The following is a 57671-nucleotide window of genomic DNA, read 5'->3' as shown; positions in this document are numbered from 1 at the left end:
TGGGGCAAGTTCCTACAATAAAAAATATTACTTTAATGAGCAGTTTTCTTCTCTGCCACAGGGGATACAGGACGAGTTGCACATTATGTGCGTGCTCTTTACGGCAGATGTCGGAGGTGTCCTGCAGGTTGTCTTTGATGAGGACGGCTCCCTGCAGTTGCGCACACAGACAGAGGAGGATGATATCCTCTATGATGAGATTGGTAGCGTTTTAAAGATCAAGCAGTTGCAGAGAGAAAAGGAAGAATTGTTTGAATCGCTGGAAATGTACTATCGTGTCTTTTATCTGGGAGAGGCATACGAAGGCGAGGAGTAGGAGAAGATAAGATGTTAATGACGATTGATGTAGGAAATACAAATATTACCGTGGGTATTTTTGACAAACAGAAGTTAGTGGGAAATTTTCGTCTGACAACAGGCATGACACGTACTTCCGATGAGTTCGGGACGGCGATCGGGGAGATCCTGCGCTACAATGATATAGAAAAGCAGGACATAAGCGATGCCATCATTGCCAGCGTAGTGCCAAAGATCATGCACTCCCTGACCAGCGGCATCATCAAGTATTTTGAGGTGCATCCGATCTTAGTGGAGCCGGGCGTGCGTACCGGGGTCAAGATCATCACGGAAAATCCGCGTCAGATCGGAGCAGATCGTATTGTCAATGCCGCAGGCGCACTGGGCTTGTATGGCGGACCGGCGATCGTCATTGATTATGGTACGGCGACCACCTATGATCTGGTCAGTGCAGAGGGGGCATATGTATCCGGTGTGATCGCGCCGGGCATCCGTACATCCGCAGAGGCACTCTGGTCAAAGACGGCAAAACTACCGGAGATCGAGATCCGCAAACCGGAGCATATCCTGGCAAAGGAGACGATTTCCTCCATGCAGGCGGGCCTGGTTTATGGACAGATCGGTCAGACGGAATATATCGTAAAACATATGATCGCAGAATCCGGCTACGAGGATATCAAGGTCGTAGCGACCGGTGGGCTGGGCAATCTGATCTCCAAGGAAACGGATTGTATCAATATCTATGATCCGGAACTGACCTTGCAGGGACTGCGTCTGATCTACGAAAAAGAGATGAAAAACCGCGGGGCAGATCGTTAGATAGGGGAAAAGCATGGACAAGTCGACATTACAAGGACTTCAAATAGGAAAGGTAAGACTGGAAAATAATCTGGTCTTAGCACCCATGGCAGGCGTGACAGACCTGCCATTTCGTACTTTATGCAAAGAACAGGGTGCAGGGCTGATCTGCATGGAAATGGTCAGCGCCAAGGCCTTACAGTACAACAATAAAAACACATATCAACTGCTGGAGATTGAGGAAAATGAGCGGCCGGTCTCCTTACAGTTATTTGGCTCGGACCCGGATTGCATCAGCGAGATGGCCAAGCGGATCGAAGACCGTCCTTTTGATATCTTAGATATCAATATGGGCTGTCCTGTGCCAAAAGTCGTTAATAACGGCGACGGCTCCGCACTGATGAAAAATCCCAAACTGGCAGGGCAGATCATGCGAAAAACGGTAAAAGCCATTCAAAAGCCGGTCACAGTCAAGATCCGCAAAGGTTTTGACGATGCCCATGTCAATGCCGTGGAAATGGCAAAGATTGCGGAAGATGCCGGTGTGGCAGCCATTGCCGTACATGGCAGGACAAGAGAACAGTATTATTCCGGCAAAGCCGATTGGGACATTATCGCCCAAGTCAAAGATGCCGTATCCATTCCGGTCATAGGAAATGGAGATCTTCTGGATGCCAAAGATGTGATCGCCATGAAAGAGCAGACCGGATGTGATGGCTTTATGATTGGCCGTGGTGCGCAGGGCAATCCTTGGATCTTTCATCAGATTCTGCATTATTTTGAGACAGGGGAAATGATAGGAAAGCCGCCGATCGATGTTGTGGTGGCTACCATGCTTCGGCATGCGAAGATGCAGATCGCCTTTAAAGGGGATGAATTGTATGGAATACGAGAATTTCGCAAGCATGCGGCGTGGTACACCAGTGGTTACCACAATTCCGCACGCTTACGTGGTATGATCAATGAGGTCAACACTTATCAGGACTTGGAAGACCTGATGGAGCGCGTCTTAAGATAAATGCCAGATGTCTTCATTATACTGGGCGATGGTTCGATCGGATGAGAAGAAGCCGGCTTTGCTGATATTGATCAGCATCTTCTTCGCCCAGGTCATGCGGTCTTCATAATCCGCATAGATACGTTCCTTGGTCGCCTTGTAATCTTCAAAATCCGGTAAGGTCATGAACCAGTCCTTGTTCAAAAGTTCATGGTAAAGACGTTCTAAGTTTTCTTTTTGTCCGACCGCAAGCATGGTATCGCTGATCAAAAAGTCGATGGCACGCTTGATGGCAGGATCTTTCTCATAGTAATCTCTGGAAACATAGTCAGCCTTCTCATAATGGGCGATGACCTCGTCTGAGGATTCGCCAAAGATATAGATGTTGTTGTCTCCGACAAATTCATGCATTTCCACGTTGGCACCGTCTTCGGTTCCGATCGCAATGGCACCGTTTAACATGAACTTCATGTTGGAGGTACCGGATGCTTCCTTGGAAGCAAGTGATATCTGCTCGTGGATATCTGCTGCCGGAATCAGTTTTTCAGCAAGTGTGACATTGTAGTTTTCTACCATGACAACGGACAGGTATGGAGATACCTCCGGGTCATTGGCAATGATCTCCTGTAAGCAGAGGATGACATGGATAATGTCTTTTGCAATGACATAAGCCGGAGCAGCCTTGGCACCAAAGATGACTGTGATCGGACGCTTTGGCAGTTTGCCTTCCTTGATCTCAAAATATTTATCGATCACATAGAGGGCGTTCATCTGCTGTCTCTTGTATTCATGCAGACGCTTGATCTGGATGTCAAAGACAGAATCCGGGTTAATGGCAATGTTTTGTGTCTGTTTTAGATAAGACGCAAGTTCTTCTTTCTTGCCCTGTTTTACGGCAAGCAGTTTCTCCAGTACCGCAGTATCATCGGCATAGGCAGATAATTTTTCCAACTCGGTCGCATCTTTCTTGTAGCCGTCTCCGATCAGTTCGGTCAAAAGATCGGCAAGCGGATGGTTGCAGTGGAGCAGCCATCTGCGGAAAGTGATGCCGTTGGTCTTATTGTTGAATTTTTCCGGATAGATCTTGTAGAAGTTGTTGAGTTCGCTGTTCTTCAAGATCTCGGTGTGCAGGTAGGCAACGCCGTTGACGGAATAGCCATAATGGATATCCATGTGTGCCATGTGTACGCGGTCTTCCGCATCGATGATGGCAACGCTTGGATCGTGGAAAGTATCATTTACTTTGTTGTTCAATTCGTAAATGATCGGAAGCAGTTGCGGTACGGCTTTCTGTAAGTAGTGGATCGGCCATTTTTCCAGTGCTTCTGCAAGGATGGTATGGTTGGTATAAGCACAGGTCTTTGTCACGATCTCGATCGCTTCTTCCATGCGGATTCCCTTTTGCATTAAAAGGCGGATGAGTTCCGGGATCACCATGCTTGGGTGGGTATCGTTGATCTGGATGGTTGCATAATCTGCCAGATCATGCAGGTTGCTGCCGCGCTCTAAGGCTTCGTCCAAGATCAGATGAGCGGCATTGCTGACCATGAAATATTGCTGGTAAACACGAAGAATACGACCATCCTCGTCCGAATCATCCGGGTATAAGAATAGGGTCAGGTTTTTGGCAATGTCCGTTTTGTCAAAATCAATGCCCTCTTTTACCAGTGATTCATCGACAGAATCAATGTCAAATAAATGCAGTTTCGTTGTTCTTCCCATATAGCCGACAACGTCGATATCATACATGCAGGAAGTCAGCGTCAGACCGCCAAATTCGATGTCATAAGTCCGCTTGGTCTTGGTCAGCCAGTTCTTGTTTTCAATCCAAGGGTTTGGCGTTTCCTGCTGCAGATTGTTTTCAAATACCTGCTTGAAAAGCCCGAAATGATAGTTCAAGCCGACACCGTCGCCGTTTAAGCCAAGTGTAGCGATGGAATCCAAAAAGCAGGCAGCCAGACGACCAAGTCCACCGTTTCCAAGAGATGGTTCCGGCTCGATGGTCTCGATCTCTGCCATGGTCTTTCCGTATTTTTGCAGGCAGGCTTCCACCTCGTCGTAGAGCCCCAGGTTGATCAGGTTGTTGGAGAGGAGTTTTCCGATAAGAAACTCAGCAGAAATATAGTAGAGTTTCTTCTTGCCCTCGGTGGTCACCTTTTTTTCGGCTTCTTCCTTTACCAGTTCTAAAAGAGCAACATATATCTGCTCGTTTGTGACATGTCCCGGATCCGTGCCAAAGGTATCCTTGACCTTGATTTCTAATGCATCCATAAAAACCTCCTAAATTACACATTCTTTTTATGCTTCCAGTATATAGGCTATGATGACCCTGGTCTTGTCATATCATAGCAAAAAGTAGTACAATCCTATCATTAGAAAAACAAAGAACAGGAAAAGAGGCAGAAAATGGATATAAAAGAATACGAAAACTATCATGAACGAAAAGAACACAGCCGACAGACTTTTCCATATAATACCTATTTGTGCTCCATGCCGCTGGATTTTAGCGAGGTGCCCATGCATTGGCATGACGAGATGGAGATCATCTATATAAAGAAAGGGCGGGGCATGGTCTCCGTAGAATTTGATGAGAGGATCGTGAGCGGAGGAGAGTTTGTCGTAGTCCTGCCGGGGCAACTGCATGGCATCCGTTCTGTGCCGGGGGAAAGTGTCGAGTACGAAAATATCCTCTTTCGCCCGGAAATCTTATATGGAAAAAAGGACGATGGCTTAAGACAGGACTTTTTTAATCCCCTTTTTCAGATGAAGATCGTCATTCCTGCCTTTTATGGGGAGGGAGTTCCCGGTTACTGGGAGATCAAAGAGGTTTTAGATGGCTGCGACAGCATTTGTAAAGAGCCTGTGGAGGGCTATGAACTTTTGCTCAAAAGCAGGCTCTATCTTCTGATATATCATTTGTGTCAGACCAGTGGGCAACGGGGCAGGGTCAAGAACAGCAGACCCCATGAGGAAATGAAACTGGTCTTAAAATATGTGGAACTGCATTATATGGAAAAGATCACGATCGCCGATATGGCGGAGGTCAGCGGTTTCAGCGCTTCCCATTTTATGAAATACTTCAAACAAAACATGGGACAGAGTTTCATTGACTACCTCAACGACTACCGACTGACCATGGCATCCCGCATGCTTGTGGCATCCGAGGCCTCCGTTCTGTCCATAGCCCAGGAGGTCGGTATTGATAACATGTCCTACTTCAACCGCGTCTTTAAGCGGAAATTCGGCATGACTCCAAGAGACTTCCGCAAGGTCAATGAAAACAGGAATTTGTGATCTTGCACAAAAATAATGGATTGCTTTCGTCGAAAATAGCAAAAATGACATATGTATGTTGACATGGTAAATTTTGGGGTATAAGATATATGCATATCAACTGAAAACGTTTCCAGTAACGTTTCCGGTAACGTTTTCAACAAAATAAACGGGAAAGGGCACAGATATGACGATCAAAGATATAGCAAAAATCAGTGGCGTGAGCGTCAGCACCGTTTCCCGCGTATTAAACAACCACCCGGATGTGAGCGAGGATGTACGGCGCAAGGTCATGGCAGTTGTGGAGGAGTACAATTACATTCCCAACAACAGCGCCAGATCATTGGGACAGAGCAAGTCAGATAACATTGGACTGATCGTCCGTGGTATCTCCAATCCTTTCTATACATCCATCATCCATGAGATCGAGCAGGATATCGAGAAGGCTGGTTACACACTTGTGATGCAGCAGATCGGCGCCACGGAGGATGAACTCTTAGCAGGTGCCATGATGGAGCGGGACAAGAGATTGCTGGGATTGATCTTTTTGGGAGGACGTCTGGACTATACCAAGGAACAGATCGCAGCGATCAGCGTACCTTTTGTTTCCTGTTCTTCCAACAATGCTTATGGATCCTTGGATGATACCTGTTATTCCAGTGTATCGATCGACGATACGCAGACTGCCTATGAAGCAGTCAAGGAACTCTATAAAGAGGGACACCGCAGGATCGCCGTTCTTCTGGCAAGACCGGATGACGGTTCGGTTTCCCAGATCCGCTATGAGGGATATGTCAAGGCATTGACCGAGGTGGGGATGGTTCCGACAGAAGATCTGATCATGTCTGTGGACAGTTACAATATCGCAGATGCCTATCATGGGACAAAAGCGTGGCTGGATAAGGGAATAGCCTTTGATGCGATCTTTGCGATCGCAGACAACCTTGCCATGGGAGCCATGAGAGCGCTTCGGGAAAAAGGGATTATCGTGCCGAAAGATTGCTCCATTGTAGCGATCGACGGTATTGAGGTGTCAGAGTATATGGCACCGGCACTTTCTACATATTGTCAGCCGATGGAAGAACTGGGAAAGACCAGTGTGGACCTTCTCATCGATCTGATCGAGAAAAAGGGAGAACACAGGCAGATCATCCTGCCGACGATCTTTCGCGAGGGGGAGACCATTGCAGTCCGATAAATCGGTCATAAATAGCAGTGGTCCTGCATATAATGATTTTTGATTGTGGCAAAAGCGCAGTGCCATAATTGGAAATAAATACTTATCAATTATCACGAGAAGGAGAGGGTAATCATGAAACTAAAAAAAGTATTAGCATTGACAATGGTTGCTACGATGGCAGTTGGCGCATTTGTCGGATGCGGCAATTCCAAAGATGGGGGAGATTCTGCTAAGTCAGATTCCGGAAAGGTCTACTATCTGAACTTCAAACCCGAAGCAGACGATGCGTGGCAGGCTTTGGCAAAGGAATACACCAAGGAGACAGGTGTTGATGTTACGGTTGTAACAGCAGCATCCAACAAGTATGAAGAGACACTGATGGCAGAGATGTCAAAGAGTGAGGCTCCTACTTTATTCCATGTAAACGGACCGGTTGGATTGAAGAACTGGAAAGATTACGCAATGGATCTTTCAGATACAGATGTATATAAGAACTTAAACGGTGATGAATATGCATTGAAAGATGGCGACGAAGTTAAGGGTATCGCAATGGCTGTTGAGACATACGGTATCATTACAAATACAAAGTTATTAAAAGAAGCAGGATATACTGTAGATGATATCCAGAGTTTCGATGACTTAAAGAAGGTAGCAGAAGACATCACAGCAAGAAAAGACGAACTTGGATTTGCAGCATTTACTTCTGCAGGTATGGATGATTCTTCTGACTGGAGATTTAAGACACACCTTTCAAATCTTCCAATCTATTTTGAGTATCAGGATGAGAACGAAACAAGCACAGATGCGATCAAGGGAACCTATCTTGACAACTACAAGAACATCTTTGATCTGTACATCAACAACTCAACATGTGATCCAAAGGAACTTGCAAGCAAGACCGGTGATGACTCAGAAGCTGAGTTTATCAATGGCGAAGCAGTATTCTTCCAGAATGGTTCATGGGAATATGGCAACGTAGTAGGTGATAAGAAGTTATCTGCAGATGATGTTACAATGATTCCTATTTACATTGGTGTTGGTGATGAAGCAAATCAGGGACTCTGCACAGGTACAGAGAACTACTGGTGTGTAAACAGCGCTGCTGATGAAAAGGATATTCAGGCAACACTTGATTTCATGAACTGGTGTGTATCTTCTGACAAGGGAACAACAGCAATGGCTGATGACATGGGATTTGTTATTCCTTTCAAGGATGCAAAGGATACAGACAACGTATTTGTTCAGAAGGATAAGGAAATGCAGGCAGCAGGCAAGACAACAATTCCTTGGGACTTCACAACCATCCCTTCAGAGCAGTGGAAGGCTGACCTTAGTTCTGCACTTACAGCTTATGCAGCTGGAACTGGATCATGGGATGATGTTAAGACAGCATTCGTAGATGGATGGGCAAAAGAGTACAAGGCAGCCAATCAGGAATAATCCGCATTTGCAAATTTCATAGATGCATCGATTCCCTTGCGCAGGAATAGCATCGCTTATAATTGTTTTGAATAACCGGAGGGCGGGCAAACAACGCCTGCCCTCTATATTTATGCCCAAAAGGCAGATGATTTTATCGTTTTTTAAAGGAGGTTACCATGGAAAAAGCAGTTAGAAAATATTGGCCTGTCTTTGTGCTGCCGACCGCTGCGGCTTTTTGTGTAGGCTTTTTGTATCCGTTCATTCAAGGATTATATTTATCTTTCTGCAGCTTCATTACGATTGACCGGGCAAAGTTCAACGGATTGCAGAATTATAAATACGCACTTACCGATGCAACTTTTTTGCATGCATTCTGGTTTACGGCATTATTTACGATCGTGGTTACGATACTGATCAATGTCGGAGCATTTGCACTTGCACTTGCACTCACCAGTAAGTTGAAAGCATCCAATCTTTTCCGTACCATCTTTTTTATGCCAAACCTGATCGGCGGTATCGTCTTGGGATACATCTGGCAGATTCTGCTCAACGGAGCCTTGACTTTACTGGAAAAGCCGCTTTTGGCATTGGATGAAAAATACGGATTTATCGGTTTGCTCATACTGATGTGCTGGCAACAGATCGGTTATATGATGATCATTTACATAGCAGGATTGCAGTCGATCCCGGATGATTATATTGAAGCAGCAAAGATTGATGGAGCTACAGAAGGACAAATATTATGGAAGATCAAAATTCCGAATGTTATGCCGTCAATTACCATTTGTATGTTCTTATCCCTTACCAATGGCTTTAAGTTATTCGATCAGAACTTAGCACTGACCGGCGGTGAACCGGCACATGCTTCTGAAATGCTGGCGCTGAATATCTACAGTACTTTCTATGCGAGAAGCGGACCACAGTGGAAGGGTTATGGACAGGCGAAAGCCGTGCTCTTCTGTATTTTAGTCATCATCATTTCCATGATACAGTTGAAGGCAACCAAATCTAAGGAGGTGCAGCAGTAATGAAAGAGAAAACAACCTTAAAAAGCAAGATCTTATTTGTTGTACTTTTGATCCTTAGTTTAGCATGGATCTATCCGGTATTTATGATCCTGATCAACTCCTTTAAGACGGATCGAAATATCACGACAAGAACGGTATTCCAACTGCCGAATGCAGATAGTTTTGCCGGTCTGTCAAACTTTGTGGATGCACTAACCTCCAAGGGTTTTGCAAAGGCATTTGGTTACAGTCTGATGATCACGATCACCTCAGTTGTACTGATTCTGATCTGCTGCTCTATGTGTGCATGGTTTATCACAAGAGTCAATGGCATCATATCCAAGATTTTATACTTCCTCTTTGTATTTTCTATGGTAGTGCCATTCCAGATGTTGATGTTTACCTTATCTTCTACGGCAGACAGATTGGATTTGAATAAACCATACAATATCTGTATTATTTACCTAGGATTTGGAGCGGGACTGGCGGTATTTATGTTCTGTGGTTTCATGAAGTCCATACCATTGGAGATCGAGGAAGCGGCGATGATCGATGGCTGTAATCCTTTGCAGACCTTCTTTTTGATCGTACTTCCGATCTTAAAACCGACACTGATCTCCGTTGGAATTTTGGAAACCATGTGGTTGTGGAACGATTATCTCTTACCATATCTGGTACTTGATCGTAAGAAGTATATGACCATTCCGATTTTGATCCAGTACTTCCAGGGAAGTTACGGAAAAGTAGAAATGGGACCAATGATGGCTTGTATCCTTATGACGGTATTGCCGATCATCATTGTATATCTGGTTTGCCAGAAGTACATTATCAAGGGTGTTATGGCTGGTGCTGTCAAAGGCTAAGACTTGTTCCCTTATAAAATTATGAGGTGAAAAATATGAATAGAAGTAGTGGAATATTACTTCCCATATCTTCGCTTCCATCACCATATGGTATAGGCACCTTTGGAGCGGCAGCATATGCTTTTGCTGATTTTTTGCATGAGGCAGGGCAGAAATACTGGCAGCTTTTACCACTGGGGCCTACCAGTTATGGGGATTCGCCTTATCAGAGTTTTTCCACCTTTGCGGGAAATCCGTATTTTGTGGATCTGGATCTTTTGATCGAGGATGGACTGCTTTTGGCGGAGGAAGTAGAAGCATGTGACTGGGGAGAAGATCCCCGTCATGTGGATTATGGAAAGATTTACGAAAGCCGCTTTGCCATATTGGCAAAGGCAAAGGCAAGAGGCTATGCGAGAGACTATGAGGATGTGCAGGCTTTTTGTCAGGAAAATGAGCAGTGGCTGGATAATTATGCACTTTACATGGCATGTAAAAAGCATTTTGGCATGAAGGCATGGAGTGAGTGGGAGGATAAGGATATCCGTATGCACCGCCCGGAAGCGGTCGAAAAGTACCGCCGGGATCTGCAGGAGGATATGGAACTCTTTATTTACATCCAGTATCTCTTTTTTAAACAGTGGAATGCCCTGCGTGCCTATATCAATGATCTTGGCATTGAGATCATCGGGGATTTGCCGATCTATGTATCCATGGATTCTGCGGATGTGTGGGCAGAACCGGAGTATTTTGTTTTAAATGAGGAGCGTATCCCATTGGAAGTGGCAGGTGTACCGCCGGATTATTTCAGTGAGGATGGGCAACTCTGGGGCAACCCGATCTATGATTGGGAGGCTATGGCAAAAGATGGATACGGTTGGTGGATCCGACGGATCGAAGGAGCCGGCAAGTTGTATGATGTGATCCGTATCGATCACTTCCGCGGATTTGATACCTATTGGGCAGTGCCTTATGGGGAAAAGACCGCTAAGATCGGTCAGTGGAAGCATGGACCGGGCATGGATCTGGTCGGACTTTTGAAAAAGACATTTCCAAAACTGGAATTTATCGCAGAAGATCTGGGTGAGCAGTCACCAAGTGTCAGACAGTTGCTTGCAGACAGTGGCTTCCCAGGCATGAAGATCTTAGAGTTTGCCTTTGATTCGGATGAGCCAAGCGACTATCAGCCGCACACCTATCCGAGACACTGCATTTGTTACACCGGAACCCATGATAACAGTCCGGTCATGCTCTGGAAGGCAGAGGCAAAGCCGAAAGATGCCGCCTATGCAGCAGAGTATTTAGGCATTGGGGACGAACCTTATTATTGGGGCTTTATCCGCGGTGGCATGCGGTCGGTAGCACTTCTCTTTGTGGCACAGATGCAGGATTATCTGGGACTGGGCAAAGGACATCGCATGAATGTGCCGGGGACGGCAAGTGGAAACTGGACCTGGCGTATGCTTTCGGGAGAGGCAACGACAGAGATTGCAGAGAAACTATATCGCATGACCAAGATATACGGTCGTCTGCAAAAGTAAATAAAAAGGAAAAGAGGTGGCTTTAAGACCCGTAAGAACGTGGTTTTAAGGGCACCTTTTCTTGACAATCAGAGGGCTTTTTGCCTATAATAGATTGATTAAATATCAGAAAGGATATGCAGACATGGAAAAGAAAAATATCTTGACATATGGTGGACTTAAAAAATACGAAGATGAACTTCAGGAGTTGAAGGTTGTTCGTAGAAAGGAAGTTGCTCAGAAGATCAAAGAAGCAAGAGAGCAGGGCGACTTATCAGAGAACGCAGAGTATGATGCAGCAAAGGATGAGCAGCGTGATATTGAGGCTCGTATCGAGGAATTAGAGAAGATTCTTAAGAATGCAGAAGTTGTAGATGAGGAAGAAGTAGATCTTGACAAGATCAGTGTTGGATGTCAGGTCAAGATTTTGGATATTGAATTTGACGAAGAACTGGAGTACAAGGTTGTAGGTTCTACAGAGGCAAACAGCCTGACAGGCAGAATTTCTAATGAGTCACCGGTTGGCAGAGCCATCATGGGAGCAAGCGTTGGAGATATCGTGACCGTTGAGACTCCGGCAGGCGATTTACAGTACAAGATTTTAGAGATTCAGAGATCAAACTAATAGATATAGAGGTGTTACATGGCAAATCAGAATAATACACAGGGACAGGATCTGGGACAACTTTTACAGATCAGACGTGAAAAGTTAGCCAACTTGCAGGCAGCAGGTCAGGATCCTTTCCAGATCACAAAGTATGATGTGACCCATCATACATCCGACGTAAAGGAAATCTATGCCGCACATGAGGCAGAACTTCTTGCTGGCAGAGAGGATCCGGATACCGAGGGTATGGATGAAGGGGAAGCAAGAGAGATCATCAAGAAAGAATACGACGAGAGAAGAAGCATTATGGATGCTTCTCCGATCCGGGTGTCTATCGCCGGACGCATGATGTTCAAGCGTGTGATGGGCAAGGCTTCTTTTGCAAATATCCAGGATTTAAAGGGCAACATTCAGATCTATGTGGCAAGAGATGCCATTGGTGAAGATTTGTATGCAACCTTCAAGAAATCTGATATCGGTGATATCTGGGGCGTTAAGGGATATGCTTTCCGTACAAGAACCGGAGAAGTTTCCATTCATGCAGAAGAAATGACACTTCTTTCTAAGTCTTTACAGATCTTACCGGAGAAATTCCATGGATTGACAGATACAGATACCCGTTATCGTCAGAGATATGTTGATCTGATTATGAATCAGGAAAGCAAGGATGTATTTGTAAAGAGATCACAGATTATCAAGGAAATCCGTAAGTTCTTAGATGGACGTGATTTTATGGAGGTGGAGACACCGATGCTGGTATCCAATGCCGGTGGTGCTGCTGCTCGTCCATTTGAAACACATTACAATGCTTTGAATGAAGATGTAAAACTTCGTATTTCTTTGGAATTATATCTGAAGAGATTAATTGTTGGTGGATTAGAGCGAGTATATGAAATTGGACGTGTGTTCCGTAACGAAGGTGTAGATACCAGACATAATCCGGAATTCACATTGATGGAATTATACCAGGCATATACAGATTATGAAGGAATGATGGAACTTACAGAGTCTATGTTCCGTTATTTGGCAGAGACCGTATGTGGTGGAACCAAGATTTCTTACCAGGGTACAGAGATTGATTTAGGAAAGCCATTTGCACGTCTTACTATGACAGATGCTGTCAAGAAATATGCTGGCATTGACTTTGATCAGGTGGCAGATGATGAAGAAGCGAAGAGATTAGCAGAAGAACATCATGTTGAATATGAAGAACGCCATAAGAAGGGTGATATTCTGAATCTGTTCTTTGAGGAATATTGTGAGCATGAATTGGTTCAGCCGACATTTATTATGGATCACCCAATTGAGATCTCTCCACTGACAAAGAAAAAGCCGGAAGATCCAAACAAGGTAGAACGTTTTGAATTGTTTATCAATGGATGGGAAATGTGTAATGCATATTCAGAGTTGAATGATCCAATTGATCAGCGCGAACGTTTTGCAGCGCAAGATGCAAATGCAGCAGCAGGTGATGATGAAGCAGAACATACTGACGAGGATTTCCTGAATGCACTTGAAATCGGTATGCCTCCAACAGGTGGTATCGGTTACGGAATCGACCGACTGGTTATGCTGCTTACAGACAGTGCTGCGATTCGAGATGTATTGCTCTTCCCGACAATGAAGTCACTCGGTGATGTAAATAAGAAAAATGATGAAAAAAATCAGGCTGCCGAAGAAATGAAAGCAGAGCCAGAGAAGATTGATTTTTCAAATGTAAAGATTGAGCCATTATTCGAGGAAGAAGTTGATTTCGATACATTCAGCAAGTCAGATTTCAGAGCTGTAAAGGTTAAAGAGTGTGTTGCAGTACCGAAGTCAAAGAAACTGTTACAGTTTACTCTTGATGACGGAACAGGCACAGATCGCACGATTTTAAGCGGTATTCACGCTTATTACGAGCCGGAAGAACTGGTTGGTAAGACACTGATTGCCATCACAAACCTTCCACCGAGAAAGATGATGGGTATTGAATCTTGTGGTATGTTACTTTCAGCAGTCAATAATCTGAAAGACTCAGAAGATGAAGAACTGCATCTGATTATGGTTGATAACCACATTCCAGCAGGTGCAAAGCTCTATTAAGATGATGTAAAGATGTACCAATTGATGCAGAAATCGGTGCAAGCAAGAATAAATCGCATAATTAGTACAAAGAGTGGGCAATTCCAATCGGAGTTGCCCTTTTTTAAAACAAACAGAAATACAAATCGGAATTTGTGGAGGAGGAATTCTGTAATGAAATTTTTTGAAAATACCCGTAAGCCACAAGGCTTCGGCGGAAAATTGATGACGAAGATGATGAACAGCGGTCACGCCAAATTATCGCAATGGGGATTCTCAAATATCTCCGCGAAGTCTGATGCTGAAGTTCTGGACATCGGCTGTGGCGGCGGAGCAAATATTGCGGTCTGGCTTGATAGATGTAGAAATGGCCACGTGACAGGAATGGATTATTCTGAGGTTAGTGTGGCAGAATCTCAAAAATTGAACGCCCTCGCCATTAAACAAGGGAAATGTAATGTAGTTCAAGGAGATGTATCTGCTATACCCTTTTCTGACGCGACTTTTGATTATGTTTCTGCCTTCGAAACAGTTTACTTTTGGCCAGGATTAGTAAAATGCTTTTCCGAGGTCAACCGTGTGCTGAAAAGCGAAGGCATATTCCTGATTTGTAACGAGAGTGACGGAACGAATGTCGCAGATGAAAAATGGACAAAGATGATCAATGGTATGAAGATTTACACATCTAAACAACTTGTTGCCGCTTTGAAAGAAGCGGGTTTTACAGAGATCAAAACGTATTCAAATGCAAAAAATCATTGGATAAGTATTGTTGCAACGAAATAGCCAAATTCAAGTTTGCAGAACTAATAGAGAAATAACATATAAAACAATAAATATGGCGCCACAATTCCGTAATGATTAATGCTTGAAAGTCTCCTGAAAGAATGCTATAATACTGAGCGTAAAATTTGAGTGGACTTTTCCGGATTCGGTCATCTTTTTGCCACACAGCTATCTTGTGATAGCCGTGTGGCTTTTTTGTTGTCTGCATACTGGAAAATCTGGCAGAACGGAGGATGGAAGCTGCCGGACACTTTGTGGAGAGGAGGGAAAGTATGCAGACCAATAATAAAATGGCGGTCGCTCCTGTTGGAAAGCTCATCTGGCAAATGTCGATACCGCCGCTGATTTCCATGTTCCTGCAATATTCCTATAACCTGATAGACAGCGCGTTTGTGGCGCGGTTGAGTGAGAATGCATTGACCGCTGTTTCTCTGTCATTCCCGATTACAACATTGATGAATGCAGCGTCTATCTGGATCGGTGTCGGCGTGAATGTGCTGATAGCAGGGTATCTTGGACAGAAAAAGCAGGATGAGGCAAATGCAACTGTCACACATGGATTGTTACTGGCTTTTGGAATAGGTGCTTTGCTCAACCTTATGTCATTACTGATTATGAAATCCTATTTTCGGGCATTCACCAATAATGAAGAAATTTATCAGCTGAGCATCGCCTATATGAGTGTGTGCTCCTTCATGCAAATTCCCAATATGGTGCATATCGCCATCCAGAAGATGATACAGGCCACCGGGAACATGGTCGCTCCCATGTGGTTCCAGATCGCGGGCGTGGTCGTTAACTTCGTGTTCGACCCCATTCTGATTTTTGGGATTGGTATTTTTCCGGCTATGGGAATCCGCGGCGCTGCGGTAGCTACCGTTGCAGGCTATCTGCTGTCCATGATTTTGGCATTTGCTTTACTGCTGGGCAAAAAGCAGAAAGTGCAGGTGAAAATCAAAGACTTTCATTTGAAAAAGCAGATGATCTACCGTATTTTTGCCTTTGGCCTGCCATCTTTTATCATGAACGCCCTCAGTTCGTTTGTGGTGACCTTTGTCAATCTGTTTTTGGTGGCGTATTCCGATACGGCGATCGCTTTCTTCGGCGCATATTTTAAGGTGCAGCAGCTGATTGTTATGACGGTAAACGGCTTGATTCAAGGCTGTTTGCCTGTCATGCGGTTTAACTACGGCGCAGGCAACAGCGAACGGCTGCATTCAGCTTTCCGATATGGAACTGTTTTGGTCACCGGCATGATGATACTGGGGACGTTGGCTGTCCTCCTCTTTCCGGCGCAGATTCTGGGATTGTTTATGGCGTCGGAAGCCATGCGCTCCTTTGGAATCTCCGCCATGCGGATCATGGCGGCAAGCTATCTGTTTTGCGGCCTTTCTACGATGATTTCCACCTATTTTCAGACCACAGAAAAAGTAGGGTCCAGCATGGCGATCCAATTATGCAGGCAAATGCTTTTCCTTGTGCCTGCCCTGTGGTGTCTGGACAAATTGTTCCAGCTGAACGGAATCTGGCTTGCATTTCCGGTTGCGGAAACTGCCACTTTGCTCGTTGCACTTGTGATGATGGCATGGCATCGACGCAAAAATATCTCATAACGTGTTTTGCGAAGGAGGAATTATGAACGACACTTTCATGAAAGAGAAACCGATATTGCCGCTGATTTTATCCATGTCCCTACCGATGGTGTTATCCATGCTGGTCAACTCCCTCTACAACATTGTGGACAGCTTTTTTGTCGCGCAGATCAGCGAGGAAGCGATGACGGCGTTATCACTGGTTTACCCGGTTCAAAATTTTATCAATGCGGCTGGAATTGGGTTTGGTGTTGGGATCAACGCAGTGATTGCCTTCTATCTGGGCGCGGGAAATCACGAAAAAGCAGATCAGGCTGCCACACAGGGACTTGTGCTTGCCGTGATTCATGGCGTTGTTATGACAGTCTGCTGTATCGCAATTATGCCGGTTTTTCTGCGGATGTTCACTGCATCCGAAGCGGTCATTGAACTTGGCGTCCGCTATTCTGCCGTTGCGTTCGGCTTTACACTCATTGTTACCGTCAGCATGATGTTTGAGAAACTGTTCCAGGCAGTAGGAAACATGAAAACGACCATGATCAGCCTGATGTGCGGGTGCATCACAAACATTGTCTTGGACCCCGTTCTGATTTTTGGCTATGGCCCATTCCCGGAAATGGGGATTGAAGGCGCAGCGCTGGCCACCGGCATCGGGCAGGTCCTGACGCTTGCGATTTATCTGGTCAACTACTTTGTGCGGCCCATTCGCGTGCATATCCGCAGGCAGTACATTCTGCCCGGCAAAAAGATGGTCATAAAGCTGTATTCCATCGGCATTCCCGCAACCCTGAATCTTGCACTTCCGTCACTTTTGATTTCGGCGCTCAATGCGATTTTGGCCGCCTATTCCGAGGTGTATATCCTGGTTTTGGGAATCTATTACAAATTGCAGACCTTCATCTATCTGCCGGCGAATGGCATTGTGCAGGGGATGCGCCCTTTGATCGGCTATAACTACGGCGCGGGCGAAAGTAAAAGGGTCAGTCAGATTTATCAGATTGTCCTGTGCATGAACGGTATCATTATGGTGCTTGGGACCGCGATATGCCTGCTGATTCCCGGCCAGTTGATGGGGCTGTTTACCCACACAGAAGCGACGATCCAGGCCGGGGAAACCGCCCTGCGCATCATCGGGGCCGGATTTATCGTCTCGGCGGTTTCTGTTACTTCTTCCGGCGCATTGGAGGGACTGAGGAAAGGCACGCCCTCCTTGCTGATTTCCCTTTGCCGGTATGTGGTGGTCATCCTACCGGCTGCGTTTTGGCTCAGCAGGCTTTTCGGCGCCGTCGGCGTCTGGCATGCGTTTTGGGTCACGGAAGTGATCGCCGCGGTCGTTTCCCTTATCATTTACCGCAAGTCGATTGCAAAACCTGTGACGACGGCCCGAAAGGAATGAATGCCTATACTATTTCAAGTGGCATTTTCCCGAAATATTTGAATGGAGAAAATATCATCTCTGTTCCGCTTGCAGAAAATGAAACAATGCATATTGGATATGTGCTGAATGAAAATCAGGAATTAAGTGAACTTGGAAAAAACTATCTGGAAGAATTACGGAAATATGCTCCAGCCAATCCATAGTTATAGACTATGGATAATCATATAAAATAGGTGTTATGTATGTACCACTGTTTGCTGATATAATAACAGCAAACAGTGGTTGATGATTATGCCTATGGCGGTACTGAGCAATTTTCTGATTTATTGCGTTATAAATGCCTTTACTCCGGGACCGGGAAATATTCTGGCATTAAATACCGTAACAAACTATGGATATAAAAAAGGAAAGCCGCTGTTCTTTGGAATTTTTGCAGGCTACTATGTAGTGCAAATCTTATGCGCAATTTTTGTATATGGGGTTAGTTCTTTGCTTCCAAATGCAATGGAAGTGATGAAGTACATCGGAGCAGCCTATATCCTGTGGCTTGCGATTCATATTGCTTTCAGTAAGTCGTCAACAGAAAACGCAGAGCAATCGGCATCGTTTCTGAAAGGCTTCATGCTGCAATTTGTCAATGTGAAGATCTATATGTTCGGAGTTACCTCACTAACGGGTTATGTTGTAGGATATATGTCCTCTTTTCCGGCTTTGCTGTTTTTTGAGCTGGTTATTGCAACAATCGGAACGATCGCAACCTGTACTTGGACTGGCTTGGGCGTACTGATTCAGAAGTTTTATCTGCGGCATTTTCGTGTTATTAACATTATCCTTGCACTAACATTACTGGAGTGTATTTGGGGAATGTTAAGATAATTGTTGCTTTGAGAGCAATTCTAATTAACAAATTCCAGTTTGCCAACTTGCCCTTTGAGAGAGGAGAAATCCTTTTCTCAAAGGGCTTTTTCTATTTATACAGATATTCGCAAACTACAAGATAAAGCCAAAACTTCATATACTCTAAGCACAAGGAGGTTGAGGTTTGGCTATGAACAACAGTTTAGCAGAAGTACATCCGGAACTTATATAGTTTGGATGAAATCACGGAGATATTCTGTAAATTAGGACTTCGTATTTGTAACAGCTTTGCTGATTTCAGTGGAAAGCCGAGTTCTGATAATGATATTCAATTGTTGGTTTATTCCATACGGGAATAAATCTTCATCAAATCTTTATTTTTCCCTGATAGATTATATTTCAGTGAGAAATGAAATATAGAAGGAAGGATAGTAAAGATGGAAATGATGTTGCAGACACAAAATCTATGTAAATATTTTAGAAAACAGAAAGCGGTAAATAATGTTTCGCTTAATATCGAAAAGGGACAGATTTATGGACTGCTTGGACCGAATGGTGCGGGAAAATCTACCACATTGAAAATGTTGACCGGTATGATGAAACCAACTGCAGGAAAGATTTACTTTGATGGAAAACTTTGGGATAGGAAAGATTTATCAAAAATAGGAGCGTTAATTGAAAATCCGCCTATTTATGAAAATCTTTCCGCCAGAGAGAATTTGAAGGTAAGACAATTATTGCTTGGTACAGATGAAAACAGAATTGATGAGGTCTTGCAGATTGTATCACTCACAAACACCGGAAAGAAGAAAGCAGGACAGTTTTCTTTGGGGATGAAGCAAAGACTAGGCATTGCAATGGCATTGCTTGGAGAACCGGAACTTTTGATATTGGATGAACCTACGAATGGATTAGATCCAATAGGCATCGAGGAATTACGAGAGTTGATCCGGTCTTTTCCGGAACAGGGAATCACTGTAATTCTCTCCAGTCATATTCTCTCAGAGGTACAGTTACTTGCAGATAAAGTCGGGATTATTTCAGGTGGAATCTTAGGATACGAAGGAGCATTAAAGCAGGGAGATAATCTTGAAGATTTGTTTATGAATGTGGTAAGAAAAAACCAGAAAGCAGGTGAAATCCATGGTTAATATTATAAAAGCAGAACATCAAAAAGCCAAAAGAACCATGCGAAAAAAGTTTATCTGGGGATTTCCTCTTCTTACATTTGTCATGGCATTTATATTTACTCTTGGGATGACAAATGCTTATGCAGAAAGTGTTTGGAACTGGTGGTATACACTTTTGCTGCCGGGGATGATTGCTCTATTTTGTTATCTTTCTGTGGCGCAGGAGAAAAAGATAAAATACTATCATTTAATGACTATTCCCACAGACAGAAGAAAATTGTTGCTGGGGAAAATTATTTATATTGGGTACATGATTTTGTTTTCTAATGTGATTGTGTTTGCAGGAGCAACGCTTGGAGGCTTTCTTCTAACGACACATGTTCCAGTTGGAGGAGCGTTGATTGCAGTATTGTTTCTGACGGTTTCTGAGTTATGGGAGATTCCGGTAGCTTTATTTTTAAGTGAACGATTTGGAATGATTGTAAACCTGTTCGTCTGCCTGTTTATTACCGTCAGCGGTGTGGTAATATCACAAACCAGAATCTGGTATGTACTTGTTTCTGCAATCCCTATGCGAATGATGTGCCCGTTGCTTCATGTTTTACCAAATGGACTTGCCGCAGAAGCAGGGAATCCTCTTTTGGATACGGGAGTCATTGTTCCGGGAATGTGTCTCTCAATCATCTGGTTTGTTTTTGTAACGGTTCTGTTTTTGAAATGGTTTGAAAGAAGAGAGGTGAAATAAGATGATTGGAAGATCTCTTAATGCAGACTTGCGAAAGATGAAAGGAACATCTGTGATTCTGGCACACTTACTGATTCCGATTATAACCAGCGTTATATTTTTAATATATTACTTTTTTTCACCATGGAATGAAAATATGAAAGTGATTGCATTTTATCAGGCAATAGGAGCAGGACTTCCGGTACTTATTGGAATTTTTACAGCAAGTGTGATGGAACAGGAACAAAATGCAGGTGATTTTCAAAATCTGTTGTCTTTACCGGATAAACCTGCAGCATTTTTATCGAAACTGTTGATGCTACTGGTTTTGTGTCTGTGCTCTATCCTATTGACAGCAATCATATTCGGAATTGGATTTGGAAGAATCGCATCAAGCGATATCGAAATCATGAAAGGATGTATATTTGCAGCATTGCTGCTGTGGGGAAGCAGTGTTCCACTTTATCTGTGGCAGCTGATTCTGGCTTTTCAGTTTGGAAAAGGGGTATCCATTGGAGCAGGGATTATATCAGGACTAATTAGTGCATTGATGCTTACCGGACTTGGAGATTATGTGTGGAAATATGTATTTGTCTGCTGGACGGGTAGAGTACCATATACTTATCTGCAATCTGTATTGGAAGAAACTAGTGTAGGTGAATGGTTGTCATTCATACCAGGTTGCTTAATATTTACAGGGATTAGTATGGTATACTATTTTTGGTGGGTAAACCACTGGGAAGGAAACAGAATATCGGAATAGAATCGGGGGAAACTATGGCAAAAATACTGGTAGTTGATGATGAACCGGCAATTTTGGAAATGATAGAAAGCATTTTGAATAAGGATGGACATCTGGTTACCAAAGTAAGTAATCCACTAAAAATTAATATGGAAGAATTACATCGTTATGACCTGATTTTACTGGACATTATGATGCCTGGAATGGATGGCTTCGAATTATGCAAAAAAATTAGGATACTTGTGGATTGTCCGATTTTGTTTCTTACGGCAAAAACGGAGGAAAACAGTCTGGTAAACGGACTTTCTTTAGGAGCAGATGATTATATTTCAAAGCCATTTGGAGTGATGGAACTTCGGGCAAGGATCAATGCACATCTTAGAAGAGAGCACAGGGAACATTCTGTCCGGATGGTTTTAGGGAGAGTCTGCATTCAGATGTCTCAAAAGAAACTGTTGATGGATGATAAAGAACTTCCGTTTACGAAAGCAGAGTACGAAATCTGTGAATTTCTGGCTAAAAACAGAGGACAGGTTTTCTCGAAGGAACAGATTTTGGAAGCGGTCTTTGGCTTTGACAATGAGAGTAATGACAGTACTATAATCACGCATATCAAAAATATAAGAGCAAAATTTGCGGATTATGATTATATGCCGATAAAAACAGTCTGGGGGATTGGATATAAATGGGAAGAGTAAAGAGAAGCAATGCACTCAGCAGGATTTTTATGAGATATGTACTGGTCATGCTTGGATCATTAGTTGGTTTGGTGATTGTTGCTTATCTGCTGCTGTGCCTTTTGATTAGTGTGGGCTGTATTTATCCGGCAAATTATGCAGAGCAAAAGATTAATGAAGCATATGATACGATTCTACGTGCAGATAAAGTGACTGCTGAGATGATTCCCGCACTTTGTGATTATGTACTCTTTTCAGAGAATGGAGAGAAAATAGGTGGAGATCTGTCAGAACAATACGAACAGATAGCATGGAATGTTGCAAAGTACGGAAACGCATCCGGGAAATATTTTTATAAAGTAATTGTAAGGGAAAATGAATATGTTGTATTGCAATATCGCCTGACACCTCAATATCATTCAGCTTTTTTGAGGGAGCATTTTATAGAACCACAGAATGTGATGAGTATTATGTCTGTGATTGGAGCGGTAGCGATTATCATCATTCCGTCCATACGTTTTGGAAAAAGAATCAAAAAGCAGATGCAGCCTGTATTAGACGCAATCGGACAAATAAAGGATCAAAATCTGGAATATGAGACATCCTGTTCCGGTATCAAAGAGTTTGATGACTGTTTATCGGCAATCGATGATATGCGAGATGCATTGCGAGAATCTTTAGAAAAGCAGTGGAAAACAGAGCAGGAAAAGAAACAGCAGATGTCTGCTTTGGCGCATGATATTAAAACACCTCTTACGATTGTAAGGGGAAATGCAGAACTACTTTCAGAGACTGAACTGACCACAGAACAGAAGAAAAATATCACTTATGTTTTGAACGGCACAACACAGATACAAAGTTATGTAAAACAGTTGATAGATGTCACAAAATCATGGAATTGCAGTGATGTTACCTATACAACGGTGAGGTTAGAAGATTTTTTCGCAGATATAAAGGAACAGGCACTCGGACTGGTAGAAATCTATCACCAGAAGATAGATTGGAAGGCGGAACAAAGTGATAAAAAGGTAACGATTGCTTATGATCCAATGTTCCGAGCCGTAATGAATGTGATTCAGAATGCAGTGGAGCATACAAAAGAAAATGGAATCATTTATATTGACGCAAAGGAGCAGGATGACCGGCTGACATTCATTGTGGAGGATAGCGGATCAGGATTTACAAAAGAAGCATTATTGCATGGCACAGAGCAGTTTTTTATGGATGACACAAGTAGAAATGGCGAAGCCCATTATGGGATTGGGCTTTTTTTCGCAAAAACTGTGGCTGAAAAATATGGCGGAGGGATTAAACTTTCAAGTTCTGAAAATACAGGTGGGGCGAGGGTAGAAATATGTTTCCTGAGTAGTCAGGAAACAAGCTAAATAGACCGCAATTAAGCTATGTAAAAGAAATTTTACATGCATTTATCTAAGGAGAACGCATGATTTTAAGCGGTCTTCACGACTAGTACGACTCTATTAATATTTATAATAAAACAAAATTACAATAAGATGTTTAAAATTACAATACGTATAAACAAATCGGTGATAAACTGGGATTATCAAAAAGAGTTTATGCCACAAAATATCAATTTGGAGGCAAAGTTGCTGGAGGAATAGAAGATGAAGAAAAAAAAGTGTGTTATTTTGACAATTGTACTGCTTCTTGTTGGTTGGATTGCCTTTTGTGGTTTCCAGTGGAGTTGGGGACCGTTTGACTTTTTGCATAATATAAAGACAAGTAAGTTGCCTGGCAATGCCACGGAATACGATTTAGAATATGCAGGAACCGTAGAAAACAGCGTGCTGCAGGGAAAGACGATTTGCTTTCTTGGCTCTTCTGTTACCAAGGGAGCAGCTTCCGGTGACGTTTCTTTTGTCGATTATATCGGACAGAGAAATCAATGCACGGTGGTAAAAGAGGCTGTTTCCGGTACAACACTTGTGGAAGAGGGCGTAGATTCCTACATTACCAGATTGAAAAAATTAGATCCGAATATGCAAGTTGACCTCTTGGTCTGCCAGTTGTCTACCAATGATGCATCACAGGGAAAGGAACTTGGAAAAATAAGTGATTCTGATGACATTTCGGATTATGATACAAAGACGATAACCGGCGCGATGGAATACATCATCGCTTATGCAAAGGAGACGTGGAACTGTCCGATCGTATTTTATACGGGAACAAAGTATGAGAGCGAAGCATATCAGCGCATGGTAACAAGGCTATTGGAACTTCAGGAAAAATGGGGCATCGGCGTCATTAATTTATGGGATGATGAAGAAATGAATCAGGTATCCAAAACAGATTATGCACTGTATATGGCAGACCCTATTCATCCTACCAAAGCAGGCTACCTCAAATGGTGGACGCCGAAGATTGAGGAAGGACTTTATGCACAATTTGAGTAAGGAAAGAGGCAAAAGAATAAACAGGTATTTAATCCATATCTTCCATTAGACACTTACATCCCGGATGGGGAACCACATGTGTTTGGTAATAGAGTTTATATTTATGGCAGCCATGATAAGGAGGGTGGGAATTTGTAATGGATACGCATGCACCGGTGATGAGAAAAATCATGCCGGGTATCATGAGCAGGATTTTTAACAAAACAGTGGAAGAAATCAGGCAGGAAGAACCACAGAGCATTTTAGGAGCAAATTTTGTGGAAAAACAAATGTAAAGGTTGTGACGCGGGGCGCTTCCGGTTTATTCCGCGTGATGACAGAACCAGAAAAGTTCGTTGCAGAAATTCCGTTAGAGGCTTCTGACAAATGGAAAGAGAGCAGAAAGTTATAAAACTTGTTATTCTTCATTAAATATTTAAGGACACTGGGGTTTTCTGCAACTAATGATATATTTGCGGAAAATGCGTGGTATTTTAGAAATGCACTTGTCCGTGCAAACTATACGAATCTGCAAAAAGGTATTCATGAAACAACAGAGTATCTGGAAACATTTCTCAGAAATCTGCTTTTGAACGAGAAGAATGAACCTTCATAATCGAAATCTTCATATAAGTGGACTTTTGAATGAAGAAAAAGTGGACATTGGAGATGAAGAAGTGGATATTGAGAATGAAAAAGTGAACATTCAAGACCAAAAAGTGGATGTTGAGAGTGTGCTTTCCGAAAAAACTAGCGATTTTTCGGTAAAAACGACAGAACATATCCATAAACTCTTTGAAAAGTTTGGCTTTGATGAGGTGTTTGGAAGAAGTGCAGTTATGGAGCTTCTTGAACTGAAAGGTTCAGGTGCTTCAAAACTTCTTTCCAATTTGGCGCAGGCGGATATTATTGAACCAGTGTCCGGTCACGGAAAAGGAAGATATAAATTCAAGAAGTAATTAGAAATTCCAAGGAACGATGGCTATGAAGAATAAATTAGAAAAAATCGGTCAAATTTCTTCGCAGTGTTATTTCCGTATGCTCAAAACTCAGAAAAAAGAGATTGTAGTATAATTTTTTGAAGAATATTGATTTTGGCTAATAGATGAACAAACCAAATAAAGGATAATGAATAAGGCATTGGTCATAATTGGCTGATGCCTTTTTGCGTGCACCAAAAGCTTGTTACAAGGTAAATCAGTTGGTACTGGTCAATTTAGAAATAATGGATAAGTATCTGGAGACATTCCATATAGTTGAGGATTGCATTGATGAAACAATAATTTTAAAAAGAGTATTGACAACGGAAAGATCTGCAATACAATAGTGGTGTGGGGTATAACTACTATGAAAAGTTTTGAATTTTTGGAAAAACTCGGTTTTTCATCTAACGAGGCAAAAGTATACGGCACGTTGATAAAATACAAAGTGCTAAACGGCTACGAAATCGCCAAATTGTCCGGCGTTGCGCGTTCGTTGGTTTATGAGGTCATCAATCGTTTGATTGCAAAAGGCGCGGTCATCCGTATAGACGGAGAACCTAATTTTTATAAGCCTATCGAGTATCAAGACCTTATCCGCAGCATTAAGGAAGAAAACGAAAAGAATATTGCCTGCGCCGAACGCGAACTTCAACAACTCGCAACGGAAAATGCCGACGTCGATTACGTAATGAATATAGTGGGCGAAGAAAAATACGTTGCCAAGGCAAAGGAACTTATCGACAGCGCGCAAGCGGAAATTTCGCTGTCCATTTGGCGGGAGTCGTTCGAAGTGCTGCGTAGTAATATCGAAAACGCAATATCTCGCGGAGTAAAGGTGCATATTTTTACCTTCGAAAGTATTTCGGTCGCCGGCGCAACGGTGTATTCGTACAATATCAACGACGTTTCAACTCTGTTTCCCTACCGCAGAACAACAATCATAATCGACGGCGGAGAGTGCTTAGTCGGCGAAGAGGGCGATCGCAACGTTTACGTGCATACGCGCAATCATTCGGTTGTTTCTCTTGCCACCGACGAAATAGTTTTGAATGTTTTTTGGAATAAACTTATCGAAAAAGAAAACCTGTTGTCCAAGGGTTGCTCCGGTGCGGATTTTTTGCAAGCCATACACAATTTGGCGGAGCGCTACGGCATTACCGACGAGATGACCAAGAATTTTCTTGTTTACAATTTTCAAAAGGAGAAAACTCAAAATGGCAAAAAATGTTGAACGATTACAGGCGCGCGAAGCCAAAGAACTTATCCGCCGCGAAAAGCAGTTAGGCGCAAGAAGCAACAAGTTTTATATGATTTACTTGTTTATGATTTTGGCGCTCATCTACATAACGGACGAAATGGCGTCTACTATATCCATTCAGTTTCAGGCGAATATAGTTACGGAATTCTTCGTAAAAAATATGGGTATGGAATACGGCGCGGGATTATCGCTCTTTTCCGCCATAGGTTTTATTTCCTATCCGGTAACGGTGCTTATTATTTTCTACCGTCCCCTTGCGGACAAATTCGGGCGTAAGCCGTTTTTGGTTATTAACACGTTATGTATGGGGTTAGGGCTGTTTATTGTGTATTTATCTAAGGATATCTACGTTTACATGATAGGCAGCACGTTGATGAGTTTTATGGTGTCGCACGATATGCAATGTGTGTACATACTGGAATGCTCCGACGAAAAGTCCCGCGCCCGTAACTACGCAATCGTAAAAGCGGTGGCGATACTGGGTACGTTGCTTGTTCCGTTGCTTAGGGCTACGCTTATGCAAAACGTAAGCGAGCGTTGGCACGTTGTATATTTAGTTCCGGCAATTATCGGTTTTGTAATGGCGTTTTTCGCGTTGCTTTTTGCAAAGGAAACAAACGCGTTTTTAACAAAAAGAATAGAGTACTTAAAAACTCCCATTGAAGAACGCGAACAACGCAGTAAGGAAGAGTGCGAGCAAAACGCTCAAGGCGGAATTCTGACCGCTGTAAAATTCGCATTCAAACACAGGCAATTACGCTTTTTGATCATCGCCTGCTGTTGTTTCTATCTTGCTTCATTAGGTACGGCAACGTACAGTACGGTTATGGCAAAGTCTGCTTTGATGACGGAAGAAGAAATAACTCTTGCTCTATTCTTGTATCCCGTAGGCAACGCGCTGTTTACGTTGATATCGGGTTTTGTGTCGGACAAATTCGGGCGCAAAATAACTATAATTGCGATGTCTTGTTCGGCGTTGGCGTGCTATTTGCTGTTTATTTTAAGCGGTATGTTCAAGTTGACTCCGTATTTGACAGGCTTTGCAATCGGCGGATTTATGGGCAGTTACTGGGGCGCGGGCGATACTATCGGCGGAATAATGTTCTCCGAGTCTTCTCCTACAAACTTGCGTTCGTCTGTAACTGTAATCAACACGTTGCTTAACGGAATTATGGGCGGACTTGCAACGGTTATCAGTATGATACTGCTTCCTATCATTCCCGAAAAGATGTTCGGCTATATGTACTTGGGTTTGACTGTGCCGGGGCTTGTGGGAGCAATCGTAATAATGTGGCTGTTTGTCGGCGAAACTCGCGGGCTGGATCTTAAAACGGTAACGGGTACGGAATGGGATAAGCCTAAAAAAATTAAAGAAGAAACACAGGACGGTGAATAAAAATGGATAACAAATGTTTTGAACTCGGCGCAAACGAACAGCCGTTGGATATTATCAAGGAAACATGCGGTTTTGCAGGCATATTCAAACAAATAGGAGTGATAGGGGATTCTTTGGCGTCGGGTGAGTTCGAAAGCCACGACGAAAACGGCAGCATAGTTTATACCGATATGTACGAGTATTCGTGGCCCGCTGTTTTGGAACGCATTACGGGGACGAAGTACAACAATTATTCTCGCGGTGGAATGACCGCGCGTGAGTATATGCAAAGTTGGGCGGATACAAACGGATTTTGGCAATGGAATCAAGCGTATATCATTGCGCTGGGCAATAACGATTCGTTTGTCTTCGGACATCCGTTGGGAAGCGTCAAGGACGTTAACGCAGAATGTCCGCAGGATAACGCCGATACGTTCTTCGGCAATATGGGCAAAATCGTTTGCAAACTTAAAACGATCGAGCCAAATGCGCGTATTTTTGTCGTTACTCCGCAACTTCGCGGTGAAGCCTGCGATAAAGATATTCGTTATATCGCAAGCGAACTTGCCAAATTGTGCGATATGTTTGACTTTACGTACTTGCTGGATATGACTGCGCATGCGCCCGTATACGATGCCGAAATGCGTAAGTCGTTCGGGCTGGGCTTCCATCCGAACCCGATGGGGTACTATGCTTACGCATTGATGGTGGCTAATTATATCGATTACGTTATACGTAGTAACCCTCGGGAATTTGCAACGATACCGTTTGTCGGTACGTCGCTCAAAAACAAAGATTACAAATAGTATGTATTTGCTGAAATGAAAAGTGTTGGCGTAAGTTTTAGTAGATAAGAGAAGGGATATGACACATTTAAACCATTTAAGTTTATAGGTGGTGTCGCTAAGGGGTATGCTTGGAGTACGGCAATCGGATTTCGGGCAGTGGACGGACTCAAACCATTAAAATATTTGATTGATACCGCCATTCAGAATATTGAAGGCAAGATTACGATGAAAGAAGCGCAGTTGTGGAGCTTTTTGAACTGAAAGGTTCAGCTGCTTCAAAACTTCTTTCCAATTTGGTGCAGGCGGATATTATTGAACCAGTGTCCGGTCACGGAAAAGGAAGATATAAATCAAGAAGTAATTAGAAATTCCAAGGAACGATGGCTATGAAGAATAAAGTAGAAAAGTCCTCGTCAATACCACTAGTGTCATTCTTTTATGCTAGGAGAAGGTGGAATCTTGTTATTTTATAGGAGATGGCAGAGGCATGCATGCTTCTGCCATCTTTAGGTTTGTGGGTATTGATTCGGAATTGAAGTGCCCAGACTTTTTTTTCTATATTGTAGAGGGGTGATATTATAGTGTTTCTTAAAGGATCTCTGAAAATGGCTCTGGTTAGCAAATGTTAACAAGGATGCTATTTCTGAAAGAGATTTGTCGGAATGAGCTAGTAGAATCTTCGATTCCTCGAGCTTCGTACGGATAATAAATTCCCCTGGTGTAAATCCAAGCTCTTCGTGAAAAAGTTTGCTTGTATGTGATCGACTATAGCCCAATTGTTGAGCAACATCATCTACAGTGAGGCTCGAATACACATTTTGGCGTATGAAATGAATACTTGAGAGCAGTGACTGATCAAGATTTTGGGGTAGCGGAATAGAGTGGACTTTCTCTGCAAAGAAAAGAGCGCAGCGTCCGATTAAAAAGTCAATTTGTTCAATATCTTCAAGCTTTGTAATGTCGGAGTAATAATTTGCAACAATCTCGCTACATTCCTTTAATGGTATTCCTCCTCGTCTGGCTGCCTCTGCAAACAGAGCGATAGAATAGTATCCAATCTGCTTATGTTGCATAATACTGTTCTCCCCCCACGGAAGTTCTGTGTATGCCTCTGGGGAGCAAAGGTATTCCATAACAGAATGGATATTACCAGTTTCTATGTACATAATAATTGAATCTGGCTCGATAAGCATGGAAGAGAAATCCTCGTTGAATGATTGTTTCTTCATATATGTTTGATTGGAGGTGTCGGACAAAGTGTCATTTTGCAGGCGGAAAAAATCATTCCTGGTAATATCATCCTGGTTAAAAATGTATTGCAGAAATAAAAGTCTGTCAATGAAGTCAAGCTGCGTATAGAGTGGTATAGTTTTATATATTCTTTCAATTAGTTTACGTTTCACAGCAGGCACCTTCATTTGGTAAAAAAGATAAGAAAGCTGATTATCTGATAATGGGAGCGAAGAAATAGGACCTATAAGAAGTTTATATTCGGTATCTTTTATAGAAATACTTCCCCAGAAGAAATTGTCTTTGGTTTGATAGTATGAGATTGAGTTACCAACGAAATTGGGGTTTTGTAATACCTCATGAGGATGATATGTCATTAATTCTGTTGGAATTGAAGATATCAGTTTTTCAGATTCATATAAATAAACAGGTATCCGGAAAATATTATATGAGTATTTACATATGGATTCCAAATTATGCACTGACCAGTTCATTATTAATTCCCCCTAATAAGATAATAGTACAATAAAAGAGACGATTGTGCAATATTAAAAATATTAGATCTGATATATATAGAATAAAATAAAGATGTTCGTATACTGTAGGAGGTCAAAATGAGCGAGAAAAAAATAACAATGTTTCAAAAAGTGGTATGGAATTTGCCATCTCTAACATCGAATGGATTGTGGGGAATAATGGCGGGATATCTGACATATTATCTGACGCAGAGTGTGCTTTTATCATCGGCATCTGTTGGAGGAATCCTGATGGCATCAAAAATATTTGATGGTTTTACAGATTTAATTGCAGGATACATTATCGAAAAAACAAATTCGAAATGGGGAAAGGGACGTCCATATTCATTATTTGCTTCTGTCGCGTGGGTATTTATTATTCTAATTTTTGCTGTACCAAGTTTCTTTAGTACAACAGCAAAACTCACATACGTTTTTGTATGTTATACGCTTATCAATTCTGTAGCATTAACATTTTTTAACTGTTCTGAACAGGTTTATATGCTTAGGGCTATGCCAAATGAGAAGGATAAGTCATCTACTCTTGCAATAGGTGGAGCAATTGTAACCTATGGAAGCACAATACTTGCAATTGCAATGCCTATAATTATTACCACGTTATGTGCTAAAAAGCAGGGATGGACTGTTTTGGCTTTGGCAATGGGTATTCCTTCTATCATTTTAGCTGCACTCAGATTTGTTTTTGTAAAAGAAATTCCATTTACAAATGAAACAAATGATACTGCTAAAAAAACAAAGGTTTCTGTATTGGATATGATCAAGCATATTATTGGCAATAAATATGTATTGATCTGTCTTGGATTAGTATTCTTTTATTATTTTAATTCAAATTTGGGAACAATTGTAACAGGCTATTACTTTACATATAACGTCGGTAATCTTACATTATTATCAATCATCAGTGCGACTGCATTAATAACCCCAATTTTTCTTTTGTTTATTCCTAAAATGCTTGAAAAGTGGGGAAAAACTAAGGTTCTTAAGATGGGATTGTTATGTAATTTAATTGCATGTATTGTGAGAGCGTTAGCACCATTAAATCTTGTACTTTATGCAATAACTTCCCTTGTATGTTCATTTGGAACACTTCCTATGGTTTATTTTATTGGATTATTGCTTATGGATTGCATGGACTATGGCGAATGGAAAATGAAATACCGGGTTGAAAGTGCTTATTCAGCGGTGAGCAGTGCAGGCCAAAAAATTTCAGCCGGAGTGGCAAGTGGTGTGGCTGGACTTATCATGGGAGCAACAGGATTTGTTAGTGGTGCAGACACACAGAGCACTTTGGCAATGGCAGGAATCAAGGGATTAACCATTTATGCACCTATTATCGTGGGAGTAATACTGTTTGTTCTTATCAGTGTTTATAAACTGGACGACAAAATGGATCAAATCAAAAAAGAGATTGGACAAAACAGAGAATAGTAGAGAGAAAAAAATGGAATTAGATTTCAATAGAGATTGGCTTTTGATGAAAGAGGATGGGTCTAGTTGTCATGTTAATTTGCCACATGATGCAATGATTCATGAACAAAGAAGTTTTTCAAATAGAAATGGTGATAAGACAGGATTTTTTCCGGGCGGGAAATATGTCTATAAGAAGGAATTTTCGCTTGATAGCAGAAGTTCGGATGAGCAGATAATAATACATTTTAATGGGGTATACGGTCGAACTAAGCTTCTATTAAACGGGCAAAATGTAGGAAATCATTTGTATGGATACACTCCATTTGATGTGGACATAACGGATGCAAGTGTTGATGGGCAAAATGTTTTGGAAGTCATTGTTGATAATACACTCGTTCCCAATACCAGATGGTATTCCGGCAGCGGAATCTATAGAATGGTAACACTGATTAGGAGAGATAGAACACATATTGATGATGTTCGGATCAATACAGTTTGTATCAATCCCCCTACTATTCATGTTTCATGTAACATGAAGAATGCAAATGTAATAATAATAGATGCGGATGGTAAGATTGTAGCTGAAGGACCACTCGGTGACCTTGTGATTGAAAATGCTAATTTGTGGAGTTCAAAAACGCCGTATTTATATACCTGTCAGATTAGCACTGAGTCTGAATATGTAGAGAAGAAGTTTGGAATTCGTGAACTGAAGTGGAGTTCAGAGAAGGGGTTAACAATCAACGGACAGGTTGAAAAGTTAAGAGGTGGATGTATCCATCATGATAATGGTGTGATAGGAGCCTGTGCATTCAAAGATGCAGAATATCGTAAGGTTCGGATACTAAAGGAAGCCGGATATAACGCAATTCGTTCGTCACACAATCCTTGTTCTGAAAGCTTACTAGATGCTTGCGATGAGTTTGGAATGTATGTACTAGATGAAGCGTTTGATGGGTGGTATATGCCAAAGAATCATCATGACTATAGCAGAGTATTTTGGGATGAGTATAAAAGTGATTTATCGACAATGGTAGAGAGAGATTATAACCATCCTTCTGTCATTATATATTCTATAGGCAATGAGGTTAGTGAAGTTGGTACGGAAGAAGGAATTAAGCTGGCTTCAGAAATGACAGAATTTGTAAGGAAGCTGGATGGTTCAAGACCAGTAACCTGTGGAATAAATATTATGCTCACTGTCTGGGCAAAACAGGGAATGGGAATATATAGAGATGAAGCCGAATATGTAGCTGAACCATTACCAGAATTAGATTATGTTGAAGAAAAGAAATCGGGTTCCGCTTTCTTTAATGCTCTTGCACAGAAATTGGGATCTCTAATGTCAACCCAGACCAAAACAAAAAAGGCGGGAGTTGTTGTGGATGGGATAGCAGGTTCCTTTGATGTATTGGGATTAAATTATGGGCAATGCAGATATGATATGGAACTTAAAAATCATCCAGAACGAATATTGCTTGGTACGGAAACATATATTGGTGATTTGGCTTATAATTGGTCAAGAGTGATGAGTTCAAATGTCTTAATTGGCGACTTTTGCTGGACCGCTATGGATTATATCGGAGAAGCAGGAATTGGCGCATGGCAGTATGAAGCGAATAAAGAGATGCCACTTTTAGCCGGAAGTGGAGCAATTGATATCTTAGGAAATGCAGATGCACAAAATGGATTTCAAAAGGTGGTTTGGGGACTGGAAGATATATATATTGGCGTTCGACCGGTTAATATGAGTTCACAGAAAGTCTTAAAGAAAGCATGGAGATTTACGGATGCCATACCTAGCTGGAACTGGCCCGGGTATGAAGGCGAGAAGGCTCATGTTGAAGTCTACAGTAATGGAAGCTATGTAAAGCTTGAATTAAATGGAAAGACACTTGGAAAGAAGAGAGTTAAGGGCTATCGCACTGATTTTGTCTGCAAATATGATAAGGGGACGCTCACTGCAATATCCTATGATCTTCTGGGGAAGGAATTAGCTAGGACGGTGCTTTCTTCTGGCCACGGTATCTCAGAATTAAGTGTGAAAGCTGAGAAAAAAAACATGAAAGCAAATGGACAGGATTTGAATTACATTATTCTGGAGTCCATAGACGAAGCAGGAATATGGTGCCCCGCAGAAGAAAAAGAGTTGACGGTTTCAATAGAAGGTCCTGCAGTGATTCAAGGCATAGGTACAGCGAAGCCCTACTCTAATCGATCTTTTACGGATAATGCGCAGAAGACCTATCAGGGCAGATGTCAGATTGTGATAAGATCTTTATATGAGCCAGGAGAAGTTACTATACATATCAAGACAGCGGATGGGATGGATAAGACGGTAAGGATGGATGTGATGTGATTGGGGGAGGTGGAAAGTTGCGTTATTCCATACGCCAGCAAGAAGTGATGGTTTATAGATAAACTAAAATGTGTTAGGAATAAACCTGTTCGATATGATATAGAGTGAATTAAGGAATAATCCAAAGGAGACGTGGAACTGTCCGGTCGTATTTTATACGGGAACAAAGTATGAGAGTGAAGCATATCAGAGCATGGTAACAAGGTTATTGGAACTTCAGAAAAAATGGGTATCGGAGTCATTAATTTATGGGATGATGAGGAAATGAGTCAGGTATCCGAAACAGATTATGCACAATTTGAGTAAGAAGAAAGTAAGGAGGCAAAATGAAGAAGCAGGTATTTAATCCATATCTCCCGTTAGACACTTACATTCCGGACGGAGAACCACATGTGTTTGGTAATAGAGTTTATATTTATGGCAGCCATGATAAGGAGGGCGGGGACTGTTTTTGTCTTCTCGATTATGAAGCGTGGTCTGCACCAGTTGATGACTTAACAGATTGGCGTTGTGAGGGAATAATTTATCAAGCCAAGCAATGCAGACATTACTGTGAGGAACGGCAGGATATGTATGCGCCGGATGTCGTGCAGGGAAATGACGGACGCTATTATCTGTACTATGATTTATCAGGTCGGGGAGACCATGGATTTGATGGACCGATTTCTGTGGCAGTGTGTGATACACCCGCCGGTAAATATGAATATTATGGAGATGTCTGCTATCCGGACGGAAGACCTATGCAACGGTTTATTCCCTTTGACCCAGCGGTTATAAATGATAACGGGCATATTTACCTTACATATGGATGGGGACTTGGAATGGATACGCATGCACCAGTGATGAGGAAAATCATGCCGGGCATCATGAGCAAGGTTTTTAACAAAACAGTGGAAGAAATCAGGCAGGAAGAACCGCAGAGCATTTTAGGAGCAAATTTTGTGGAATTGTGTGGTGACATGCTTACAGTAAAAAGTGAGCCGGTAAGAATTCTGCCTGCACTCAACAATGCGAAAAAGGGCAGTGAACTGCGGAAACATAGCTTTTTTGAAGCAGCTTCCTTACGTAAATTTGGAGATTTGTATTATTTTATCTATTCTTCTCATGTCAACCATGAACTATGCTATGCAACCAGTAAATATCCGGATCATGGATATAAATACCGGGGTGTCATTGTATCGAATGGTGATATTGGTTATCATGGCAGAAGTGCGAAGGATCGCCTTGCTGCTACGGGAACCAATCACGGAAGCATTGAGTACATCAATGGAAAATATTATATTTTTTATCATCGACTGACACATAATACCGCTTTTTCCAGACAGGGATGTGCAGAAGAAATAAAAATCTTGCCGGATGGTACCATTAAACAGGTGGAGATGACAAGTTGTGGTTTAAACGGAGAACCGCTTGTGACAGAAGGAGAATATCCGGCAGCAATTTGCTGTAACCTGACCAACGGAAAAATGCCACATTTAAGTAATGTGCAAAAAGGAAAATATTCACCTAACGTCAATCACGAGGGGAATACGCGCTTTGTCAAGGATCTGGAAAATAAAACACTGGTCGGATATAAATACTTTGCTTTTAGTGGAAAAACAAATGTAAAGGTTGTGACGCGGGGAGCTTCCGGTATATTTTGTGTGATGACAGAACCGGGAAAAATCGTCGCAGAAATTCCGCTAGAGGCTTCTGACAAATGGAAAGAGAGCAAAGGTGTATCATTTATGGCAGAAGGAGTGAAGCCATTGTATTTTGAATACAGGGGAAGAGGAAAAGCAGATTTTCTGAAATTTATTTTGACGGGAAGAGAATCATGATGGACAGTTGCGTTGGTGCGAGGAATACATTCGCCCACAGATCGAAGCACTAGTAGAGCAGTTTGGACTTGAACATTTGAGAAGAGAGCAGTGAAGAATTATATGAATCAATTAAAGAAAAAATTTTATAAGGTTCCTATCTTTATAAAGATCAGGAAGCAAAGTACGATTATATAGCTGATGTGTTTGATACACTGATAGTGCGTGATATACGCAAAAAATACAAGATAAGAAATACGCAGCTGATGGATAGAATTGTGGATTTTCTTATGGACAATGTGTCTAATCTTTCTTCTGCGCGTAACATTACCAATACTCTCGGAAGCATGCAGGAGAAGATACACCATACGACAGTTGGTAATTATATGCAATACCTGTGCAATGCATTCGCGTTCTACAAGGTTAGGAGATATGATATTAAGGGGAAAAAGTATTTATCGAGCAACAACAAATACTATTTGAGTGACCATACTTTCCGTTATGCAAAGCTTGGAACAAAAAATATGGATTATGGACGCATATTGGAGAATATCGTGGCTGTTGAGCTTTTGCGTAGAGGATATGAGGTTTATGTGGGTATATTATATAAGAAGGAAATAGATTTTGTCGCAGTAAAGCGGAGTGAGAAAATCTATATTCAGGTATCTGATAATATCAGTGAAGAAAAGACCTTTGAAAGAGAGGTAGCTCCACTTTTGCAGATTAAGGATGCATACCCTAAGTATGTGATAGCCAGAACCAGGCATGATGAATACCAGTATGAGGGAATAAAGGTTATTGATATTGCGGATTGGTTGTTGGATAAATAATTCTATTAGCCAAAAATGAAAAAAATAAGAAATTGGCTAATAGAACAAAGCGAACCAAATAAAGGATAAGGTATAAGGCATTGGTAATAATCGGCTGATGCCTTTTTTGTGCACCATTTTAAGCAGATATAAAGTGGTTTATAAGAAAATAATTGAAAATAAATCATATTTTTTTGACCAATTTTTGCAATCAGTTTTTTTAACTCCAAGTAAATGATAGAAGCCAGCAAATAAAGGATGGCAACAGAAAGGAGAAGTTGATATGCAGGAACAGAAGAAGTATAACTTGGCGGATGGTAATATTCGTAAGCGTTTTGTAACGTACAAGCAGGCTGCAGAATTATATAGCATCGGTTGGAGTTTGAGAGATTATTCTAAGACAAACCCTGATTGGGTAAGAAATTTTGTTGAAAGTATTCATAATGTTTATAATCACATACAGCAAAGTTTAGAAGATGAAGAAGATAATTTACCAAGAGGACGTACTTATCTAAATCCTTGGTAATGCACAAAACGATGTGGCACTGTCAGTTATAGGTGTTTGTAGAGTGAACTACCAACTTCTTGGGCATAAGAAATTCAGACTTAATCCACGCCCATATAAATTTCTCCGCTGTCATTCCGTTGTATTTCACAAATCCGAGAGCCGCAAACGGTGCTGCTCCCAAAATACACACCCACGATACTGTTTCTGATAATAGAAATCTTCATATAAGTGGACTTTTGAATGAAGAAAAAGTGGACATTCAAGACAAAAAAGTGGATATTGGAAGTGTGCTTTTCGGAAAAGGCAGTAATTTCTCAGTAAAAACGACGGTTCATATTCATAGACTTTTTGAAAAGGGATATGTTAAAATATAAGAATCATTGCAAAATAAAAGGAGCAGGCACATGAGAAAATATATCAAGCGTTTAAAAGCGAGAATTTCCTTGAACAAAAAGCAGGTTATTACATATTCCATACTCAGAACTCTGGTCATTTTGACAGCAGTACGCTGCATTTTTACACGGAATTACGAGAGTCTGGCGATATGTATTCTTTCTCTTATCCTGTTTCTCCTGCCATCCCTTTTTGAGCAGCTTTTGAAAATAGAGATTCCGCCGGTATTTCAGATGATCATTTATGTATTCATCTACGCGGCAGAAATCTTGGGAGAAGTCAACAAATATTACACGGCGATTCCGGGATGGGACACCATGTTACATACCATCAACGGTTTCCTGTGTGCGGCGATCGGCTTTTCTCTTTTCAACATCTTAAACCGCGGTAGCAAATCCATGCAGTTGTCACCCTTTTATCTGGCAATCGTCGCCTTTTGCTTTTCCATGACGGTGGGTGTCATCTGGGAGTTCATTGAATTTACCTTTGATCAGGTATTTCTTTTGGATATGCAAAAAGATTTCATTGTCTCAAATATCGGTTCCGTGACTTTGGACGAAAGCAAAACCCAGACCCCAGTGCGGATCTATGATATTACAAAGACGATCATAGAAACAAAAAATGGAGATACCTATGTAGTGGATGGCGGTTATCTGGATATCGGAATCATTGACACCATGAAAGACCTTATAGTCAATTTTGTCGGTGCCCTTGTCTTTAGCGTGATCGGCTATTTTTATGAGGCAAAGCATAAAGCAAAATCGCTTGCAAAGGATCTTTTGATCGAGCCATTGACGGAAGATGCGATCAAAGAATACGATGACGATATTGAAAAGAGTGTCAACAGCAAGGGCATCAGAAACATCCATGACTCTGGAGGCTATGGCTGCCAGCGAGGACACCATCAACGCTGAAATGGAAGGTATCGAGGCTTAGGCTCGTTGATTTCGGTATTGCAGAGGTGTGATGCCGTAGTGTTTTTTGAACACATTTTGAAAATAACTCTGACTGGAGAAGCAAAGATAGCTGCTGATCTCACCAAGTGATTTGTCTGTATATCGCAGGAGAGAGGCAGCTTCTTTCATGCGCCGCAGGGTTATGTAGTCGTTTACAGACATACCGGTTTCCTCCTTGAAATGGCGGAGCAGGGAGGAACGACTATGGGAAGAATGCGCTACAACATCAGAAACACCAATGGGCTGGTTGATATGTGTTGTGATATATTGCAGGCACTGCTTGGTATCAGCAGAGATCGTCCGGGGGGATTTCTGCATGGCTACACGGTTGGCAAAATCCATGGTCATATTGTATTGGAGATTTTTGACCGCATCTTCACTTTGCAGTTTTTCACATTCCTGTGTATAGGTATCAATCAACTGATAGGTCTCTTCAATGTCCATGCCGCCTGGAATGGCAGCGTCTTTACCAACACTGACAACCAGTCCGATCAATAAATTCTTAGCCTGTCGCAAGGGAGTTTCCGCCAGTTTTCCTTCTTTGACATTCAATGTTTTGGCGGTTCTTAGTAAAAAATTCTCCAGACCGATTACATCGCCCTGACGGACCAGGGAAAGCATCTGTTGCTCAAAGAGGTAGGTGCCATGCTGTGCTTGTTCTTCTCTTGCTGTGTAGGCACGTTCTGCCTGTTGTTTTCCGATCTCTAACTGATATTTCGTATCGGTCAGACGAAAGGCTTCGTTTAAATCTAGTTTTTCCCCATTGAGAATAAAATGCAAAAAAAGTAAAAGTTCCAGAAATTGATTATATGTATACAAGGGAATAGCGGTTAAAAAGGATGCAATCTCGTCATATCTTGCTATTGGCAGACCATTCTTGGTCATATAGGAACGGATGAAAGATCTGTCAGGAGGCGTGCTATAGGCAGGCCCTAAGATGAAAAAATGCTGTTTGTCTTTGCAGACGACATAGCCATAGTACCCGGTGTCTGAGGATACATAGACGGATGGTGAGGAAGCATCACATAGTTTTGGCGTGACGAAAGGATAAGGATCCGTATTGTCATAAAATCCGGCAGAACACACATATTGATGACCTTTGTACAAGGCAATGGGCAGATAGTGGGCAGCAAAAAACATTTCGCAAAAGTTGGAATAATCATCTATCATAGTAAAAACCTCCTGATTCAAATATACAATAGAATGTACGATATTACAATACAGAGGCGTGGAGATTTCTTATACTGATAGAAAAAGAAGGGAAAAGGGGATCCCGGAAAGGGTGAATGTATATGGGAAAAGAGGGCTTTTCAGAAGGGTTTTTATGGGGAGCATCATCTGCAGCAGCGCAGATAGAGGGAGGCTGGCAGGAAGATGGGAGAACGCCGAGTATTTGGGATATTGCCAAGCCAAAGCAGATCAAACATGGGGAAAACTGTCATGAAAGCTGCGATCATTATCATCATTGGAAAGAAGACGTGGCTCTGATGAAGAAGATGGGGCTTAAGGCATACCGGTTTTCTATCAGTTGGTCTCGTGTGATACCGGAAGAGGGAAAGGTAAATCCAAAGGGAATTCAATTTTATTCGGATTTGGTGGATGAACTGCTTGCAGCAGGAATCGAACCCTTGGTTACAATTTTTCACTGGGATATGCCGGTATGGATGCTGAAAAAAGGAGGCTGGTTATCGTCCAAAATCATTCCGGCGTTTCAGGATTATACTAGGGTGGCAGTGGAGGCGCTTTCAGATCGGGTAAAGTGGTGGATCGTCATGAATGAACCGGGCTGTTTTATCATGAATGGTTATATGCAGGGAGAACATGCGCCTTTCAAACATCGCTATCTGGCGTTGTCGCGACTGACACGCAATTGTATGTTGGCACATGCCGAGGGGGTCAAAACGGTCAGAGCGTATGCAAAGCAGCCGGTCAAGATCGGGATCGCACTTTCAACTGGTGCGTATGTTCCCGACACAGAGTGTCCTAGCGACATACAAAGAGCGCGCGAACTTAGTATGGATAAAGGAAATGGTCTGATGGGGAATAAATGGTGGATGGATCCGATCCTTGCCGGAAAGCCGGTGCGTGCCTATGGTATTTATGCATCACATCAGAAAGATATGGAAGCCATCTATCAGGAATTGGATTTCGTCGGATTAAATATCTATACATCCTATAATTATGCAGAATGGGGTGCAGAAAGACAGGAAGCAAAGCCTGGAACACCGCGCAATTCCCTCGGTTGGGTCATTGATGAACGCGTTATGTACTGGAATGTACGTTTCGTGTACGAACGATATCATCTGCCTATCATGATCACAGAAAATGGTGTTGCTGAACACGATGTTGTAAGTATCGATGGTGCCGTCCATGATCCGCAGAGATGTGATTTTATCTATCGTTATCTTGGACAGTTAAAGCGTGCAGCCAGTGAAGGGATTCCGATTTTGGGATATTGTCATTGGTCTGTTATGGATAACTTTGAATGGGCGGAAGGCTATGATCCACGGTTTGGTCTGGTCTATGTAGATTATCCGACGCAAAAAAGAATTGTTAAGGATTCTGCGTGGGAATACAAGAAAATAATAGAAAGCAATGGAAGTATTTTGTAGGGGGTTACACATGAAAAAAGAAGTTAGGTTATTAGATCATGGATTGTTTGAAAAGCCTTTTATGGATTCAAAGGCACGTACAAGAGCAGTATCGACAAAAGAGATTGCCTTTGGACATTTGATAGGACCACTGGGGTTGATCTTAATTGTTAACACGATTGCAGCACTGGTAGAAAAATTCTTCACACAGCAGACAGGTGCTATGTATGGTACGGCAAATGTGAATATGATTCGTATTATGGGTAGTCGTTATGAAGTTGTTATGACTGTGGCAAAGATCCTTGCAGTCGGTATGGGGCTCTTAAACGGATGGCTGGTTCAGCATACACATTCGAAACAGGGAAGACTGCGTCCCTGGTATCTGATTTTTGGTTTTTGTTCGATTATTATTGGTGCTCTGATTTTTCAGTTTGCAGGACCGAATGATCTGGGAGAAGCTTACTGGTATTACTTTTTCTTTTTACTGATCTGTTATCATACCGTGGGTTCCAGTTATTTCTTTGTCTTTAAAGATACGATCGTTTCGTTGACATCGCGAAATCCATCGGAGAAGATGCGCTTGAAATTTGTCCGTCAGTTATGCTGGACATTGATTTCCGGAATTTTAATTGGAATGATGGTTTCTATGGTCGTTCTTCCGATGTGGCTGGAAAATGACATTAGCGGTTATCCACTACTGATGATCATCTTATCCGTGATTGCCATACCATTGCTTTTACTGGAGTACTTCTACACCCGTGAGCGAATCACAGAGGATGTCACACAGGAATACGGAGATGAGAATAAGATTCCGTTAAAAGAACAGATGAAGGCTCTGTTTACCAACAAATATTATGTTTTGTTGACCATCATTGTAACGGTAGGAAGTATTGTTGATAATTTTAAGGGTGGTAATGTCCAGTACTTCTATATCAAGTTCTTATTGGGAGGTGCGGATAACCCGATCATGTTTACACTCTATCAGGTCGCAACCGGTATTCCGCTGGGGATAGGAGCCTTTGCTATTTATCCATTGGCAAAGAAGTTTGGGATAAAAAACGTATCCATTGTAGGATACATCTGTGTTCTGATAGGAAGTGTTGTTGGTCTACTGAACCCATCCAATATTCCGGTTGCAATTGCGGCTGGCTTCCTGCGCCAGACAGGTATGCTTCCAAATGCTTATGTGTTTGCAACACTTGTATGTTATGCCTATGACAGCGTGGAACATGATTCCGGTTATCGTCTGGAAGGCTTGCTTGGACCTGCCATTGTCCTTGCGGTCCAAACGATATTGACGGCTCCGTTCGCAGGAGGATATGAGTCCGGTATTTTAAAACTGGGATTTGTGGATGTTCAGGGCATTACACCGAACAGCGATGTACTTCAGTTTATGACTTTCGCATTTTATATGTTTGATATTGTGGCATCCATTATTTATATCGTACTTTTGCCGTTTGTTGATATTGAAAAGAAACTACCGCAGATTAACGAGGATTTGCGTGAACGCCAGAAGCAGATTGCCTTATCCAAAGGAGAAGAATGGATAGAACCGGAAGAAATTGCCAGACGGGAACGCGAAGAAGCTGATCGTATACAGGAACAGAACCGCATTCATGATTTAGAGGAGCGTTGCGCAAAGAAAGGACTGGACTTTGAGACAGAAAATCGAAAATATCTGGAGAAACAGTCAAGGAAGAAGAAAAGATTAGGAAAGAGGTAGGAAATGACATGTGATTTTAACGATGGCTGGTTGTTTCAGAAAGAAGGTCAGCCGGGGGAAAGTGTTGATCTGCCGCATGATGCTATGATAACAGAAGTACGGAATGCCTCTTGCAGAAATGGCGTCAATACAGGTTTTTTCCCGGGAGGAAAATATGTCTATACCAAATATTGGAAAGTTAATCCGGAATGGTTAGAGAAGTCCGTCCGTGTTCATTTTGAAGGGGTTTATCAGAATTGTCATGTCTTTTTAAATGAAGTGGAAGTTGGCAGCCATAAATATGGATATACGCCGTTTGACATTGATTTGACAGGTAAGTTGCAAGCGGGTGAAAATTGTCTGCGTCTTATGGTAGATAACTCTCTAGAACCCAACTGCCGTTGGTATTCGGGGGCAGGTATTTATCGCCCGGTGCAACTGATTGTGGAAGAGAAGCAGCATATTGAGCGAATTCGCGTGAAAACACTTGCAATCAATCCTGCGGTGATTTCTGTGGATGTTATAGGAGATAGTCTGGAGGCTGTGACCGTTTCCATTTGTGATAGAAGCCACATTCTATATGAGGGAGAACCTGGGAAAATTACACTACAGCAAGTACAATTATGGAGTGATGAAACGCCAAAACTATATACCTGTATTGCAAAATGTAAAACAGATGAAAAACGATTGGATTTTGGCATTCGTAAACTGGAATGGTCAGCAGAAAAAGGACTTTTGGTGAATGAAAAAGAAATACTGTTGCGAGGTGGCTGCATTCATCATGATCATGGTGTCCTGGGGGCGTGTGAATTTTGGGATGCGGAAGAACGACGTATCCGTATATTAAAGGATGCGGGATTCAATGCCATCCGCATGGCGCATCACCCTGCGTCACAGATTTTACTGTCTATTTGTGACAGACTCGGCATGTATGTTATGAACGAGACTTTTGATGGCTGGTATGTACCAAAGACATATCATGATTATGCCAGATATTTTGACGAATGTTGGAAAGACGATGTTAGAAGCATGGTGGAATCTGCGGAAAACCACCCGAGCGTGATCATGTACTCTATTGGTAATGAGGTATCGGAGACAGCGACCTCAAAAGGCATTAAAGTCTGTCGGAAGATACAGGATTATGTGCATGGATTAGATGACACGCGACCGGTAACAGCTGGTATCAATGTGCTGCTGAATGTATATGCGCATATGGGGATCGGTGTCTATCGTGACAAGGGGGAATATCAGCCAAAGCCTTTGCCACCGGGGAAAAGTTATCATGATAAAAAGTCGGGATCCGCTTTTTTTAATGCAATGGCACAAAAACTGGGTCCGCTCATGTTCTTTATGAGTAAAGGCAGACATGGGGATAAGGCGTGTGCGCCGGCGGGAGATGTATTAGATATCATAGGATTGAATTATGCGTCCTCGCGCTATGATGAAGATGCGAAAAAATACCCTGAGCGCATGATGGTTGGCAGTGAGACTATGGTGGCAGATTTACCTTATAATTGGAGTCGAGTGAAGAAATATCCGCAACTTGTCGGGGATTTCGTTTGGTCGGCATGGGATTATCTGGGAGAAGCCTGCATTGGAGATTGGACGTATCATTCCTACAAAGGTCTTCCTTTGCTGGCTGGTCAGGGGATGATTGATATTACGGGAAAAGCACTGGCATCCATGTATTACATGCAGATTGTATGGGGCTTGCGAAAGAAACCATTTATTGCTGTTAGTCCGCTGAATCATGCAGATGAGACGCCAACGAAAGGAGCCTGGCAGTTTACCAATGCGATTGATAGTTGGAGTTGGGAAGGCTATGAAGGTGTAAAAACGACGGTTGAGGTATATGCGGCGGGCGAGTCGGTTCGACTCTTTTTAAATGACAGACTGATTGGGTGTCGCAGGCTGAAAAAATTTAAGTCAAGTTTTTCCCTAGTCTACCAACCGGGAGTTTTACGGGCAGAGGCATTAGATACCAATGGAAATGTAATCGCGCAGCATTTCCTTGGAACAGCCCAAAAGGAGACGATTCTTTGGGCGGAAGCCGAGAAGAAAGAACTACGCGCCAACGGGCAGGATCTTTGCTATGTTCCAATTGAATTTACAGATAAGAAGCATTGTCTCAAGCCTTATATAGAGAAGCGTGTGGATATTGCGGTAGAGGGCTGTGTAAGTCTGGCTGGATTTGGCAGTGCCTTGTGTAAGACCAACGAGGTGTTTGACCGGAACCATCATATGGCATATCGGGGAAGATGTCTTGCTGTGCTTCGCGCAAAGAATGAGCAGGGGAAAGCCAAGGTTAGCATTTCCGCAGAGGGAGTGGAACCGGTAGTTATTAGATTGGAGGTAAAATAAAATGAAGAAATTTCAGTCGTTTGGAGTTCTTACACCAGAGGAATCAGAGCGTGAAAAAAAGCATAAGTCACTTGCCAGAAGAGCAGCGGCAGAGGGATATGTTTTGCTGAAAAATGAAGGCCTTCTGCCTTTGCAGAATAAAAATATCGCCCTATATGGAGCAGGCAGCAGGCGTACAGTGAAAGGAGGTTCCGGTAGTGGCGATGTCTACGAGCGCCATAGCGTGACCATCGAGGAAGGCTTAAAAAATGCCGGATTTACCTTCCCGACGACTCTGTGGATGGATCGTTTTGAAAAAAAGTTTCAGGAAGATATTGCGGAGTGGGAGGCGATGGTAGAAGAAAAGATAAAAGGTTTCTCACCAGTGCAATCCATGAAAATGTTTGATGTGATCCATGAATATCAGAAACCGAATCCAGCGTGTACGCCGATATTGGAAGATGAACTGAGTGACGAGACAGATACCGCTATTTATGTATTATCCAGACAGGCGGGCGAAGGCGGTGACAGACGCTATGAGAAGGGGGATTATCTTTTGTCGGATGTGGAAGAAGAAAGTCTTCGTCTTCTGTCTGCACATTATAAAAAACTTGTGCTGGTTTTAAATTGTGGCAGTGTGATAGATCTGTCCATTTTGGATCAGGTACGGATTGATGCCGTTATTTTCTATGCGCAAGGTGGTATGGAAGGTGGAAATGCCCTTGCGGATATTTTGACCGGAAAGGTAAATCCATGTGGAAAACTTACAGACACATGGGCATATCACTATGATGATTATCCATGCGCCGATACGTTTGGCTATCGCAATGGGGATGTGTCACAGGAAGATTACCGGGAAGATATTTATGTGGGATATCGTTATTTTGATGCCTTTTCTATTCATCCGCGTTTTCCGTTTGGTTTTGGTTTGTCCTATACAACTTTTTCTATGGGAAGAAAGGCTGTTCTGGTAGATGGAAGTAAGGTTACAGTAGATGTTTCTGTTAAAAATACCGGTAAATATGCCGGACGTGAGGTGGTTCAGTTATATTTGCAAAAACCACAGATGGTGCAAGGAGTAGAGGAGAAGTCACTGGCGGCATTTGCAAAGACCGGATGTCTGCAGCCGGGGGAGACAGAACTGGTTACTACAACTTTTGATGTCTGTGATCTTGCGGTTTATGATGAGAAAAAAGAAATGTTTGTCCTGCCGCAGGGCGAGTATGGAGTTCTGTTGGGAACGCATGCAGGAGCGGTCAGCCCTGTGGCGGTATTGACGCTTTCAGAAGATGTGGTTGTGGAGCAGGTGTCTGCCGTACATCCATTTGCACGTTCTTATGAACGTATGCAACCGGAACAAGGCAAGCGTGTTTACGAAGAAAGTCTTACCCGTTACGCGATGCAGGTGGATCCGAGGAGACGAAAAGAGAAGACACAGGCAAACCCTTATCAGAAGCGAGTAGAGGAACTTTTGCGAAATTTAACAATTTCCGACCGTATCAGATTGGTCACTGGCGGTGGATACAGCATGAAATGCTACAACAATGTCATGGGGGCGGCAGGAAGAACCTGCACCAAATTATTAAAAAAAGGCGTCCCTAATATTGTTATGTCAGATGGTCCGGCAGGACTGAACGTTGTGCCGTGTACTGCGATCGCAAAAGACGGCACACCGCGTTTCCCGGATGGCGTACTTGTAGATTGGCGCTGGGGATGGATAAAAAAGCACGAGGAAATGATTAAACATCTTCCGGGAAAATATCAAAAGGTATATCGTTATATGACTGCCTGGCCGAGTGAAACACTTCTTGCGCAGAGTTTTGATATTGATTTACTGGAGGAAGTGGGACAAGCCATTGGCAGGGAGATGAAGGAAATAGGTATTTCTATATGGCTTGCGCCAGGCTTGAATATTCACAGAAATCCGCTGTGTGGAAGAAACTTTGAGTATTATTCAGAGGATCCGCTGGTATCCGGAAAGATGGCGGCAGCGGTGACAAGAGGCGTGCAGTCTGTAGGAGGCGTCGGCGTTTCTGTCAAGCATTTCTGTTGCAATAATCAGGAAGATAATCGTATGGAAATGTCCTCCAATGTCACACAAAGAGCCCTGCGTGAGATTTATCTTCGGGCGTTTCGTATTGCGATTGAAGAGGGAGACCCATGGACGATCATGAGTTCTTATAATCGTGTGAATGGTCTGCATGTCTGCAATAACAAAGAACTTTTAACGGATGTCTTACGTGGAGAATGGGGATATCAGGGGCTGGTCATGAGTGACTGGACAGCGACAAATCAGTGTTCCCATGCCAAGGCAATCAATGCAGGAAATGACTTGATCATGCCGGGTGATAAATCAGTCTGGAAGGCGTTAGAACAGGCAAAAAAAGAAGGACTCCTGCAAGAGGATGCCTTACAACAATCCTGTGAAAGAGTCCTGACCTTAATCTTGAGGAGTGAAACCTGTAAAGATTTTCGCTAGGTCGGCGCATTTGCATTTTCAGCAACGATCTGATAAACACTGATCTTAAACTGCTGTTCCGGTGTAATGCCGACAAAGCAGCAGCCGTATTGAATAGAGTCATCGATACATTCGGCACGGATGACTTCAATAATGGTTTGGATACTTTCTTTGTTTTCAAGTGTTATATTGGCATCATAGTAGGTGCCGAGTTTGAATTGGTAGTCGGATTTGAAAGCCATGCCCGTTGTGGAAATATCTACGACATTGACATCAACGGCAGTTGGCTGATCCGCACTGCTATTTTGATTTACGGATTTTAATTGTATGGTGACATCAATATTGATTCTTTTGGATCTTCTTCTTTCGCTTTCCATAGATAGATAACCTCCCTGTATAACGATATCAGAACAATTTTCTCTATCATACCATAAAAAGCAGAAAAAATGCAGAGATTAAGCGGATACTTTTCGGTTGATTCGTGTGGCTTGACGTGATAGAGTAGTCATAAAAGATTGAGGACGAGAGGAAGATGGCATGATAAAGTTTATTTCATGGAATATTGATTCTTTAAACGCGGCACTGACATCAACATCGGCAAGAGCAGAACTTTCCAGAGCCGTATTAGACACCATAAAAGGGGAAAATGCAGACATTATTGCCATACAGGAGACAAAACTGCCTGCAACCGGAATGACAGACAAGCATAAGGAAGCATTGGCTTTCTATTTCCCGGACTATCAGGTGGAGTGGGTCAGCTCCGTACCGCCAGCCAGAAAGGGCTACGCGGGTACCATGGTTTTATACAAAAAGTCCCTGCAGGCACAGATGAGTGCACCGGCGATCGGCGCACCGGATACCATGGATGCGGAGGGAAGACTCCTTTGTCTGGAATTTGAGGATTTTTACTTTGTAAATGTTTATACACCGAATGCGGGAGACGGCTTGAAACGCCTTGCAGACAGGCAAAAATGGGATGCCTGTTATGCAGATTATCTGAGTGGGCTGGATCAAAAGAAACCAGTCATTGCCTGTGGTGATTTTAACGTGGCACATGAGGAGATCGACTTGGCGAACCCGGACGGCAACCATATGTCTGCGGGCTTTACAGATGAGGAGCGAGAGGGCTTTTCCCATCTGCTTGCCAAAGGTTTTGTTGATTCTTTCCGTTATCTGCATGGCAATGTGGAAAAGGTCTATTCCTGGTGGGCGCAGAGGGTCAAGACCAGCAAGATCAACAACTCCGGATGGAGAATTGATTATTTTCTGGTCAGTGACAGGATCAAGGATGGAATCCTAAGATCCGAAATGCTGGATTCAGGCGCCAGACAGGATCATACCCCACTGGTACTGGAGATGGAAGAAAGTAAGTGATAAGCATATATAGGGTAGGGAGGTGCAAAAAACAGCTCAGGCAGCGAAGATTACCGCTTTAGGCAAGAAAACAAACCGCCCGGTGTCCTAAAAGACGCCAGACGGTCTGTTTTATATTTGAAAGATCCTATCTGCAATTAAACGTCCGTTGCAGATAAGTGCTGTGTTCTTATATAGTCACCGATCTTTTTGTCGGAACCAAGGATGTGATTGGATAACCATGCCAGAAGAAAATCGATCAGATTGATCAGATATTCCTGCTGGTTGTCGTCCATGGCATCCAGTTCGGACAGATCGATCTCTACCAGACGCTCTACAAAAGCAGAATGGGCGCGCTTTTGTGCCTCAAACCCCGGATAGGAGATCTGCTCCATCAGGGCTTCCTCATCACTGAAATGAAACTCGGTGTATTGCCTTAATTCGGCAAGCAGGCGCATGATCTCATCGTACTTGTCATGAAGCAATTCTTCGTGGATCAGATCGTTGACTTCACGGATGATGGCAAACAACTGCTTGTGTTCGTTGTCGACCAGTTCGATACCGGTCTTGTACTTGTCTGTAAAGGCAAAAGGATCTTCGGTCGGCTCCGGTTTTTGACACATTTTGCCGATCATGATATCACTGCTTAAGATATGATGATAGAGCCAGCGTACCAGATAGGTCAGCAGATCATTTAAGGATGTGCGGGCGGCTTCCGGTGAGGATGTATCCAGTACAAAGGTATTCATCTTTTCTGTAAAAGCCGTATGTTCCTTACGCTGTAAGGGCAGTTCCGGGTCGTTGATGCTCTCCATGTAGGCTTCCTCATGGGCAAAATGTGTGGCAGCGTATTCCTTTAAACGAGGCAGAAGGCTGTCGGCGATGGTTGTGACATCCTCGGTGTGCGCTGCGAGATCGATCGCCTCGTTGATCATTTGGAACAATCTGCGGTGTTCGTTATCAATTTCTTCTATATGTATCATGCAATCTTCTGTAAATTCGTACATAAGAAACCTCCTTCCATAGATACCACAATCATAGCACAGAAACTTGGGGAATCAAAGGAAACTATCGAAAATATACGAAAAAATTCCATTTTATCGTTGGGTCTGTGCCTTGAACTGAGAGACATTTAATAGTATAATTTTTTCGATTGTTAGAGTAGATGCATGAGTGAGGAGGAAATTTTATGACACAGTGGAAAAACTTAGATACCCTTGCTTCTTTTGGTGAGTTGGCAAAGGTTCAAAAAGTAAATTTAGTAGAGGCTATGTCCGGACAGAACGGAGCAGATCGTGTAAAGAAATACAGCGTTCCGATGGCAGAAGGTCTTACATATAACTACGCAGCAAAACAGGTTGACGATCAGGTGATCGACGCACTGGAAAAACTGGCAGCAGAGGCAGAACTTTCTGACAAATTTGCAGAATTATACAATGGTGCCGTGATCAATACCGGGGAGAACCGTCTGGTTCTGCATCATTTGACCAGAGGTCAGTTGGGAGATACTGTTACCGCAGACGGCGTGGACAAGAGAGCCTTTTATGTAGAGCAGCAGCAGCGTATCGCTGATTTTGCCAACAAGGTACACAGTGGCGAGATCACCAATGCCGCAGGCGAGAAATTTACGACAGTAGTCCAGATCGGTATCGGTGGTAGTGACTTGGGCCCGCGTGCTATGTATCTGGCACTGGAGAACTGGGCAAAGAAGAACAATACCTTCAAGATGGAAGCCAAGTTCATCAGCAATGTAGACCCGGATGATGCAGCAGCCGTACTGGCATCTGTTGATGTAGCACATTCGATTTTTGTTCTCGTGTCAAAATCAGGCACGACTTTAGAGACACTGACAAATGAGTCATTCGTCAAGGATGCATTGGCAAAGGCAGGACTCGACGCATCCCGTCATATGATCGCCGTTACCAGTGAGACATCACCGCTTGCCAAGAGTGATGATTATCTGGCAGCCTTCTTTATGGACGATTACATCGGTGGACGTTATTCTTCTACCTCTGCCGTAGGCGGAGCCGTACTTTCACTGGCATTCGGACCGGAAGTTTTTGCAGCATTCTTAGACGGTGCAGCAGCAGAGGACAAACTTTCAGCCAATGCTAATGTCAGAGAAAACCCTGCTATGTTAGATGCCTTGATCGGGGTTTATGAGAGAAATATCTTGGGCTATCCCGCAACCGCAGTCCTTCCGTATTCACAGGCGCTCAGCCGTTTCCCTGCACACTTGCAGCAGGCAGATATGGAGTCCAACGGTAAGTCAGTCAATCGTTTTGGAGAGCCGGTAGATTATGTGACCGGACCGGTACTCTTTGGTGAACCGGGAACCAATGGCCAGCATTCTTTCTATCAGTTGCTCCATCAGGGAACCGATATCGTGCCATTGCAGTTCATCGGCTTTAAGAATAGCCAGATCGGTACAGATGTTGTGATTCAGGACAGCACAAGCCAGCAGAAACTTTGTGCCAATGTCGCAGCACAGATTGTTGCATTTGCATGTGGTAAAGCAGATGACAACCGTAACAAGAATTTTGAGGGCGGTCGTCCATCCAGCATCATCATTGGAGATCAGTTGAACCCACAGGCACTTGGCGCTTTGCTTGCACACTTTGAAAACAAGATCATGTTCCAGGGATTCCTTTGGAATGTCAACAGTTTCGACCAGGAAGGAGTACAACTTGGCAAAGTTCTGGCAAAACGTGTTCTGGCTCATGAGACAGACGGCGCATTAAAAGAATTTAGTGATCTTTTGAACATTTAATTTTACAGAAAAATGTGATAGTATAAGGCGACGAGGTTTCGTTGCAAGAAAAGGGCATCCTCGAAATGAGGGTGCCTTTTTAGACGAAGAGGATGAAATGATGACATTAAAAGAACTAGAGATAGGACAGAGTGCAATCATTACGCGTGTGGGCGGAGAGGGTGCTCTGCGGCAACATTTTTTGGATATGGGAGTCATCCCGGGAGCAGAGATTACTTTGATCAAATATGCACCGATGGGAGATCCTATGGAATTTCAGGTGCATGGCTACGAATTGACCTTGCGTTTGGATGACGCAGCGCAGATTGATGTGGAACTGATTGCTGCAAGAGCACGCAGCCACGAAGGAACAAGTGATATCAATAAATCTGTTCATCCGGGTCTTGGTGAGGAAGGCAAGTATCATAGCAAGGGCGATGGGGATCCATTACCGGATAGCGAAGACCTGACCTTTGCTTTGGTGGGAAACCAGAATTGTGGCAAGACGACACTGTTCAATCAGTTGACAGGTTCCAACCAGCATATCGGAAATTTTCCGGGGGTAACCGTAGATCGTAAAGATGGTCCGATTCGAGGACAGGCGCATACGAAAGTAACAGATCTGCCGGGAATTTATTCTATGTCTCCTTATAGCAGTGAGGAAATTGTTTCGCGTAACTTTGTATTAGAGGAACATCCAAAGGCAATCATCAATATTGTGGACGCGACAAATATCGAGAGAAATCTTTATCTTACGATGCAGTTGCTGGAGATGGACATACCGACTGTTGTGGCGCTTAACATGATGGACGAGATGACGGGAAATGGCGGTTCTATTGATGTAAATCACATGGAAGAAATGCTTGGAGTTCCAGTGGTTCCAATCTCGGCAGCAAAAAATGAGGGGGTGGATGAACTGGTGCGCCATGCCATGCACATCGCGAAATATCAGGAGAAGCCGGGAAGACAGGATTTTTGTGATGAAAATGATTTTGGTGGGTCTGTACATCGCTGCATTCATGCCATCTGTCATTTGATCGATGATCATGCGAAAGCGGCAGAGATCCCGGTGCGTTTTGCAGCAGCAAAGATTATCGAGGGCGATGCTCTGATCATGGAACGCCTGAAATTGGATGACAATGAAAAAGAAGCGATTGAGCACTTGATCCTTCAGATGGAAAAAGAGCGTGGTATCGACCGGAGCGCTGCTATTGCCGATATGCGATTTACCTTTATCGAAAAGGTATGCGAGCAGACGGTAGTTAAGCCAAAAGAAAGCAAAGAGCGTATCCGAAGCCAGAAGATTGACCGCATACTGACCGGAAAATACACGGCAATTCCTTGCTTCTTTGGCATTATGCTTCTGGTATTTTATCTGACTTTTAATGTGATCGGTGCATGGCTGCAAAATTTGCTGGAACTTGGCATATCACAATTATCCGATGCGACAGAACAACTGATGATCGCGGCAGATGTTAATGAAGTATTGCGAGGGCTGGTCATCGATGGCATTTTTACCGGTGTGGGAAGTGTCTTGAGTTTCCTGCCGATCATTGTAACCCTCTTCTTCTTCCTTTCTTTGATGGAGGACAGTGGCTACATTGCCAGAGTTGCCTTTGTCATGGATAAACTGCTTCGGAAAATCGGTCTGTCAGGCAGAAGTATCGTCCCAATGCTGCTCGGATTTGGATGTACGGTTCCGGCACTTATGTCAACAAGAACACTTCCGAGTGAGAGGGATCGTAAGATGACCATTTTGTTGACACCATTTATGAGTTGCTCTGCAAAACTGCCGATTTATTCTTTCCTGATCAGTGCCTTTTTCCCGGGACATGGAGCCTTGATCATGATGGGATTATATATACTTGGAATTGCTGTTGGCATTCTTGTGGCACTTGGTTACCGCAAGACGCTGTTTAAAGGAGAGGCAGTGCCATTTGTCATGGAACTGCCGAATTATCGTCTTCCGGGAGCAAAAAATGTGTTGCAACTCTTATGGGAAAAAGCCAAGGATTTTATCCAGAAGGCTTTTACTGTAATCTTCATGGCAACCATCTGTATATGGTTCCTTCGCAGTTTCAGCCCGCACTTTAGCCTTGTACAAGATTCAAAGGACAGTATACTTGCCATGATCGCAAGCGTGTTAGTGCCAATCTTTAAACCACTTGGTCTGGGAGATTGGAGGATCTGTGTTTCCCTGATCAGCGGATTTATGGCAAAAGAAAGCGTGGTATCTACACTGGAAGTGCTTTTTGGCGGTGCGATGCAGCAGTTTATGACACCACTTGCAGCTATGTGTCTGCTTGTATTTAGTTTATTATACACACCGTGTGTTGCTGCAATTGCATCTATTCGTCGGGAATTAGGACGCAAGTGGGCATGGGGCGTTGTTATCTGGCAATGCGTGATTGCCTGGCTCGTTGCCTATGCGGTAAATCTAATCGGCGGATTTATATTAGGATAAAAGAACAGGGAGAATGACGATATGAATATAGATCTTTTGATTGAGATCATGAACCTGATCGGGGATGTGGCATTTGCCGTGTCCGGGGCAATGACCGCGATCGAGAAGCGGATGGATATTTTTGGCGTCTGTGTCCTTAGCATTGTAACGACTGTAGGCGGGGGCATGACCAGGGATGTTTTGCTTGGCATTCTGCCACCAATCGCTTTGCAAGATCCACTGGATATCGGTGTGGCGACGGTTGTTGCCTGCATTGTCTTTATCTGGGCGGCACGAAAGAAGCATCTGGATCAGAGCCAGAGCCCTATCACGGCAAATATGCTCAATATTTCCGATGCGATAGGGCTTGGTATTTTTACGGTCATTGGTATCAATGTGGCGCAGAGTCATCTGGAAGATGCACATGCTTTTATCCTGATCGTTGTTGGTGTGATCACCGGTGTCGGTGGAGGTGCCCTGCGAGATGTGCTGAGCGGTTCCATTCCTTATATTTTTAAAAAGCATGTCTATGCCATGGCATCTGCCGTAGGCGCGATCGCCTATGTGGTCATGGATGATCTGGTGGGCGTAGCATGGGCGACTATTCTCTGTGCGATCTTAGTGATTGCGATCCGGCTTCTGGCAGCCTATTATCGGTGGAACCTGCCGCGGATCCATGAGATCGAGGAGGAAATCGGAAGCAACACAGAACCGTGATCTTTGGAAGGGGAGAAGATAGGACATAAAGTGAGAGGTGATATGGCGGATGAAGATACAGTTGGCACAGACACTGAGAGATTATGACAAGAAAAACTTGCCCAAGGATATGTTTGCGGGGCTGATCATTATGGCAGTTTCTATCCCGATATCCATGGGATATGCGCAGATTGCGGGCTTGCCCGCAGTTTACGGCTTGTATGGATCGGTATTCCCTATTCTTCTGTTTGCCCTCTTTTCCACATCGCCCCAGTTCATTTTTGGCGTGGATGCGGCTCCGGCGGCATTGGTCGGATCGGCGTTGCTTGGTATGGGGATAGAAAGTGGATCGGCAGAGGCGATGTCTGTCGTTCCGGTACTTACCTTCTGGGTAGCGGTATGGCTCTTAGTATTCTCTCTGCTTGGAGCCGGCAAATTGGTCAATTACATCTCAGCACCGGTCATGGGTGGTTTTATCACGGGTATCTGTACCACGATCATTCTGATGCAGGCACCGAAACTCTTGGGAGGAAGTGCAGGGACAGGTGAGTTGCCGGAATTGCTCTTGCATTTATGGGAAAGCCTGCCGGGATTGAATGTGCCGTCTCTGCTCTTGGGACTTCTGGCACTGTGTATCCTTTTGCTATCCAAGAAGATCATGCCAAAGTTTCCTATGGCAGTGGTCTTGATGGCGCTTGGCGTTTTGCTGTCTAAGTATCTGCCTTTGCAGACCTGGGGGATCGCCACTTTATCAGCGGTAGAGCCGGGGATGCCAGAATGGAGCCTGCCGGATCTTTCCGCAGTGCCTTTTGTGGATGCCATGACCATCAGTTTATCGGTTGCTGTCGTTATCATGGCAGAGACCCTTTTGGCAGAAAATTCTTTTGCCGGAAAGAACGGTTACCGGATTGATGACAACCGGGAGATCTTTGCCTTTTTTATGGGTAATTCTGTGGCGGCTCTGACCGGCTGTTGTCCGATGAACGGATCGGTTTCCAGAACTGCCATGGGAGAACAATATCAGGCTAAGACCCAGTTGACAGGGATTGTCGCAGGGCTATCCATGATCGTTCTTCTGCTGTGCGGAACCGGTTTTATCGGTTATCTGCCGGTGCCTATCTTGACGGCAATCGTGATCTCTGCCCTGCTTGGCGCGACGGAGTTTGATCTGGCGGCAAGACTGTGGGAGGTCAGTCGGACGGAGTTCTTTATTTTTGTCGGTGCTTTTGTCGGCGTTTTGCTGCTGGGTACGATCAACGGCGTTTTGATCGGTATGATCCTTTCTTTTTCTGAAATGATCATCCGTACCTCCAAACCGGCAAGGTGCTTTCTGGGTATCCAGCCGGGGCACAAACATTTCCGGGATCTGACGGAGAGCGACCAGATCCATGCTGTTTCCGGTGTCTTGATCTACCGCTTTAGCAGTAATCTCTTTTTTGCCAATATCGCGGTCTTGGAGCAGGACATTACAGACCATATCACGCCGGAGACAAGGGCAGTGATCTTGGATGCCAGCGGTGTCGGCAGCCTTGATATTACCGCGGCAGACCGACTGGGAATTTTGTACCATAAATTAAAGGAAGAAAATATCCGTTTTTACATGACAGAGCACATTGCCGGTGTCAATGACCAGTTGCGCAAATTGGGACTGGGCTACATGATCGAGGAAGGAGCCGTCCGGCGCACCATCCATATTGCCCTAAAGGATATGGGCTATCAACGTCCTTATCCCTTGGAAGGCGGCGTGGATAATGAGGAGCGCAGTGCTTCGCGCAAGCGGGCAGACAACCGTGTGCAGGAATTTGTCTGGGCGTTTGGCAAGGAGAGCGAAGAACAGATCGAAAAACAGATTGCTCTACAGATTGAACAGTTGAAGCAGACAGGCGATGTCGAGGAACTTTTGCATGGCAGGTGGAGTCATATGGAAGCCTTGGATGAGGATGAGTGGTTGGAACATCTGGAGGAACATCTAAAGGAGATCGTTAATATTTCCGGTAAAGATGAGGAAACTTTAGCAGCCCGTCTGGAAACTCACAGACAGGAAGTGCATGACCGCATTGCCCTAGAGCATCCGGAACTGGCGGAACGTTTTAAGGAGCGCAGACATTTGCTGGACGATCATCTGAAAGAAAGACGACCGGAAGTATATGAAGTGGTCGTTCGGATGCGCCAGAAGAAAGAACAGGAAAAAGAGATAGGAGAAAAGTATGGCAGAAGCAGTAGTAACACTGAAAAAAGGGGAAGGAAGAAGCCTGAAGGCGGGCGGACTCTGGATCTATGATAATGAGATCGACACCATCATGGGAACTTTTACCAATGGTGATATTGTACTGGTACATGACTTTGACGGATATATCATGGGACGTGGTTATATCAACCAGAATTCCAAGATCCGCATCCGCATGATGACAAGAGAACCGGATCAGTTGATTGATGAAGATTTTCTGCGGCGGCGTGTGGAAAATGCATGGCAGTACCGCAAGGATACGGTGGATACTTCCTCCTGTCGTCTGATCTTTGGCGAGGCAGACTTTTTGCCGGGATTGGTCGTGGATAAATATGAGGATGTCCTGGTGGTCGAGTCGCTGGCGCTGGGGATCGACCGCATGAAAGAGACTATCGTCGGGCTTTTGAAGGAGACACTGGCA

At 43.2% G+C, this 57671-nt stretch carries 48 protein-coding genes and 2 pseudogenes (2 of these 50 cut by a window edge); 44 read left to right on the top strand and 6 right to left on the bottom strand.

Translation table 11 applies throughout. The features are described from left to right. The 3 genes in view from H8R94_RS06185 to dusB are tightly spaced (at most 13 nt apart) and all read left to right on the top strand, a layout consistent with a single transcriptional unit that may run on beyond the window. A protein-coding gene (locus tag H8R94_RS06185) for a DUF6145 family protein (protein ID WP_118280448.1) crosses the window boundary here: on the top strand, nt 1-316 show its 3' portion. 23 nt of this gene lie to the left of the window's left edge; the window shows 316 of its 339 coding nt (coding positions 24-339); the start codon falls outside the window, past its left edge; the stop codon is at nt 314-316. Nucleotides 317-327: 11 nt separating this feature from the next. Further along, nucleotides 328-1116 carry a type III pantothenate kinase gene (locus H8R94_RS06180; protein WP_118280447.1) on the top strand — a complete coding sequence of 263 codons (789 nt, stop codon included), beginning with the start codon at nt 328-330 and terminating at the stop codon, nt 1114-1116. A 13-nt stretch (nt 1117-1129) separates the two neighbouring features. Next, nucleotides 1130-2113 (top strand): tRNA dihydrouridine synthase DusB, encoded by a 984-nt coding sequence (gene dusB / locus H8R94_RS06175; protein WP_186854162.1) that lies wholly within the window; start codon nt 1130-1132, stop codon nt 2111-2113. On the opposite strand, the gene H8R94_RS06170 is transcribed toward dusB, so the two are convergent. Further along, nucleotides 2105-4363 (bottom strand): glycogen/starch/alpha-glucan phosphorylase, encoded by a 2259-nt coding sequence (locus tag H8R94_RS06170; RefSeq protein WP_118280445.1) that lies wholly within the window; start codon nt 4361-4363, stop codon nt 2105-2107. The genes dusB and H8R94_RS06170 overlap by 9 nt on opposite strands. Before the next feature lie 135 nt (nt 4364-4498). Between H8R94_RS06170 and H8R94_RS06165 the strand changes: the two genes are divergently transcribed. The 25 genes and pseudogenes from H8R94_RS06165 (at nt 4499) to H8R94_RS06050 (ending at nt 28709) form a co-directional block, all read left to right on the top strand. Then, the gene (locus tag H8R94_RS06165; protein WP_186854161.1) at nt 4499-5386 is read left to right on the top strand and encodes an AraC family transcriptional regulator; all 888 of its coding nucleotides are present in this window, start codon (nt 4499-4501) and stop codon (nt 5384-5386) included. 166 nt (nt 5387-5552) lie between these two features. Continuing rightward, nucleotides 5553-6563, top strand: coding sequence for a LacI family DNA-binding transcriptional regulator (locus H8R94_RS06160; protein WP_118535051.1), 1011 nt, complete (start codon nt 5553-5555; stop codon nt 6561-6563). A gap of 114 nt (nt 6564-6677) precedes the next feature. Further along, nucleotides 6678-7985 (top strand): ABC transporter substrate-binding protein, encoded by a 1308-nt coding sequence (locus tag H8R94_RS06155; RefSeq protein WP_118280442.1) that lies wholly within the window; start codon nt 6678-6680, stop codon nt 7983-7985. Between the two features lie 158 nt (nt 7986-8143). Further along, nucleotides 8144-8995: a carbohydrate ABC transporter permease gene (locus tag H8R94_RS06150; protein WP_118280441.1), complete on the top strand. Its 852-nt coding sequence runs from the start codon at nt 8144-8146 to the stop codon at nt 8993-8995. Further along, entirely contained in the window at nt 8995-9837 is an 843-nt protein-coding gene (locus H8R94_RS06145; RefSeq protein WP_118280440.1) for a carbohydrate ABC transporter permease, read from the top strand. Before H8R94_RS06150 ends, H8R94_RS06145 begins: the two co-directional genes overlap by 1 nt. A 35-nt stretch (nt 9838-9872) precedes the next feature. Next, on the top strand, nt 9873-11357 hold the full coding sequence (malQ, locus tag H8R94_RS06140) for a 4-alpha-glucanotransferase (RefSeq protein WP_118280439.1): 1485 nt from the start codon (nt 9873-9875) through the stop codon (nt 11355-11357). A gap of 124 nt (nt 11358-11481) precedes the next feature. Beyond that, the gene (gene greA / locus H8R94_RS06135) at nt 11482-11961 is read left to right on the top strand and encodes a transcription elongation factor GreA (RefSeq protein ID WP_118280438.1); all 480 of its coding nucleotides are present in this window, start codon (nt 11482-11484) and stop codon (nt 11959-11961) included. An 18-nt stretch (nt 11962-11979) separates the two neighbouring features. Further along, complete coding sequence (lysS, locus tag H8R94_RS06130; RefSeq protein WP_186854160.1) at nt 11980-14028, top strand: lysine--tRNA ligase; 2049 nt, start codon at nt 11980-11982, stop codon at nt 14026-14028. Between the two features lie 153 nt (nt 14029-14181). After that, a complete protein-coding gene (locus H8R94_RS06125; RefSeq protein ID WP_186854159.1) occupies nt 14182-14793 on the top strand; it encodes a class I SAM-dependent methyltransferase in 612 nt (203 codons plus the stop codon). A gap of 272 nt (nt 14794-15065) precedes the next feature. Further along, nucleotides 15066-16406 (top strand): MATE family efflux transporter, encoded by a 1341-nt coding sequence (locus H8R94_RS06120; protein WP_118701708.1) that lies wholly within the window; start codon nt 15066-15068, stop codon nt 16404-16406. A 22-nt stretch (nt 16407-16428) separates the two neighbouring features. Next, on the top strand, nt 16429-17781 hold the full coding sequence (locus H8R94_RS06115) for an MATE family efflux transporter (protein ID WP_186854158.1): 1353 nt from the start codon (nt 16429-16431) through the stop codon (nt 17779-17781). Continuing rightward, nucleotides 17775-17966, top strand: a pseudogene (locus H8R94_RS06110) (LysR family transcriptional regulator); the annotation flags it as partial. The gene H8R94_RS06115 and the pseudogene H8R94_RS06110, both read left to right, overlap by 7 nt. Before the next feature lie 88 nt (nt 17967-18054). Next, complete coding sequence (locus tag H8R94_RS06105) at nt 18055-18639, top strand: LysE family transporter (protein ID WP_118004843.1); 585 nt, start codon at nt 18055-18057, stop codon at nt 18637-18639. A gap of 419 nt (nt 18640-19058) precedes the next feature. Then, complete coding sequence (locus tag H8R94_RS06100; protein WP_055176472.1) at nt 19059-19772, top strand: lantibiotic protection ABC transporter ATP-binding protein; 714 nt, start codon at nt 19059-19061, stop codon at nt 19770-19772. Then, nucleotides 19765-20496, top strand: coding sequence for a lantibiotic immunity ABC transporter MutE/EpiE family permease subunit (locus tag H8R94_RS06095; RefSeq protein ID WP_004853398.1), 732 nt, complete (start codon nt 19765-19767; stop codon nt 20494-20496). Before H8R94_RS06100 ends, H8R94_RS06095 begins: the two co-directional genes overlap by 8 nt. A gap of 1 nt (nt 20497) precedes the next feature. After that, nucleotides 20498-21238 carry a lantibiotic immunity ABC transporter MutG family permease subunit gene (locus H8R94_RS06090; protein ID WP_138304092.1) on the top strand — a complete coding sequence of 247 codons (741 nt, stop codon included), beginning with the start codon at nt 20498-20500 and terminating at the stop codon, nt 21236-21238. Nucleotides 21239-21252: 14 nt separating this feature from the next. Further along, entirely contained in the window at nt 21253-21915 is a 663-nt protein-coding gene (locus H8R94_RS06085; protein ID WP_186854157.1) for a response regulator transcription factor, read from the top strand. Next, on the top strand, nt 21903-23279 hold the full coding sequence (locus H8R94_RS06080; protein WP_186854156.1) for a sensor histidine kinase: 1377 nt from the start codon (nt 21903-21905) through the stop codon (nt 23277-23279). The genes H8R94_RS06085 and H8R94_RS06080 overlap by 13 nt, the downstream gene beginning before the upstream one ends. A 240-nt stretch (nt 23280-23519) precedes the next feature. Then, nucleotides 23520-24308, top strand: a complete 789-nt coding sequence (locus tag H8R94_RS06075) for an SGNH/GDSL hydrolase family protein (protein WP_118535059.1) — start codon at nt 23520-23522, stop codon at nt 24306-24308. 137 nt (nt 24309-24445) lie between these two features. After that, complete coding sequence (locus H8R94_RS06070) at nt 24446-24583, top strand: hypothetical protein (protein ID WP_158575210.1); 138 nt, start codon at nt 24446-24448, stop codon at nt 24581-24583. A gap of 345 nt (nt 24584-24928) precedes the next feature. Then, nucleotides 24929-25246, top strand: a complete 318-nt coding sequence (locus H8R94_RS12365) for a hypothetical protein (RefSeq protein ID WP_186854155.1) — start codon at nt 24929-24931, stop codon at nt 25244-25246. A 191-nt stretch (nt 25247-25437) separates the two neighbouring features. Next, complete coding sequence (locus tag H8R94_RS12155; RefSeq protein ID WP_330593012.1) at nt 25438-25614, top strand: DUF6462 family protein; 177 nt, start codon at nt 25438-25440, stop codon at nt 25612-25614. Nucleotides 25615-25634: 20 nt separating this feature from the next. Continuing rightward, nucleotides 25635-26501, top strand: a complete 867-nt coding sequence (locus H8R94_RS06060; RefSeq protein WP_118280426.1) for a TrmB family transcriptional regulator — start codon at nt 25635-25637, stop codon at nt 26499-26501. After that, nucleotides 26485-27924, top strand: coding sequence for an MFS transporter (locus H8R94_RS06055; RefSeq protein WP_186854154.1), 1440 nt, complete (start codon nt 26485-26487; stop codon nt 27922-27924). The genes H8R94_RS06060 and H8R94_RS06055 overlap by 17 nt, the downstream gene beginning before the upstream one ends. A gap of 2 nt (nt 27925-27926) precedes the next feature. Continuing rightward, entirely contained in the window at nt 27927-28709 is a 783-nt protein-coding gene (locus H8R94_RS06050; protein WP_118535062.1) for an SGNH/GDSL hydrolase family protein, read from the top strand. Between the two features lie 488 nt (nt 28710-29197). Here the strand turns inward: H8R94_RS06050 and H8R94_RS06045 are convergent, their stop codons facing one another. Further along, nucleotides 29198-30415, bottom strand: a complete 1218-nt coding sequence (locus H8R94_RS06045; protein WP_186854153.1) for an AraC family transcriptional regulator — start codon at nt 30413-30415, stop codon at nt 29198-29200. Nucleotides 30416-30535: 120 nt separating this feature from the next. Here H8R94_RS06045 and H8R94_RS06040 point away from each other — a divergent pair, with 120 nt between their 5' ends. The 5 genes from H8R94_RS06040 to H8R94_RS06020 all read left to right on the top strand — a co-directional run bounded on the left by H8R94_RS06040 (nt 30536) and on the right by H8R94_RS06020 (nt 37360). Next, nucleotides 30536-31885, top strand: a complete 1350-nt coding sequence (locus H8R94_RS06040; RefSeq protein ID WP_118280422.1) for an MFS transporter — start codon at nt 30536-30538, stop codon at nt 31883-31885. A 13-nt stretch (nt 31886-31898) separates the two neighbouring features. After that, a complete protein-coding gene (locus tag H8R94_RS06035; protein WP_186854152.1) occupies nt 31899-34226 on the top strand; it encodes a glycoside hydrolase family 2 TIM barrel-domain containing protein in 2328 nt (775 codons plus the stop codon). A 326-nt stretch (nt 34227-34552) separates the two neighbouring features. Beyond that, nucleotides 34553-36046: a family 43 glycosylhydrolase gene (locus tag H8R94_RS06030; protein ID WP_186854151.1), complete on the top strand. Its 1494-nt coding sequence runs from the start codon at nt 34553-34555 to the stop codon at nt 36044-36046. 182 nt (nt 36047-36228) lie between these two features. Then, entirely contained in the window at nt 36229-36855 is a 627-nt protein-coding gene (locus H8R94_RS06025) for an ATP-binding protein (protein ID WP_330593011.1), read from the top strand. Nucleotides 36856-37117: 262 nt separating this feature from the next. Then, on the top strand, nt 37118-37360 hold the full coding sequence (locus H8R94_RS06020; protein WP_118535069.1) for a DNA alkylation repair protein: 243 nt from the start codon (nt 37118-37120) through the stop codon (nt 37358-37360). Between the two features lie 28 nt (nt 37361-37388). Here the strand turns inward: H8R94_RS06020 and H8R94_RS06015 are convergent. After that, nucleotides 37389-37547 (bottom strand): annotated as a pseudogene (locus tag H8R94_RS06015) (PrgI family protein); the annotation flags it as partial. Between the two features lie 199 nt (nt 37548-37746). Here H8R94_RS06015 and H8R94_RS06010 point away from each other — a divergent pair. Then, nucleotides 37747-38649 carry a hypothetical protein gene (locus H8R94_RS06010; RefSeq protein ID WP_186854150.1) on the top strand — a complete coding sequence of 301 codons (903 nt, stop codon included), beginning with the start codon at nt 37747-37749 and terminating at the stop codon, nt 38647-38649. Between the two features lie 18 nt (nt 38650-38667). Here the strand turns inward: H8R94_RS06010 and H8R94_RS06005 are convergent, their stop codons facing one another. Beyond that, a complete protein-coding gene (locus H8R94_RS06005; protein WP_118280417.1) occupies nt 38668-39861 on the bottom strand; it encodes a helix-turn-helix domain-containing protein in 1194 nt (397 codons plus the stop codon). Nucleotides 39862-39983: 122 nt separating this feature from the next. Here H8R94_RS06005 and H8R94_RS06000 point away from each other — a divergent pair, with 122 nt between their 5' ends. The 4 genes from H8R94_RS06000 to H8R94_RS05985 are packed head-to-tail and all read left to right on the top strand — an operon-like array spanning nt 39984 to nt 47803. Next, a complete protein-coding gene (locus tag H8R94_RS06000; protein WP_118280698.1) occupies nt 39984-41303 on the top strand; it encodes a glycoside hydrolase family 1 protein in 1320 nt (439 codons plus the stop codon). A 10-nt stretch (nt 41304-41313) separates the two neighbouring features. Continuing rightward, complete coding sequence (locus tag H8R94_RS05995; RefSeq protein WP_158572997.1) at nt 41314-43005, top strand: MFS transporter; 1692 nt, start codon at nt 41314-41316, stop codon at nt 43003-43005. A 3-nt stretch (nt 43006-43008) separates the two neighbouring features. Next, nucleotides 43009-45345: a glycoside hydrolase family 2 TIM barrel-domain containing protein gene (locus tag H8R94_RS05990; protein WP_186854149.1), complete on the top strand. Its 2337-nt coding sequence runs from the start codon at nt 43009-43011 to the stop codon at nt 45343-45345. A gap of 1 nt (nt 45346) precedes the next feature. Further along, complete coding sequence (locus H8R94_RS05985) at nt 45347-47803, top strand: beta-glucosidase (RefSeq protein WP_186854148.1); 2457 nt, start codon at nt 45347-45349, stop codon at nt 47801-47803. Here H8R94_RS05985 and H8R94_RS05980 read toward each other — a convergent pair. Then, nucleotides 47800-48159, bottom strand: a complete 360-nt coding sequence (locus H8R94_RS05980; RefSeq protein ID WP_186854147.1) for a PilZ domain-containing protein — start codon at nt 48157-48159, stop codon at nt 47800-47802. The genes H8R94_RS05985 and H8R94_RS05980 overlap by 4 nt on opposite strands. 160 nt (nt 48160-48319) lie before the next feature. Between H8R94_RS05980 and H8R94_RS05975 the strand changes: the two genes are divergently transcribed. Then, nucleotides 48320-49156: an exodeoxyribonuclease III gene (locus tag H8R94_RS05975; protein WP_207722458.1), complete on the top strand. Its 837-nt coding sequence runs from the start codon at nt 48320-48322 to the stop codon at nt 49154-49156. 137 nt (nt 49157-49293) lie between these two features. Here H8R94_RS05975 and H8R94_RS05970 read toward each other — a convergent pair whose 3' ends face one another. Beyond that, entirely contained in the window at nt 49294-50142 is an 849-nt protein-coding gene (locus H8R94_RS05970) for a bacteriohemerythrin (protein ID WP_186854146.1), read from the bottom strand. Between the two features lie 182 nt (nt 50143-50324). Here H8R94_RS05970 and H8R94_RS05965 point away from each other — a divergent pair, with 182 nt between their 5' ends. The 5 genes from H8R94_RS05965 to H8R94_RS05945 all read left to right on the top strand — a co-directional run. Next, the gene (locus H8R94_RS05965) at nt 50325-51905 is read left to right on the top strand and encodes a glucose-6-phosphate isomerase (protein ID WP_186854145.1); all 1581 of its coding nucleotides are present in this window, start codon (nt 50325-50327) and stop codon (nt 51903-51905) included. Between the two features lie 100 nt (nt 51906-52005). Then, the gene (gene feoB / locus H8R94_RS05960; protein ID WP_118280696.1) at nt 52006-54348 is read left to right on the top strand and encodes a ferrous iron transport protein B; all 2343 of its coding nucleotides are present in this window, start codon (nt 52006-52008) and stop codon (nt 54346-54348) included. Between the two features lie 21 nt (nt 54349-54369). Beyond that, nucleotides 54370-55044: a trimeric intracellular cation channel family protein gene (locus tag H8R94_RS05955; protein ID WP_118280410.1), complete on the top strand. Its 675-nt coding sequence runs from the start codon at nt 54370-54372 to the stop codon at nt 55042-55044. Nucleotides 55045-55093: 49 nt separating this feature from the next. Continuing rightward, nucleotides 55094-57304, top strand: coding sequence for a SulP family inorganic anion transporter (locus H8R94_RS05950; protein WP_118280409.1), 2211 nt, complete (start codon nt 55094-55096; stop codon nt 57302-57304). Further along, nucleotides 57231-57671 carry the beginning of a class I SAM-dependent rRNA methyltransferase gene (locus tag H8R94_RS05945; protein WP_118280408.1) on the top strand. It continues 762 nt past the right edge of the window, so only the first 441 of its 1203 coding nucleotides appear in the window; its start codon is at nt 57231-57233; its stop codon lies beyond the right edge, outside the window. Before H8R94_RS05950 ends, H8R94_RS05945 begins: the two co-directional genes overlap by 74 nt.

It is taken from the genome of Roseburia lenta (assembly GCF_014287435.1).
GTDB lineage: Bacteria > Bacillota > Clostridia > Lachnospirales > Lachnospiraceae > Pararoseburia > Pararoseburia lenta.
This window is presented reverse-complemented; position numbering and strand designations above follow the sequence as displayed.

Bases quoted from the DNA above. Each gene is read 5' to 3' on its own strand.
- H8R94_RS06180 (WP_118280447.1), top strand. From the start codon at position 328: ATGTTAATGACGATTGATGTAGGAAATACAAATATTACCGTGGGTATT.
- dusB (WP_186854162.1), top strand. From the start codon at position 1,130: ATGGACAAGTCGACATTACAAGGACTTCAAATAGGAAAGGTAAGACTG.
- H8R94_RS06170 (WP_118280445.1), bottom strand. From the start codon at position 4,363: ATGGATGCATTAGAAATCAAGGTCAAGGATACCTTTGGCACGGATCCG.
- H8R94_RS06165 (WP_186854161.1), top strand. From the start codon at position 4,499: ATGGATATAAAAGAATACGAAAACTATCATGAACGAAAAGAACACAGC.
- H8R94_RS06160 (WP_118535051.1), top strand. From the start codon at position 5,553: ATGACGATCAAAGATATAGCAAAAATCAGTGGCGTGAGCGTCAGCACC.
- H8R94_RS06155 (WP_118280442.1), top strand. From the start codon at position 6,678: ATGAAACTAAAAAAAGTATTAGCATTGACAATGGTTGCTACGATGGCA.
- H8R94_RS06150 (WP_118280441.1), top strand. From the start codon at position 8,144: ATGGAAAAAGCAGTTAGAAAATATTGGCCTGTCTTTGTGCTGCCGACC.
- H8R94_RS06145 (WP_118280440.1), top strand. From the start codon at position 8,995: ATGAAAGAGAAAACAACCTTAAAAAGCAAGATCTTATTTGTTGTACTT.
- malQ (WP_118280439.1), top strand. From the start codon at position 9,873: ATGAATAGAAGTAGTGGAATATTACTTCCCATATCTTCGCTTCCATCA.
- greA (WP_118280438.1), top strand. From the start codon at position 11,482: ATGGAAAAGAAAAATATCTTGACATATGGTGGACTTAAAAAATACGAA.
- lysS (WP_186854160.1), top strand. From the start codon at position 11,980: ATGGCAAATCAGAATAATACACAGGGACAGGATCTGGGACAACTTTTA.
- H8R94_RS06125 (WP_186854159.1), top strand. From the start codon at position 14,182: ATGAAATTTTTTGAAAATACCCGTAAGCCACAAGGCTTCGGCGGAAAA.
- H8R94_RS06120 (WP_118701708.1), top strand. From the start codon at position 15,066: ATGCAGACCAATAATAAAATGGCGGTCGCTCCTGTTGGAAAGCTCATC.
- H8R94_RS06115 (WP_186854158.1), top strand. From the start codon at position 16,429: ATGAACGACACTTTCATGAAAGAGAAACCGATATTGCCGCTGATTTTA.
- H8R94_RS06105 (WP_118004843.1), top strand. From the start codon at position 18,055: ATGCCTATGGCGGTACTGAGCAATTTTCTGATTTATTGCGTTATAAAT.
- H8R94_RS06100 (WP_055176472.1), top strand. From the start codon at position 19,059: ATGGAAATGATGTTGCAGACACAAAATCTATGTAAATATTTTAGAAAA.
- H8R94_RS06095 (WP_004853398.1), top strand. From the start codon at position 19,765: ATGGTTAATATTATAAAAGCAGAACATCAAAAAGCCAAAAGAACCATG.
- H8R94_RS06090 (WP_138304092.1), top strand. From the start codon at position 20,498: ATGATTGGAAGATCTCTTAATGCAGACTTGCGAAAGATGAAAGGAACA.
- H8R94_RS06085 (WP_186854157.1), top strand. From the start codon at position 21,253: ATGGCAAAAATACTGGTAGTTGATGATGAACCGGCAATTTTGGAAATG.
- H8R94_RS06080 (WP_186854156.1), top strand. From the start codon at position 21,903: ATGGGAAGAGTAAAGAGAAGCAATGCACTCAGCAGGATTTTTATGAGA.
- H8R94_RS06075 (WP_118535059.1), top strand. From the start codon at position 23,520: ATGAAGAAAAAAAAGTGTGTTATTTTGACAATTGTACTGCTTCTTGTT.
- H8R94_RS06070 (WP_158575210.1), top strand. From the start codon at position 24,446: ATGGATACGCATGCACCGGTGATGAGAAAAATCATGCCGGGTATCATG.
- H8R94_RS06060 (WP_118280426.1), top strand. From the start codon at position 25,635: ATGAAAAGTTTTGAATTTTTGGAAAAACTCGGTTTTTCATCTAACGAG.
- H8R94_RS06055 (WP_186854154.1), top strand. From the start codon at position 26,485: ATGGCAAAAAATGTTGAACGATTACAGGCGCGCGAAGCCAAAGAACTT.
- H8R94_RS06050 (WP_118535062.1), top strand. From the start codon at position 27,927: ATGGATAACAAATGTTTTGAACTCGGCGCAAACGAACAGCCGTTGGAT.
- H8R94_RS06045 (WP_186854153.1), bottom strand. From the start codon at position 30,415: ATGAACTGGTCAGTGCATAATTTGGAATCCATATGTAAATACTCATAT.
- H8R94_RS06040 (WP_118280422.1), top strand. From the start codon at position 30,536: ATGAGCGAGAAAAAAATAACAATGTTTCAAAAAGTGGTATGGAATTTG.
- H8R94_RS06035 (WP_186854152.1), top strand. From the start codon at position 31,899: ATGGAATTAGATTTCAATAGAGATTGGCTTTTGATGAAAGAGGATGGG.
- H8R94_RS06030 (WP_186854151.1), top strand. From the start codon at position 34,553: ATGAAGAAGCAGGTATTTAATCCATATCTCCCGTTAGACACTTACATT.
- H8R94_RS06020 (WP_118535069.1), top strand. From the start codon at position 37,118: ATGCAGGAACAGAAGAAGTATAACTTGGCGGATGGTAATATTCGTAAG.
- H8R94_RS06010 (WP_186854150.1), top strand. From the start codon at position 37,747: ATGAGAAAATATATCAAGCGTTTAAAAGCGAGAATTTCCTTGAACAAA.
- H8R94_RS06005 (WP_118280417.1), bottom strand. From the start codon at position 39,861: ATGATAGATGATTATTCCAACTTTTGCGAAATGTTTTTTGCTGCCCAC.
- H8R94_RS06000 (WP_118280698.1), top strand. From the start codon at position 39,984: ATGGGAAAAGAGGGCTTTTCAGAAGGGTTTTTATGGGGAGCATCATCT.
- H8R94_RS05995 (WP_158572997.1), top strand. From the start codon at position 41,314: ATGAAAAAAGAAGTTAGGTTATTAGATCATGGATTGTTTGAAAAGCCT.
- H8R94_RS05990 (WP_186854149.1), top strand. From the start codon at position 43,009: ATGACATGTGATTTTAACGATGGCTGGTTGTTTCAGAAAGAAGGTCAG.
- H8R94_RS05985 (WP_186854148.1), top strand. From the start codon at position 45,347: ATGAAGAAATTTCAGTCGTTTGGAGTTCTTACACCAGAGGAATCAGAG.
- H8R94_RS05980 (WP_186854147.1), bottom strand. From the start codon at position 48,159: ATGGAAAGCGAAAGAAGAAGATCCAAAAGAATCAATATTGATGTCACC.
- H8R94_RS05975 (WP_207722458.1), top strand. From the start codon at position 48,320: ATGATAAAGTTTATTTCATGGAATATTGATTCTTTAAACGCGGCACTG.
- H8R94_RS05970 (WP_186854146.1), bottom strand. From the start codon at position 50,142: ATGTACGAATTTACAGAAGATTGCATGATACATATAGAAGAAATTGAT.
- H8R94_RS05965 (WP_186854145.1), top strand. From the start codon at position 50,325: ATGACACAGTGGAAAAACTTAGATACCCTTGCTTCTTTTGGTGAGTTG.
- feoB (WP_118280696.1), top strand. From the start codon at position 52,006: ATGACATTAAAAGAACTAGAGATAGGACAGAGTGCAATCATTACGCGT.
- H8R94_RS05955 (WP_118280410.1), top strand. From the start codon at position 54,370: ATGAATATAGATCTTTTGATTGAGATCATGAACCTGATCGGGGATGTG.
- H8R94_RS05950 (WP_118280409.1), top strand. From the start codon at position 55,094: ATGAAGATACAGTTGGCACAGACACTGAGAGATTATGACAAGAAAAAC.